This window comes from Paenibacillus harenae DSM 16969 (assembly GCF_000422465.1).
Classification (GTDB): Bacteria; Bacillota; Bacilli; order Paenibacillales; family Paenibacillaceae; genus Pristimantibacillus; species Pristimantibacillus harenae.
Window position 1 is genome coordinate 408,458 of record NZ_KE383846.1, and the last position, 50,097, is coordinate 458,554.

The following is a 50,097-nucleotide window of genomic DNA, read 5'->3' on the forward strand; positions in this document are numbered from 1 at the left end:
TGGCGGGAGGAGGCACAAGCTTTAACGTGGCTTCGGTTATGATGGCAAGCGTGCCTTCTGAGCCGACCAAGAGCTTGGTCAAATCGTAGCCCGCGACGTCCTTCATCAGCTTTCCGCCTGTACGAATGATGTCCCCGTTCGCCAGAACGGCTTCCAGACCCAGCACATAATCCTTCGTCGTTCCGTACTTCAAGCCCCGCAAGCCGCCCGAACATTCCGCGATGTTGCCGCCGATCGTGGAAATCCGCATGCTGCTCGGATCGGGAGGATAGAACAAGCCAAGCGATTCAATATGGTTTATAAATTCGGAGGTAATGATTCCGGGCTGCACGGTTGCCGTTAAATTTTCCAAGTCGGTCTCCAGAATCCGATTCATCCGGTGCATGACCATGACCACTCCGCCTTGGACGGGAACCGTTCCCCCGCACAGATTGGATCCGGAGCCTCTGGTAACGACCGGCACACGCCGAGAAGCCAGCAATTTCATGACATCCGAAATCTGCTGCGTGCTTTCAGGATAGATCACGCCGTCCGGCAAAGCTTGCAGCATCGGCGTCCCGTCGTAGGAATGGGCGACAAGGGACTCCTTGTCGTCACGGAAATACGCTTCCCCTACAATAGCGCGCAGCTGCTTGACGAGAACCCTATCCAACATTTGCATGCTCCCTTCCCTTATTAGCCAGACGATCCGATGCCCGAAGCCGGCTCGAGGCTTGTAATGGCTCCGTTCAACCTTCTATGATCTCTATGCCGGATCCGGCGCAATCGTCCAATAGTGCGGACTCCGGCCGTATATCGGTAATTAGGCACACCGGGCCACTGTTCGTAATACTAAAAAGACTGAACAATAAAAGTAATAACAATAGTTCCAATCAGAAAGGATACAGTCGTCGTCATATAGCCCAGGCTTCTTTTGAAAAAAACAACAAACAAGACCAAAAGGAAGGGGATGCACCATAAGAACCAAACCAAGCCATTCGTTTGAAGGTTTAAGACAGGAAAATTAGACAGCGAATTAATATAAAGCGGAGTTCCAATGAATAACCATAGGCCTGAAAATACGAGCCCCAGCATGATATAAGAAAACATTCCATTTTTTTGCATCAAATTATTCAGCCGTCCCCTTGTTGGAATTTATTCAGTTCCATCTGTCCCTCTCTACCACCCCGCGGGCTTAAACCGAAAATAATGAGCTCCCTGATGTGCGTATTGAATCGAAGAACGAATGGTATCCTTCATATAGCGTTGCACCTTTTCGATCTCATTTGCTCGAAACGTAAACATCATAAAATGATCTATTAAAAAAAGTTCTGTGAGCCTAAATAAAGCTTCAAGCTCCGCTTCCGAAACGCTTGCGTCGTGGAGCAGCTCCATCGCATATAGCTCGACCACGCCAAACGGCGGAATCTGACCCCAATAATCATAGTTTTCATGCTCATAGTCGGCGATGACGCTTTCTTCCATCGAACGGATCAGCGACGACTGCGCTTGATGCAGATCCCTCACCATAAACTTCAGTGAAAGGCTGCCCGAACATACGATACAGATACTGGCGTGATTCCGGTCGGGTCCGGGACTAACCGTAATCACCGAGTTAGCAGCCAGCTTTTTAATCTCAGGCGCGGTATGCTCCCACTCGGCAAACTTGTAATCGTCCTTCCCCAAAAATAAGCTTACTCGCATAAGGCCTCCATATGCCATTTTATAATTGGTCTTCCGTATGCCGAGCTGCCTTTACGTTCAACAATCTGGTCTTCGTGACCATACCGGCGCTCTCCAAGGTCCTCTTCGAAGCCTCGTTATAATACCAGCATCCGCTGACGGGCGTAATCCCCTGCTGTCTGCACCATTTTCTTAATTGTAAAATGATCACTCTGCCGACCCCTTGCTTTCTATACGCCTCGTTCGTTAACATTCCGATGCTTGCCAATCCCTTGATCATCTTGGATCGTTCAACGACTCCGATTCCGAGCAGCACGTTTCCTCTTATGAAGGTGAACAGCTGTCCGCTAACAATACGCTGCTCATATTGATCCAGAAAATCGCCGCAAACTTGTTGGATTTGATGCAAATCACCTAAATCGGCCAGGCGGAAAGTCTCATCCCCCGAAAGATCGCCATCCGCTATCTCCGCTTGGCTGTCTTGAAAAAAATAAGCCTGTTTGTTGATCGTAAATTCCTTATCGATCGCTAGACTTAGAAACAATTCATCGCTTGTCGGGACGAAAAGGGATTTCACCGCATGGCCTTCAAGCGCTTGGCTAAACATTTTCTGCGCATGCCTCTGGTGAGAGCGCCGGATATAGAACTGGGTAAGCGTCTCGTTATTGTGAATCGCATAGTAGCCGACTACTGCAGCACCCTCTTGGATCATAAAAAAAGCGGATTCCAGAATATGGCCCTCCAAGAAAGAATCAAACGGTGACGATAGCGCGCTTATGTATACCTCAACGAGGTCTTGAACTTCATTGATCTGACATTCTTTTACGATCATCCTATCCCGCCTTAACCGTTTTTATTTCTCTTACAGCTGTCCTGATTGAAATCTCTGATCCGTCATCATTATTAAACTCCATGCGCCACTGGCCGTCTTGCTCGACTCCCCATTGCATCTCTCCTGCAGCTCCTATTACGTTAGATTTTTAGCCAGGAAAACAATTCTTTCGATTTCCGAAAATCCATTTTTCTTGTAAAACCTTTCTGCCGGGACATCCCGATCCGTTAGTAACGTTATCGTTGTTATGCCTCTTTCAAGCAGTTCCGCTTCAAGACTTTCAAACATTGCCGAACCGGTCCCCCGCCCCTGGAGCATTGAATTTACACACATTTCATTTATGAAAAACTCGTCATTCTCCCACCACTTCTTACGGTATCCGAAAATAAAACCTATGATTTCGCCATCCTTAATCGCAATCATTCCTATAAATCCCGGCGTGTTCACAATATCCAGCAAATATTCGCTTGCCGTATGATCCAACCATCGGTCATTCCATGGCTCTCCGTTAAAAACGTCACAGAACAGCTTGGTGCATTTGTCCAGATCTTCTAGTTGAAATAATCGAATCATTTGAAAAACATCCCATCACGTTTAATGTTTTGATGACTCACTTCGAGTTTTTTTTTGCCAGGAACAAGGCCACGGCTTGAGGTTTAATTATGGATCCCCCATCCTGATCGATTGCATCTCTGATTTCCCCGAACAATTGAAGCCGTGCATCGTCTGGAAGCAGTCTATGTCTGGAATTCGTATTTAATAATGAAATATATTCGTCATTCGTAAAGGCGGTATTCCATTCGTAATGTTTGACTTCCAGCTCCTTAAACAGCCCATCCTTTACCGTCAAATTCGACCTTTCCGCAATCATTTGCTCCATGGACGGATTTTTTGAATCATCGAGCTGAGGGGCATGCTTCTTGTAACTGTCCCGAATTCGGTTAGAAACATCATCAAAAGACGGCACATGGACGGTCCAAAAGAATGCAATCGAGCCTTCGTCGCCAAGCAAGTCAAAGACCTTGCGATAGCCGGCTTCTTGCGGATGGATAAAGTGAAACGCAGTCCCGGATATGGCTAATTTAAAGTCGCTCTTTTGGCTTTGCCAAGCTTCAAACGGGGAATTTATAATGTTAACATGCGGTTTATCCTTAAATTTCTCCCGAGTAAGCTCCGCTAACTGTTGGCCAAGCTCCACGCAGGTCACATGATCATACCCTGAATCAACAAAACCTTTTGTTGCCTGACCCGTGCCGCAGCCGATTTCAAGTATGGAATCTCCCTTTTGAATGGCCGTGTACGCCAAAATATCGGTAAACAGCTGCTCCGGATAGCTCGGTCTATACTTGTCGTATTCACTCGCAATTTCGTTAAACGTATTTTTACGCTCCAATTCTAATCCCTCCCTAATCTTCGCGTACATGGTCCTTGCGAATGCTTCGTCGTAAATCTCTCCTGACTTTTCTTGCTCTTACGATGATTTCTTTGATCTGTTTCTTCTGCACGGATCTTCTAAAATCTATAAGCAAATAAACAACCGCAAGCAGTAAAATGATAATGATGAAATCCAATGTCGCGCCAACTCCTTATCCACCCTGGCTTCTGGTATACTCCGTTCGTTGTTGTCACTTATTTCCTTTTGCTTTCTATGTATTATACAACCCCGAGTTATCACAATCCTGCCATAGTTGAAGAGCAGCTAGGGGAAAAAAAGCGGCAGCTCAAGACTAAAAAGTCCTAAACCGCCGCTCTTCACTTCATTCAAACGCTAAATCAGGTGCCGCAAAAGGTTTGGTAAGGATAGGCTGACGACTCGGGCAGCGCGGAATAATCGGACTGTTCCGTGGAGAGCGCATACGGGCATGATAGAACTTGAAGAAGCCGTTCCATCACGCTGTAGTCTCCTCGCTGCACCGCCGCGTCGAGCGCTTCCTCTACCCGATGGTTGCGGGGGATTATCGCGGGATTGCTGCTTCGCATCAGCTGCTGCGAGGATTGTTGCGATTCCTGCTGTCTGCCCAGTCTCGCCTGCCACTGCCCGTGCCACTGCTCGAATTCCTCATCGCCGGCCAGGCCCGTATCCTCCGGCTTGCCGGATGTCAATGCGCGGAACGTGTTCGTATAGTCCGCCCGATGCTTCTTCATCATACCGAGCAGGTCTTTAATCAGGGATTCATCCTGCTCCTCTTCGTTGAAAATTCCGAGCTTAGCCCTCATTCCCGCGAACCAATTGCCAAAATACAGCTCGCTATATTTGGAGAGTGCGTCCTCCGCCAGCTTGACCGACTGCTCCTCGTCGTCATGCAGCAGCGGCAATAGCGTTTCCGCGAATCTCGCGAGGTTCCAGGCGCCGATCTGCGGCTGATTGCCGTAAGCATAACGACCGTTTACGTCAATCGAACTGAATACCGTAGCAGGGTCAAAAGCATCCATGAAAGCGCAAGGACCATAATCAATCGTTTCTCCGCTAATGGCCATATTATCCGTGTTCATCACCCCGTGAATAAAGCCGACAAGCTGCCATTTGGCAATCAGCTCCGTCTGACGCTTGATCACTTCCTGCAGCAGAGAGAGATAAGTGTTCTCGCCAGGATCAGCCTCTTGAAAGTGTCTTTGCCACGTATAGTCGGCAAGGGCGCGAAGCTCCTGGACCGTACCCCAATTGGAGACGAATTGAAAGGTGCCGACGCGCAGATGACTGGCAGCCACGCGTGTTAGAACCGCACCGGGCAGCTCGGTTTCGCGGATAATCGACTCCCCGGTTGTCACTACCGCCAGGCTGCGGGTAGTCGGAATGCCCAGCCCGTGCATGGCTTCGCTGATGATATATTCGCGCAGCATCGGCCCAAGCGCGGCGCGGCCGTCGCCCCGACGGGAGAATGCCGTTCTTCCTGAGCCTTTCAACTGAATATCAAACCGCTCGCCTTCGGGCGTGATCTGTTCGCCAAGCAGGAGCGCGCGGCCGTCCCCGAGCATAGTGAAATGCCCGAATTGATGCCCGGCATAAGCTTGAGCAAGAGGCAGCGCTCCTTCGGGAACTTGATTGCCGGCAAACACTTCTATGCCATTCTTGCTTTGCAGCTCTTCAGCGTTCAATCCCAGGGATGAGGCTAGCGGCTGATTCAGGATGACCAACTTCGGGGAGCTTACAGGGTTCAGGTCCTGCAGGTTAAATAGGGATTCAGGCAATCGAGCATAACTGTTGTCGAAGTTCCATCCCGCCACTGTCCTTGCATTGTTCTCTGTCATCGCATCTCCTTATTTCCTTATCCATTTGTCATTTGTATCTAATATTATATTTTCCAACCTTGTTTAAACACGCAAAACAGCCCTTATAGTGTTTGCTTTTGCCATTTTATTATACTCTTTCCATACATGAATGACTGTTACTTCCCGCTTAATTTGACCGCTGCAACTAAAAAGAATATAGGACGACGGAAGGCGTCCAGCCAGTCGGGGTTCCCTGCCAGCATTTCTTTGGTCGGTTGAACCTCGGAGAGCTGTGTAATCCCGAAGCCGGATTCGATTAGAGCATTCATGTAGGAGGCGACGGTTCGATGGTACTTCATGACATCATTTTCCAGGAATCTTGTCAACCGCGGACCTTCTTCATGATAGTTGTCGACCGGCCAATGTAATTTCTCTCCTTGCGCATCGTAAAACCAGTCTTGCGGAGCAAGCGCAGTGAAGATCGGATGTTCGACCGAAAACACAAAAGAACCTCCAGGCGCAAGGCTGTGATGAACTTTCCGGCTGAGCGTGTCGAAGTCCTGGATATAATGGAGTGCAAGAGAGCTGATGACCACGTCGAATTCTTCTGCGGCAAAGTCGATGTCCTCGATCGCAAGACGGCGATACGTTATGGCCGAATCGCCCGTCATCGCCCTGGCGCGATCCAACATATTTTCGGAGAGGTCTACGCCAACCACCGAGCGGGCCTCCCGCTCTCGGGCATAACGGCAATGCCAGCCGAATCCGCATCCGAGATCAAGCACTTTTTTATGACGCAGCTCCGGAAGCATGGCACGGAAATAGCCCCATTCTCCGGCTGCTTCCAATCCTCCGATCGAACGCGGCATTCGGCTGTAATTCGCAAAAAATTCGGAATCATCATATTTATTCTGTTTCATTATTAACCGCAGTCTCCTAATTCACTTTTTTTCTTTTTCGATTTGCTTTCCAAATCGATTATAAACTTAATGCGCAATGGATTCTATTATTTTCCAATATAAGCTCAAGGCTCTATAGCCAAGAGTTGTGGATTTTTCCACCTTTTACGCTCATATGTAACCCAGTATTTATTCTCGATTTCAATTATTTTACTAAGATCTAAGGATGTTGACACGGTCGTTTTTCGTCCGCCTTCATTTTGTAATGTAATAGAATCCGTGTCTGCGTGAATTATCGTTGCGTATTCAAAAGTTGTCATCGTATGGGAGTACCACACGAATAACTGATATACGATAAGTGCGCTGATCAACGTAATGATCACTTTCCACGTTTTCTTTATTCTAGAGGTCTTATCCACTGTCCCACCCATCCTCAATTCACTTTATTTCTGCGCCAGGACAAGTAAACCATCATGCTAACCACCGCGATCGCAAATAAGGCAACCCACACGAAAGGTTGAATGCTTTGGCGTTCATTTTCAAGCTGAACCTGTTCCGTCGGCTCTTTTTTTTCAAGCTGAACCTGTTCTGTCGGCGCTTTGCCTTCACCTAATACGGTTAAATCCTCCTGGGCCCCGGCCAATTCCTTCGTTCGATCACAGATGATCGTTACAAGTTGCTCTTTACCGCCGTACATGTCGGATCGGTTAGCATACACCAAATAGTCCTTGCCTTCCTCAAAATGATAGCCGCAATCGCCGCCGCCGCTTCCGGTTTGAATAATGATCTGCGATTCAGGACCGCCCTTCCAGATCTGTTTCGTTTCGAATAGAACGGCTTTCGTTACGTATCCCTCCACGCTTTTTTGTTCTTTCACTTCCAAGACGCGACCGGCGAAAACGGCCTCCGAATGGTTAAGCTGCTCTTCAACCGTTATCGGCCCGGCGCAGGAGCACGCATACGCATTCTGAGGCATGAAGAACGTCATGATCCCTGCAGCGAAACAAATGGCCCATATCGTATTTATTTTTCTTTTCATCGTATCCCCCTTATCGCTCTCGCTAGCTCTATAACGGACTTACTAAATAAACGATATAACGTAACCATATGTTTCAGCCTACTCCCAAAAACGGGAAATAGGCAGCCGGTCATGCCGGCTGCCTTGGCGGATCTTTTGCCTAATCACTATTGAAGAGAATGGTTTTGTTGAATAAGCGCATTCGCTTGTGCCTGCTGCAGCTTTTGCTGCGCCTGCAGAACGTCTTCTTGTTCCTTCCTGACTTGCTCCTGGGATTGAAGGACATGCTGAACATTCGTTTGCAGCTCTTGCTCTGCTTCTAATAATTCCTGATTTTGTTCTTGCAACTGTTCATGCGCTTTTAGAACCTCTCGCTGCGCTTGCAGTAATTGCTGATCTTTCTCGGCATTGTCAGCGATCTGTTGTAAATTTCGATTGACCATGGGGCGCGCCTCCAAATGTTATTTTATTGTCCACAATTGACCAATAATTATCGTGCGCCCAAATGCAATTTTCTATACTATGATTATCATTCTCCATTTTGCGGCATAGGAAAATCTGCTTATTTTTAAATTTTCAGACATTTCAACAAAATATTTAATTTTAATCCATTAAACTAAAAACATTGCAGGCTTATAGCGTGAAAGGGGGAATGTTCGAGAGCAATCAAGCAGAAGCGCCGGCATCCTTGTCAGAGGACGTAAACCGTTTCGCGGAGAATTCTAAGCGTTTATAAGTGTAAACTTATCCATTCTTAGAATGTAAGAAAAGGTCGAAACATGTAGTCTGCTTTCTCTAAAAAATGAATATTGGAGGGACAAAATGTACCGAATCCTGTTTCGAACAAGATGGTTGACCCTTTCATTTCTATTCGTCCTTATCTTTTCTCTCATCACCCCTGCAGCCGGATCGGCAGCCGAAGCAAGACTCCTTCAACCTTCCCTGGATGCAGACCGCGTATCGGAAATGTTTTCGGAAAAAATCACTTCTCCGTTCGATCATTCCTTGAAATTGGAGGCCATGAAACAAAAGTCAATCAGCTCTAATCAGCCGATTTTATCCCAAACCATTAGACCGCAAAATTATGTCCCCGCTTCGGACAGCGCGGAGCCCATTGATGTTATTGTCGAATTGAAGACGGACCCCGTTGCCGTCTATCGCGCAAAGGCGAAGAAAGGCCTAAAGAAATCCGATGCCGCGTACCAGACTGAATTGTCCGCAGAACAAGCCGGTTTTACGGCGTCGTTGGCAAAGTTAAACGCTAAGCCGAAGCGGCAATATCAACATGTCTTTAACGGCTACTCCGTAACCATGCCAGCCAATCAAGTGGACAGCCTGTTAGGGCTGCCAGGCGTGAAAGCTATCTACCCCGATCTGGAATTCAAAGTATCGCCAGTGGATAGCATCACGCCGAATATGGATGAAAGCGCCCCTTTCATGGGATCCAACTTCCTATGGGATCTCGGGTTCGACGGGACCGGCATTAAGGTCGGCGTATTGGATACCGGCATCGATTATCGCCACCCAAGCTTGGCTTCCGCTTACAAGGGCGGATACGACTTTGTCGATAATGACGCGGATCCGATGGAGACCCCTCCGGATCCGAATGATCCGGAAGCGGCTACGGATCACGGGACCCATGTCTCGGGTACGATTGCAGGCAGGGGAGATCCCTTCAATCCCGGCAGCGGAACAGGCTGGGTTCGCGGCGTGGCTTATGGCTCCGATCTCTATGCATACCGTGTACTGGGGCCTGGCGGAACCGGCTCGACGGAGGATGTGATCGCCGCCATCGAGCGTTCCGTACAGGATGGAATGGACATCATTAACTTATCCTTGGGGAGCAGCGTAAACGATCAGTATGACGCAACCTCTATCGCGCTGAATAATGTTATGCTCAGCGGGGTCGTTGCCGTCACCGCGAACGGAAACGACGGACCCGACTCCTATACGGTCGGTTCTCCGGGATCGGCGGACATGGCTATTTCTGTCGGAGCCTCCTCTCCGCCGCTGGACATTCCCACCATTCAAGCAGACGGTATCGAAAAGGTTTATGCGAGTATAATGGCCTATTCCCCGGAGCTGGGAGATTTGCAGGGCCAAACCTTGGATCTGGTATTTGCCGGACTGGGCGCTCCTGAAGATTTTGAAGGAAAAGATTTAAACGGGAAAGCAGCTTTAATAGCCCGCGGTTCGATCTCTTTTGCCGAAAAATCATTAAATGCGCAGGCCGCAGGCGCTGCCGCGGTCATTATCTATAACAACGAACCCGGAAACTTCGGCGGCACCTTAGGAGAAGAAGGCAATTATATTCCGACGTTGAGTATTTCTCAAGAAGACGGACTGGCTCTCAAGGCTGGAACGGAAACGTCCGGGTCAATCCCCTTTACGTTCGGCATTGAGCTCGAGCAGGATTTCATGGGGGATTTCAGCTCGGTCGGACCGACATTGCCGGGGCTGACGATCAAGCCGGATATTTCGGCGCCGGGCGTGGCGATCCGCTCCTCCGTTCCTGCTTTTGACGGGAATTACGAGGATGCCTATGCCGATTTGCAAGGAACAAGCATGGCTAGTCCCCATATCGCCGGAGCCGCCGCGCTGTTATTACAGAAAGACGGCTCGATGGATCCGTTTGAAATAAAATCCTTATTGATGAATAACGCCTTCAAATTGGAAGACCGTGAAGGCCGGCGTTATTCGCATATGGCGCAAGGAGCGGGAAGAGCGGATCTCGGACATACAATCGAGGCGAAAGCGGTCGTTATGGTAGAGCAATCCACCAACGCGGTTCCAAGCGGAGAAAGTTTGCCGTATTTTACCGGAAGCGTCTCCTTCGGGCAGAAGGATGCCGGGGCGCTTGATACGAGAACCGTTACCGTGAAAGATATTGCCGGAGCGGCTTCCTCGTATTCGATCGCTTCGATATGGCATGGTTCTTCCGTCGGCACCCTCACAGCCAGCCAGGATAACGTGACAGTCAGCGCTGGAGGCACGGCTTCATTTGATCTATCTCTGCAAGTGGATCAGCAAGCGGCTGACGGCCGTTACGAGGGTGAAATAGTTTTAACCGGGGAAGACGGACATGTCCTCCAGGTTCCATTCTCTCTATACATTGGCGAAGCGGATATACCGGATGCGATCACAGGCATTGCCTTAGACCCTCTCTTCTTCTCTCCAAATGGCGACGGCGCGACGGATACGACGGATCTTACATTTAAAGTGAATTTGGCCTCGCCTTATTTCTCTTTAGACGTGTATGATGCCGTTACCTCGCAATGGAAAGGAACCATTGTAGAGGCTAATGACGGAATCGATCCCGGCAGCTATATCCTTGAAGCTTGGAATGGCTCAATAACGAATAGCTCGGGTTCGGCCCCGTTAGAAGAAGGCTTCTATGTCATAATTCCATGGATTGGAGCCGATACGGCAACCGCCGTGCCGCTGGAGGAACAGGCCTCTCCGTTTGTAGCGGATGTGAACGCGCCTGCCTCGGCATTGGATAATCCTGCTTTTACGATCCAGAATGGCATAGGTACAATTACAGGTCAAATCGAAAGCGACTTCATGATTGACCTGTTGGGAGATTATTCAGCTGTTGGAGTTGCGGCTTTATACGATGACAAGGGCTGGGTACAAGCGGATGGCGTTATAGCCGATGACGGCAGTTTTAGTATCCAGGTTCCGTTTAAACCGGGACTTAAACCGGTCGAGGTTTATATCTATGACATTGCCGGTAACGGCGTAATGGAACCGGCATATCTCGTGGATATGAAGAAAGGAAAACCTCAAAAGCAGAAGGGTAAACCCAAATGAAGCGAGCTGCCTCTCGGCAGCATGAGGTGAGGCGAACGGAAGCCGGCGTAGTTTCCAAAATTGAAACTAAACGGTTGAAGTCAGCTGCTGAGTCAGGAAATAATTTCAAATTTTGAACCTAAACGACGGAAGCAGAACGACTAATCACGGATTGAGCGGTTTAATTTCAGTTATTGAAACAAAACGGTTGCGGAATTCATTGTAACCGAGATTAATTTCAGTATTTGACACTAACATTACCTGATATGCTGCTTGAGCGCTTAACTTTATGAGCATTTCATCCACATTCGGCGAGTCTCATAAACTCCTAATAAAAGGTCAATAACCCGCGGCTAAGCCGCGGGTTATTGTTTCTCGACGCGTACCAAAAGACCCGTGCAGCTTGTTATCTTCGCTTGTATTTTCATATATGATTTGAGGCTCATGAGGCGAAATGGATATTGTTTACAAAGTAATCGCAGCATGTTATAATTTATTATATTACGTAATTACGTAATATAATAATATGGGGCGAGGTGACGTGATGGCGCTGTCTAGAGATTTTGGGGCGGAGCTTGACTTATTGAGGGCTCAAATGGATGAACTAAAGCAGCTTGTCTCACAGTTGAATGCAGCAGCGGGTTCTTCGGCGGACGTTCCTTTTCAATCTGAAACCGGAAGGAGGAAGGCCGATGAAACGCTGCAAGCAGATGACGAGCTAGGGGCTATTTTCTACAGTGGTCAATACCGCGGGATTAATCGATATAGATGGGAGCCCCGGCACAGAGCCGTAAGCGGGCTGCTCGGCATCGACAGCGACAAAGCAGCTAAAGTGCTGGCCGCTCTCGGCCATAAGCAGCGGCTCGATATTTTGACGGCAGTCTTGGAAGAACCTCTCACCGGCGCTGAGATCGTTGAGCGGCTTAACATGGGGACGACCGGACAGCTCTATCATCATACGAAAGCCTTGCTGGGCGCGGACCTGCTCGTCCAAGAGGAACGAGGCGGCCGTTACTCTCTACCTGCACACCGTTTCCTCCCCCTGCTGCTGCTTCTCGCCGCCGCTTCCGATCTGCTCGATACCAGCGATTACATGGAGCTAACGGAAACGAGAAATAGAACGGGCGCTTATTTGGGCACCAATCCGGGTGAGCATGATCCCCATCATTTATTGAGGGCGGTGGTCGAAAATTGCCTTCTGGAGCACCAGGCCGGATATTGCTCGGAAGTCAGCATCATCCTGCAGCATGACGGCAGCATCACCGTTGCGGATAACGGAAGGGGTATTCCCGTTCAAGCGCTGCCGGATTCCAATAAGACGCCGGTGCAGTCCGTCTTGACCGAACTCAGCCGGTACGGCGTTAGCGCATCGTTAGTGGCGCCAGGGGGCGAGAAGGGAATCCATATGCCCGTCGTCAATGCTCTATCAAGCAAGCTGTCCGTTGAGGTAAGGCGCGAGGGAAAGGTATTCCGACAGGATTACAGGCACGGCATTCCGCAATCCGATCTGCTTGTAATCGGCATAACGAAAGAGACCGGAACAAGCATAACCTTCCTGCCTGACCGTGAGCTGTTCCGAAGCGGATTTCAGGCTGACGCGCTGGAAGCTTTGAATGGTGAGCTGACTTCGGGCTATCCGGGGCTCAGCGTAAACGTTCATTTGATATCCTAATTTAGGGTTAACGAGAACACCTCATTGCATATGAAAAAGGACCTCATCTCTACCTGGCAGCGGGATATGAGGTCCATCACTTAACAATTGGGATGTCCCAATACATTAAATTCAGTTACCGCAAATGTGGGGGTTAGCAGCTTCCCCAAGACTGTTAAACCGGCTGCTCCTCAATGAAACTCCTGAAAGCTAAGATAATAAACCGGGTAATTCGGAAGCTGCTTGAAGCCGAGCTTCCTTGCGATTGCAATCGAGTCCTTCCGGAAATGCTCGGTCGTCCAATGAGGCGTGCCGCCGATCCAAAGGCATTTGCGGATGAAGGCCGCAGCCATTGCGGTCGCCAATCCTTTGCCGCGATGCATGACGCCGTACGTGTTAATTCCGATCTCATACTCAAGGCCGCCGACATAGACGGAAAGGCAAGTGCCGATCACTTCGCCGTCCTTCATGACGCAGAAACCGAATCCCTTCTCCAAAAACCCCTCGACCGACGCCCAAAATTTCAAAATTTCCGCTGCCATGATCCTCTCGGCATCACCGGCTATCACGCTTTGATCCATTTCCATGACCGTATATCCGCCCGGAATTTCCACTTCCACGCTGGAATGATTAGCTGCGAACGTCCGAGGATCGAAGATAAACGGAACTCGCTCTCCCCTAATTAGCCTGTTACTGAACCGGCGGGTCACGAAGGAATGCGCCTCCTCCGACGAGTACACCTCCAGGTTAAAGCAGTCCTCGCCGAGCCGCAGCGCTTCCGGCTTAATGGTGTTCACAATCAACGCCTCTACTTCTTCGTAGAAAGCTTCATCATAGCTCCCGACCAGGTAAAACATTTCATTCTGCGCCCATATAAGCGCCGCCTTTGGTGCTTCTGCACGATCAACAAAAATCTTGCCCAAATTAATTCCGCTCAAAACGCCGTTGATCACAACATTCGAACGCGCGTCTCCGAGCAGAGGCGGTATCTTTTGCCAATCATCTATAGCTAGCAATTGTCTAATCATGATCGTTCACGTCCTATTTCGATTTTTATCGTTCCCGCTCTGTTGCATAGAAGAACATAAGAATCGAAATGCTGCTCGCCTATTCGTTACAAGTCACCTCCAGTACTCTCTACAGCCTCTTAAACTCTTTAAATCTTGTTCCCTGGAAGGTCAGCTCGCCTTGATCGCCAACCACAATTAGTCCATACCGATCCGATTGCACAGGCAGCTCCTTACGTGAGCGGTCCTCAAACTCAAAGGTGATATAATAATTCGTATTGGCGCTTGAATCACCCGACCCGCCCCATACTTCCGTCCGTTTATCGACGACCTTGCAACTGCGGGTAACAAGCTCCGCCGCATTATTCGAAGCCCAGCTGCTTAAACCTTTAATGATAACAAACAAGAACGTACCGACGACAAGGGTTACGATCGCTCCCCCGAATAGAATAAAAAACAGTGGAACTTCGCTTAAATAAACTTCCGGCATCTATAACACCGCCGCCGGTTCCGGCCTGACGGCCCCTTCCGCGTACAACTGTTTCATGACCGCTTCGATCGGAAGCGATTCAATGGCCATATCTATAATGCCGTAAGCTTCATTAAACTCCCGAATAAACTGCTTCAAGGGAAGCAGCGAGGTATCGATCTCCAGTTCAAGCTCAAGCGGGCCGATTCGTTCGAGAACATGCAGCCCTTTCCGCGCGATATCCGGCACTGCCGCTTCGGTCGTCAGGCGAACCGACTTCTTATCGCCCAATCGGCTCCGCAAGCCGCTCAGCGAATCATCCACCACAATCTCGCCGTGATTGATGACCATTACCCGCTCCGCGAGCAATTCCACATCGCCTAAGTCATGCGTCGTCAAAATAAACGTCACGCCTTGACGGTTCATGCTTCGGATGAAGCCGCGAATGTTTTCCTTCGCGATCATATCCAGGCCGATCGTCGGCTCGTCGAGAAAGACAAGCTCGGGCCGGTGCAGCATCGCCATAATAAATTCGCATTTCATCCGCTCGCCGAGCGACAGCTGCCTCGTAGGCTTGCGCATCACATCGCCCACCTCCAGCAGCTCGACAAGTTCCTCCAGCGTCGCCCGGTATTCGCGATCCGGGACGCCGTAGATCGCTTTATTCATGTAGAAAGCGTCAGCCGGAGGGATGTCCCAGAGCAGCTGCGATTTTTGACCGAATACGGCGCCGATTCTGCCTACATAGTCCCGCCGCTGCTTCCAAGGAATAAGGCCGAGCGCGCGCACTTCGCCGGATGTAGGGTGAAGGACGCCGGTCAGCATTTTGAGCGTCGTCGATTTCCCTGCGCCGTTAGGCCCCAGGAAGGCCACCATCTCCCCTTGCTCAACGGTAAAAGACAACGCGTTGACCGCCCGGACTTCCTTCATCGGCCGGCGAATGAGATTTTTCGCGACCTCCCGAAGCGTATGGCCGCGCTCGTGAGTCATATACGTTTTCGTCAGATTTCGAACCTCGATCATGGCTGGTGCCTCGCTCCTTCTGATTTAACGTTCATGCGATTATCCGCCTGCGCTGGTGTAGCTTCGCAGCATCCGGTTCCAATACACGGCCCCTAATATAAGAAAAGCAGCAGCGGGGACAAGCGCCCACAGCGTTCCCCAGCCGTTTCTTCCAAGCAGCGAGGAAGCCGGCACGAATGCGATTAAGCCGATCGGCAGCACATAGGTAAGGATGTTCTGCAGCGATTTCGAAAAAATCGTGCCCGGATACAACCCGAAGCTGGTCACGGCATCGAAAATATCAAATACGCGGCTGCTACCGACCCAGCGGAAGAGCATGCCGGAGAGAAACAGCGATACGGCGCATAATATCGTAATCGATGCAAGAAACAGCAGCCCGAATTGCAGCCACGACTGCCAGGACGGACCGCCGAGGCCGCTGAGCGCATAGCCGAACAGAACGGAGCCGCTAAGCAGTCTGCCGAAATCGTCGGGATCAAAGCCCGTCAGCATCGCCATCATCATGACCGGGCGCGGACGGAGCAGGAGTAAATCGAAGGTGCCTTCCCTTACTTGGGAAAGCGTCGTTCCGACCATGCCGAAGAAGAAGGGGAACGCGATTCCTTTTGCCAGCGCAAATACAGCTTGGATAAGAAGCGCCTCATGCAGCGTCCATCCCGGGAATGACGCTCCCGAGCGGTACACAAGCAGCGTGACAAATGGAACGACGAGATCCCCTACGATAAGCAGCAGCACGCTAAGCGCAAAGTGACTCCGGTAAGCCATCTGCTCGGCCAGCTTCGTCCGTATCACGGCAGCCCAGCAGTATACGATTCCTCTCATACGCCAACCCCCGTAAACCTTCTAAGCGCGGCGTTGTATAGGGTTATCGTTGCCGCCCCTGCAACTGCGACGGCGCAGGCTTGCAGGCCCACTGCCTGTCCAGGCGTCAGATGAATGCCTGCCAGCTCGTAATCCCCGAGATAGACCCGCGTAGGCAGGTATGTAATAAATTGAAACGGCAGGAAGAACAAGAGCTTCTGCAGCGCTTCCGGAAAGAAGGACAGCGGGATGAATACCCCTGCGCTGACATCCTTGAGCAGAAGAAACACCCGGCGTACGCCCTCGGCGCGCACCAGCCAGAATGCCGTCAGCCCTACGCAATAATTCACAAAAAAATTCATCAGAAAGCTTAGAAGAATAGCAAGAACCGCCCATCCCGGGGCGGCCGGCTTCAGGTTCACCCCGAACACAAAGATGAACAGCGCCATGACGGGCAGCACCTCGATGCCCAGCGCGAGCGAGCGGTGACCGAGCTTCTGCGCTAACGCGAACAGCCAATGAGGCAAAGGCCGCAGCGCGAAGGTGACGAACTTCCCACTGCGTACCAGCATTTGCAAATTCCAATCGGCAAAGTCGAAAGAGATGTAATGAATCAGCGTCACCACGCCGAAATAGGCGAGCATCTGCGAATTAGTCAATCCGTTCAGCGTTTCCTTCCCCTCGTACATGGCCTGCCAGATGAATACTTGTACGAGGAAGAGAACCGGACCGACCAGCAGCGAAGCCGCCATATGAGACCGGAATGCCGCCCATTCCTTATAGGTTGCAAACCCGATTGCCCGTATGACGGCTGCCAGCCTTCTCACAGCCAGCCGGAGCCGATGATGTTCTGCGTACCGATCATAGACTCCGGTATCCAATCCAGATTGGAAGGGACAAAGAACACAATAACCGATTGATGCTTCGGATCAATCAGCAGCTTGCAGCGGCCCGCGCCTTCGTGACCGAACGTTCCCTCCGGTATCCATTCTCCAGGGGCGGTTATGGTGGCTCCAATTCCATAGGAGATCGATTTTACATCGCCGCCCCAGGCAAAAGCGCGAATACCCTCATCAAGCGCGTTATCCGTCATTTTCTCGATCGATTTGCGCGACAGGATCCTGACGCCGTCCAACGTTCCTCCGTTTAACAGCATTTGGCCAAAACGATGCAGGTCGCCAAGCGTCGAGTAAAGACCGCCGCCCGCACGCGGAGGCGCATATTTCCAATCGCCGGGTTTAAGGCGCGAGGCTTCATGCTCGTTAATAACGCAGACCTCGCCGTGCAGTTCGTCCGGCACCTCGAAGAAGGTGCGGTTCATGCCGAGCGGCTTGACGATGTGCTCCATCACATACTGTTCAAACGGCATTCCGCTGGCTCTGGCGATGATCTCGCCCAGCAACGAAAATCCTGCGGAGGAATAGCACCACTGCTCGCCGGGAGCCGTGAGCGGCTTGCCGGACAGGACCGCGCGGATCCAAGCGGATTTGCGCTGCTTCTCGATCTCCTCCTCGTCCGTAACCGCGAACGGCCCTTCCGTCTCCGGCTCGTAGGCAAACAAAATATTCCACCAGCTCATCGGATACGGCTCCAAATAATAGCCCGGATCGGCCTGCAAGCCCGAAGTATGCGTCAACAAATGCAGGATGGTAATGCGTTCGTACATCGGATTCTTGAACTGTTCGATCCATTCCGCCGCAGGCTGGCGCAGGAAGAGTTTTCCCCTCTCTACGAGCTGGAAGACCGCTGCCGCCGTAAACAGCTTCGTTACGGATGCGATTCGCCGAATCGAATCCGTGCGCAGCTGCGCGTCTGGCTCGTCGTAGCGCAGCCGTCCGATTGCTCCATCCGCGAATACCTTGCCGTCCTTAGCCATCAAATAGGACGCGCATTGAATTCTGTCTTGCCCGGTCAACTGCTCGAAATGCCTCTCTAACCGTTCAATCACCGTATGATCGTAGCCGGCCTCCTGCCATCCGATCCTGTTCGCTTCTCCCGTAATCGACATACTATCCCTCCATATCGCATGATATTAAATTGCGGCTAAGCAAGCTCTCCCTTAGAGCAGCCCCGACCATACGATTGCGCGAGGCGTAAGGACCGACTCGTTGGTGAAACCCTTATCGCCGGGAACAAAGAAAACGAACACCAGCTCCTCCGCCGGATCGACATATAAGCCGCTGTGGCCGTGACCCTCATGCGAGAAGGTTCCCTTGCTGCACAAGTCGTAATGCTCAAGAGACCAGCCCAGCCCGAATTTGTAATCGCGCTGCGTACTGCCCCAGCCATTATGCGCAACTCCGTTCAAGACGTTCGACGTTTGCAGCTCTACTGCACGCTTGGACAAGATGCGGCTGCCGCCCCACTCCCCGCCGCCCAGCATCATCTGCCCAAATTTCCATAAGTCATCCAGTGTCGAATACATCCCGTTGCCTGCTTGAGGAGGCGCATCCGCCTGCGCTTCGCGGGGATTGTACAACTGCTCTGCCTCCCACGGCCCCGTACAGCACACGTTATCCCGAAAAGACTCCGGTACGTGGAAGAACGAATGGGTCATGCCGAGCGGTGACAAAATTTCATCCTGAATATATTGCTCATACGGCTTGCCCGATACCTTCGAAATGATTTCTCCAAGCAGCGCATAGGCGCTGGTCGAATAAATCCATTCCTTCCCCGGCATATTTTGTAGCGGACCGGACAAAAGCGCCTTCACCCAGCCGATATCACTGCCTTGCTTCTTCAGCTCGCGTACCGCCCACTCGAACCAGGGATACCCGTTCGGCTCATTATAGAAGCCCGGATCGCCGCGCAGGCCGGACGTGTGGGTTAGCAGATGAAACACCGTTATGCCGCGGTGCTTGTCTGTGTCGAACTCAGGCAACAGGGTGCTCACCTGCTGCATGAGGTAAAGCCGGCCGCGATCGATGAGCTGGTGAATCGCAACCGCAGTAATGACTTTCGTAATGGAATATACTTTGCGAATCGAATCGGGCAGCAAATCCGGACTTCCGTCCGTCTCACGCAACTTGCCCATCGAACGGTGGGCGAACACCTTCCCTTTGCGAGACAACAGATAGCTTGCGCCTTGAATCGTTCCTTTACCGATCAGTTCCGCATAGTGGTCGTCCAGCCTGCGGATCGTCTGCGAATCGTAGCCTGATCCCTCCGGTCTCGCATCCGTCCACCCTTCATGCATCGTTGCCGTGTGCAGCATGAATCAGATCACCCTCCCGCATTTGGAAATATTTTTTGTAAGCGCAATCATTCTATCCCGTCCTACGGCGGCACAAGCTCGTTCATGGTGATTTACAAGCAGCTCAGCTAGAAACTTACTACGCTCATGGATCAGACGCATTTTCCATTTTAAGGGGTTCCACACGAATATGTCCATCTAATTTTTAATTTAAAAAATTTTTTAGGATTGCGAGAATGCGAGAAAAATCGAGAATTCCAAAGCATTCATTTTCTGAAAACGCCCGCCGTCCCTATCACACCGGAAAAATCAGAAATGCGAACATTTGTTTTCACCGCTTGACCGTATTTAAATTCAATTGCTACGATTAATCCACTGCCGACCAAAATAAAGGCCGCCCCGGCATCACCCGAAACGGCCCATCCTTTTCACATATAGAGAGAAGCCAGCAATATGCCCAAGCTCTGCTGATAGATTTCTTCAAGCTGCGACAGAGGCAGCGGGTTGGTGCCGAGCCCCGCCTCGATCGTAAAGCCCGGCCTGCGCCAATCCTGAATGAACCAGTCCTTATAGCCCGCCGAGCTGTCGGCGTACCCGATTGGCCGATAGCCGCTCACTCTGGCGAACTCTGTGACGATCGTTTCCGATTCCGGCGGCTCAAGTCCTTCAAAGCCCCAGAAGATAACCTGGCCTTGCGTGTGGAAAGCCAAGATGCGGCTGAAATTGCTGTTCCGCGTGAGATTGGCGATCGCTTGCGATTCCGGCTCCGTCAGCGGGCCCGTTCCCGCATAGTCCCGGGGCGAAGGCGTGCGTGGTCCCCTCGCCGCTTCCCGCTCCCATAAAGCCGGAAATTGATTGTTCAAATCGACGCCGCGTATATTCGCCTTCCAGCCGCTGAAGTCGTAGCTGCCGCCGTTAATGGCGAGCGCGTCGCTCCGGAACGGCTCCTGGCTCGGCAGACCGTTAACGACAAGATCGACGCCGTCCGGATTCACCATCGGAACAAGCGACAAGGTCGTCGTCTGATAGAACGGGTTCATTACGAGCCCGCGGATGCTGCCGTTATTCGTCAGCGCCAGAAGATATTCATTCAGGAACCGGATAAGCACCGGTGTCGTAATCCACTCGTTTCCATGGAAGGAGGCGTCTGCATGCACCTGCTTCTGCCCTCTGCCGATCCGAATTTCCGGTATCGGCTTGCCCATTACCGTGGAGCCGATCGATTGACGGCGGATGAACGGATAAATGTCCGCCAGCCGATTCAAATCCTGCTGCATATCCGCATAATCGTACGGCCTTGCCGTCTGAACGACGAGGCTTGTTACGCGGCTAGGCACCCGAATAAGTTGACCGATGCCCAGCATATTGGGCTGTACCGAAGGATTAAGCAGCAGGAGCGTATCCACCGGCAATCCGGCCGATGAAGCGATGCTCCACAGCGACTCGCCGGAGGCAATTCGGTGATTACGCGCGACAAAGCCCGGAATATCGACAGATTGGCCAAGCATTAACGCATTTGGATTTAAATTCGGATTGGAATCCGCGATGAGCTGAACCGGGACCTGGAACAACCGGCTGTAAGACCATAACGTATCGCCGCGGCGTACGGTGACTTTCATTTTTGTCGTACCCCCCTGTGACAAAAGCCCATTTCCTTCATAGTATGGCGAGGGTACAACGATGGTTCTTCTTTATGCGCTTACACAGATACTTCGCTGAACACACCTTCGAGGTAAGCCGCTAAATCCACTTTAATCGGCATAAAGTAAATAGGGCTGTTCAGCCGCTTTGCGAGCGCCAGCGCCTTTCTCGAGAATTCAATATTCCATGCCAGCGTCGGCTGAAAATCCGGCGGAAACACAACCTGATTTCTCGTTTCCCAATAAGCCTTGGACTTGTCCGATACGACGGGCGATACGCCCCAGAAAACTTCCAGCCCCTCCAGCATCTCAGCGTATTGCTCCATGAACCGCAGATCAAAGAACGGCTGGGTAAAAAAACCGTCCGCGCCCGCGTCCATTTTCCGCTGAACATAGTCGTATTCCTTGCTCGCACTGTTCCGGTAAGGATCGATCGCCGCGTATACTTTAAGGTGGGGATGCTCCTTTTTTATTTTTGCAATCATATCCGTGCAGGTGGTAGGGTAGGTCGGTAATCCGCTATTTTTCGGGGCGTCTCCCGTGACGACCAGCACCTCCGTTATGCCGTGCTCATCCAAATAGGGGACAAAGGGAAGTGGATTTTCCATTTGAAAATCCATTGCCCGGATGTGGGGGATGCTTGCTTTATCGCCCTCTTGTGACAAAGCCGCAGCTTCCCAGCTTCTTAGCTCGAATCTCGTCAAATCCGGAATGTTAATGGTATTAATAATAGGAAACCGGTTTTTTATAAATTGCAGCTCTGCTCTCAACTCGTCTGCCTCTCTTGGAACAAGCTCTAATGATATTCTCACGTTCAATCTCCTTACCGCTATCGATTATCGAAACTGCATAATCATTCATGATATAGAATGTATATTCAGTTTACCAATCAATATATTAGAGATGTTCGATTAGTTTTGCTTATAATGCCGGCTGCAGCTCAGACATTTTGAATAATGAAATATAAGCTAATCCCGCCTCCTCGAGATTGGTTCTGCCTTTCTCATCTCTTTCGATGACAGACAAGACGGATTCCACTTCTGCGCCGGCCTTCCTTAAGTCCTCCGTACTTAATAAAATCTGGCCCCCGGTCGTTACGATATCTTCAATGACGCACACTCTTCTGCCGGTAAGATCTACCCCCTCAGCCAGCTTACAGGTTCCATATTCCTTCGCTTTCTTTCTCACAAACACGACCGGTATGCCGGTTGTGAGTGACAGAGCTGTCGCAATCGGAATACCGCCCATCTCCAGACCCGCCAGCACTTCGGTTCCGTCAGGCACGAAGGGCCTTAAATGCTCCGCAATCGCGGCAAGGAGAACCGGGTCGGACTCAAACAGGTATTTATCAAAATAATGATTGGAGGTCTGACCCGATCTCAGCTTAAAATCCCCCTTTAAAAGGGCTGTCTCATAAATCGCCGTTGCCAAAGCTTCTCTTTCCATCAATGAACGCCTCCCCATTAATTTGGGCAAAAAAAACACTAAAGCATTGGATGCTTTAGTGTTCCTTAGAGCAATCGTATGAGAATACGGAAATAACAAGCCGTTTAGCCCGCCTTTCCCGTTCTCTCCTCATAAGGTCGCCCCTTCCCATTAGATCGTTCCGTTTATTCTAACCTTCAGACCGCTTTTGCGCAACTGCTTCTGCAGGCGGCTTGCTCATGGAAGCTTATTTATATGGCACTCCCGGATAAGGCATGTTTTGGCTAGGATACAGGTTGGCTGCTTCTTCTTTTTCCATATATGTCTTATGACAATACATATGGGAAATTCGAGGAATATGGACAGTGGAACCAGGTTGAATTTCTCCCGGGTGTCCGATATGAGGATTGGCCTCCTCCAGAATCGGGCAAGGGATATTATACATGTGCGCGACTTTATCTAACGTATCGCCTGGCTGTGTCTGGTGATGGGCAAAGTACATGTCGTTGTCGTTTCGGTCTCCGCCGTCTTCTTCACGGAAAAACGGAAAGAAAAACGGTGAAAAGAAGAAGAAAGGGAACAGAAAACGCCGCGGAAAAAAGGGATGAGGGAACGGCCGGAATGGACGGCGGAAACCGAATCCGCCTGGGATAAACGCACGATTCATTGAATAACCTCCATCGTTTAATGGTCATTTGACTATATAAAATATGACCATGAGCGGAAATCGTTCCATTCAGCCCAAAAATTAGGCTTGTTTAATAAGAAGCCTCCCGAAAGCTTTCAATGAACTGCTGCGCGCGCTTAGGCAAATAATGCCCCTTCAGCCACAGGATGCCCACGTCCGATTGGAAATCGGCATCCTCGATATCGAGCATCTTCACCACCGTCGTCGGGAAAGACGACATGACCGATTTCGGGAATACCGTCGCGCCTATCCCGCTTGCGATCAACGACATAATAATCGCAACGCTGGAGCATTCGCATATCATATAAGGCTCGAAGCCGTGGCGTTTGCATTCGTTGACGACCTGCTCGTGCATCCGGGTCGTCTTGTCCGTCTTCAAGGTCAGGAACGGAAATTGCGCCAGCTCCTTCATACAAATGGACTGCTTCCCGGAGTAGTCGCCCCAGGAGCTTGGAATGACCGCGACGAACGGATCGGAAGGCAGCGGCAGTATCGAATATTGCTGCGGATGCGTCTGGGCTTCGAACGGCAGCCGCGCCACGATCAAATCGATCGCCCGTTTCTCGAGCTGCTCGCCCAAGTAGAAATGGTCGCCTTCCGATATTTTGAACGTAACCTGCGGATACTTTTCCCTGAAATGCTTAATCCGCTCCGGCAGCAGCGAGATGCAGGAAACGACCGAACCGATCGATAAGACGCCGCGGACGCCCTCCTCCATCCCTTTCACTTCCCGGATCGAATCATCGAACTGCTGGAGCAGCGCTTCCGCCTTCCGCTTAAGCAGTTCCCCGGAAGGGGTCAGCTTCAGCCCCTTGCCATTCCGGTTGAACAGCTTCACGCCAAGCTCCTCCTCCATCAGCTTCAGCTGCCTGCTGAGAGGGGGCTGCTCCATATTCAGCCGCTTGGCCGCTCTTGTAACCTGTCCTTCTTGCGCCGCCGTCAAAAAATATTTAAGCTGTCTCATGTCCATATCGTTCACCCCGTCACGCCATACCTTAAAGGTATAACAACACTATAAAATAGATATTTTAAATATATCCTATGAAGTGTTAGCATTCAATTAACAAGAATAAAAGGGAGATGGGCCATTTGCTTCAATCATTGAACATTGAGCTTGCCAAATCGAAGAAACAGCAGCCGGCGGCAGACCAGCTTGGCTTCGGCAATTATTATACCGACCATATGTTTATTATGGATTACCAGACCGGCAAGGGCTGGCATTCGCCGCGCATCATTCCTTATCAGCCGATCGTGCTTGATCCTGCGGCTAAAGTATTTCATTACGGTCAAACGATTTTTGAAGGCTTGAAGGCGTACAAAACCGGCGACGGACGCGTGCTTCTGTTCAGGCCAAGCAAAAATTTTCAGCGCATGAACCGTTCTAATGAACGGCTGAGCGTACCCGAGGTTCCCGTAGACGACTGTATCGAGGCTTTGAAACAGCTTATCGCCATCGATCAGGACTGGATTCCGACAGCGCCGGAAACGTCGCTGTACATCCGCCCGTTCATCATTGCGACGCAGCCGCAGCTTGGCGTGGCGCCATCGACGCATTATCAATTTATGATCATCATGTCGCCTGTAGGCGCTTACTATACCGAAGGCGTTAATCCGGTCAAAATTTTCGTCGAATCGGAATATGTCCGTTCCGTCAAAGGCGGTGTCGGCGAAGCGAAGACCGCAGGAAACTACGCTGCGGGCCTGAAAGCGCAGGAGCTCGCCAAAGATAAGGGCTATTCCCAGGTGCTGTGGCTGGACGGGGTTCACCGCAAATATATTGAAGAAGTCGGCAGCATGAACGTGTTTTTCAAAATCAACGGAACAGTCCATACCCCTGCGCTGAACGGCAGCATCCTGGACGGCGTTACCCGCAATTCGATCATTCAGCTGCTGAAGCACTGGAATATTCCTGTAGTGGAGCGTCCGATCGCTATCGAAGAACTGTATGAGGCCAGCCGCAAGGGCGAGCTGGAGGAAGCGTTCGGTACGGGCACGGCCGCCGTTATTTCTCCGGTCGGCGAGTTGAACTGGCAGGATGACGTACTCGTCATTAATGGGGGACTGACCGGAGAGCTCTCGAAGAAATTGTACGATACGCTGACCGGCATTCAAATGGGCAAACTTGAAGATCCGTTCGGCTGGATGGTTGAAGCCACAACGGTTACCGTATAAGCGGAAGGGACAACCCGCGATATACTCGTATGACCGAAAAAAATATAACGTAACAAGCAGAAACGCCTGTCGGTCCTTATCAGAGACGTAAGCCGTTTCGCGGAGAATGCTAAGAATTTAAGAAAAGAGGCGCCCTCCGTCATCTGCGATGACTTTCGGGTAAGCCTCTTTTTGAATGAGAAAAAATTTATGCCCCGCCAGGCACTCCGTCCGTCCCGCCAAACGCGAGATGGTAGCCGTCCGGGTCCTCCACCACGAATTCCTTCCAAGGACCGCCTTCCGCATAAACGACCGGCTCCACGGAAATAACGGCTCCTTTGCTTCGGAACTCCACATACAAGGCGTCCAATTGCGCCCATGTTTCCGTGTATACCTGAACATCAACGGCATACCCGCCGCCGGCCGGCCGCGCATTCGGCCTCACATCCGCTGACTCGGCCGCCTGGAACAGCTTGAGTGCAACACCCTGCAAGCCGCCGCGTTCCGCCCACCAATCCGTCACCTGAAAGCCCATTACGTCGCGATAGAAGCTTTGGGATCTTGCCAAATCGGAAACCATGAGTACCGTAAGAGAGCTGAACTTCTCCGACATCGATTAACTTCCCCTTTCCCCCGCACACCGTTTAATATGGTGGATCTCCCCATATATTCTCGATTGAAGCCGCCTTTCCTTTATTTGTAACGAATCGGTGCTTGAGCGGCTTTTCCAGAAGGTATCCTACCGATTATTCCGCTCACAAGAATTTTTGAAGCGTTCCTGTAACACTGACATAATGTTGTCAGCAGTGCCTCTTTATACTTAAGGTATCAAATGAGATCAATTGGAGGTTCCAAAACATGCAAAAAGGAAAACAAAAAACCGGTGTAGTTATCGCAGGACTGCTGCTAGCCATTCTGATGGCATCCATGGACAACACCATTATGGCAACCGCGATGGGCACGATTATCGGCGACCTCGGCGGCCTCGACAAATTTATTTGGGTCACCTCGGCTTATATGGTCGCGGAAATGGCCGGCATGCCGATCTTCGGCAAGCTGTCCGATATGTACGGCCGCAAGCGCTTCTTCGTCTTCGGCATTCTCGTCTTCATGGCCGGCTCCGCCCTGTGCGGGACGGCAAACTCGATCATTGAACTGAGTCTCTTCCGCGCAGTACAGGGCATAGGAGCAGGCGCGCTGATCCCGATTACATTCACCATTATGATGGATGCCGTTGCGCCGGAGAACAGAGGCAAGCTGGGCGGATTGTTCGGGGCCGTGTTCGGCATGTCGAGTATTTTCGGACCGCTGCTTGGCGCTTATATTACCGATCATATTCATTGGGCATGGATTTTCTATATCAATCTGCCGCTCGGCCTGATTTCTCTCGGCATGATTGCCCTCTTCTACAAGGAATCGCTTGAGCACGCGAAGCAAAAAATCGACTGGTGGGGCGCGGTCTCGCTTGTCGGCGCCGTCGTCTGTTTCATGTTTGCAATGGAACTTGGAGGCAGGGAGTTTGCGTGGGATTCGTTCCCGATTATCGGAATGTTCGCCGGATTCGCCTTATTTACAGTACTGTTCATCGTTGCGGAGAAAAGAGCCAAGGAGCCGATTATTACATTCGGCCTGTTCAAAAGCCGCTTGTTCTCGACAAGCAACGCGCTCGCTTTCTTCAGCGGCGCAGCGTTCATCACGGCTTCCGTATACATCCCGATCTACATCCAAGGCGTACTCGGAGGAAGCGCAACGAACGCCGGACTTGTCCTGCTGCCGATGATGCTCGGTTCGGTTGTCACTGCAACCGCCGGCGGCGCACTGATGACGAAGCTGTCCTACCGCACCATTATGATCTCGACGCTGATTCTGCTTGTTGGAGGAATCGCGCTGCTCACGACATTGACACCTGACTCCTCTCGTTTAGCGATTACGCTCTATATGATTCTGGTTGGGCTTGGCATCGGCGGCTCCTTCTCGGTTCTCAGCAACGCGGCGATTCATGCCATGCCTATGCGCCAGCGCGGAACGGCGACCTCTACGCTTAATTTCCTGCGGTCGCTCGGCATGACGCTTGGCATTACGATTTTCGGAATTGTGCAAAGCCATGCTCTCACACGTAAGCTGTCGGAAGCGTTTGGGGGAAGCGGTCTGCCGGCCGGCGGGGAGGGCATTGATTTCAGCGACCCGCATGCGCTGATGAACCCGGAAGCGCGTACCCAAATCCCGGAGCAAGCGCTGGGCAAAATAACGGACGGTCTCTCGTCCTCGATCGTCTTCACCTTTGCGGTCGGCATCATTCCCGCGGTGTTAGCCTTGGCCATCGCCTTTATGATGAGCAAGGAAAAGCTCGACCCTGCAGCCGAAACAGAGCAATACGCAGCGGCGCACTAATCGGATTGAAGCGTACAAATGGCCAACCAGTAAACTCTGGTTGGCCATACCTTTTAGAAATGATGATCAATTTTGCTTTGCGTTTTCCATCCTCTTCTTCTTGGTTCCGAAGGGACGCCAGTTGAAATATCCTCCCGGCATTTCGTATACGGCATTTGCGGCTGTACAGGCTACGAAGTGACGGCTAGCATGCAATGGATTGTTCGCTGTTGATCCGCTTGGTAACGGCTCCCCGGCATAGCCCTTTCTCGTAAGCGCTTCGTCGAACTCTTTCTGTGCCGCCTGTTTTGCCTTGAACAGCATCATTTGTACCCTGCTGTATACATTGATCGCCCCGTCACCCGTCGTTTCGATCGGGAGAAAGATAGCATCGGGGTATCTCTCCGTAATCAAGGATTGAACCCCATCTGAGACGCCGGAAGACGGCATACATCCGAAAGGCTTGACGGAGATGGTCATGTTGACTTTCCGTTTGACCACGTTCAGAATCAACTTGCCCACTTCCATATGCCCTTCCCCGCCGCGCAGCTGATTGTTGTAGTGGTCATTAGCAACCCGGGCGATTTCCTCCATATCGGGCAAATGATAGCCGCGCAAACCGATCATTCGGGCATACGTTTGGAATATCAACCGAATGCCCCGGTCGGCAAGCGCCAGCATAAGTAACGTTGCAACGGGATTCTTACCTTTCAAACCTTTACCTCCGGCATCTGCTTTCCGCAAGCTCATCCGCTTTCGGGTATCGTAGAGCCCCGACCAAATAAGGAACAGGATCCAAGCGGTAACCGATTGAACTTCAACCTCGGCCCCTTCGGTTTCGAGAAACTTTTGCAAATGATAATTGCCGTCCCCTTCCGTCGTCATGGCCCAGAATTCCCCGATGATGCTGACTTTCGGCTTCACGCGCGTCCGATCCACTTTAACGGCTTTCAGCTCCTTGCGGCACCGGATAAACGTCGGGATGAGCGATTTACGCCGGCTTAAAGCGTCATGCATAAGCTCCTTGCAGCGAGCAAGAGCGGCGTCGGTTGAACCTTCCTTTACTTCGTAGGGACGAATGCGGTAACCGATCGCATTCAAGATGTCCCCGAGCAGGACGGCCTTAAGGAAGCTGATAAAAAACGAAGTGTCCAATTTCAGCGCCGATTCTCCTCCGGTCGCCTGCTTCAAACCGTCTGTCTGTTGGAACAAAAGCACTCGAAAGCCGTCAAAGCCCGCATCGCGCAGCGCTTTCCGGTATTCCGTCACGTAAGTACCGAAACGGCATGGGCCGCAGGAGCCGCTCGTCACGAATAGGTAATTGCTGATTATCTCTTCCTTAGACTTCCCTTCCACGTCACGGAGATGGTGCAGGTATTTGATCAAATTGCCGACCGTGAAATACGTCGGATTGCACTGTCCCCGGTTGCCGAATTCCTTGCCATAACGCAGCGACTCGCTGTCCGGACAGTCCATGTGCCGCACCCGGTAGCCGAGCCCGGACAAAGCGCCTTCTACCAGATAATCATGAGCCATCGTCAGCCCGCCGAACAAAATCGTTGTGGACGCTTTGTCTTTGGCCAGAAACCGGCGGGGGACGGGATCAAACCACTGGTGCTTGCCTGCCTGATCCAAACCGAGTTCCTTTTCCTGTTCCTCCTGAAACTTGCGGAGCTCGTCCTCAAGCATATTTTTCTCCATTGCCATAACTGTTTCCACTCCTTTTTAATGTCTTAAATGGTTTTTTTCAAAAGTTCGGAACGTTTTTGCTCTAGACGAAGCTGCAGCTCCGTTTTTCTCGCGGCCAAATCCTGCAGCCGTTCTTCATGCAGCCCCAGGCTGTGGGCATATGTCTTCACGCGGATTTTAATTGAACCGCTTGGTTTGTTCGCATCGATGTCATGTAATGCCGAGAATGGAGTTCCCGACGCGGAGATGATCGAGTCGATCAAACCGTAGGTAGGAGCGTCATGCCCGCATTTGAAGCTGGATAGGTCCAGTACTGCCACATGAGGATGGCGCGCGGCAAATTTGGAAGCCCACACTTTCTGCACGCTGTTGGAACTGAAGTTCTCGGGCCACACGTCGCTCACTTCGAGCGCATATTCCACCCGTCCGCTTTGCAGGTCGTCGCTGAAAAACCGGTGAAGCCATGCTTCATCTTTGGGGATGGAGCGCATGGACAAAATGGGATAGCCCAGAACCTGAAACTCATCCAATACGTTGTGATTCATGCCCGGATCGGAGTGATAAGGGCGGCCGGTCAACAGAATGGCTATACGATTCTCTTCTTCCATCTGCTCCAGAATCAAACGTCCCTTCTCCTGCATTTCGGCATCGAACAATTCCATCGCCTTCCAGCCTTGATCGGCGGCAAAATCACTCTCATCCTCCGTCGCCAACAGATAGTCCCCGAATGCCTCAAACAGCTGTCTCTTCAAAAGATTCGGTTCTGTGAAGGTCACCGCCGGATCCAGATAGACTACCCCTCTGGTCTCAAAGAAATTTACTTCTTTGGTAAAGGCGGCCTTGATTACATTCGGGGCGCCGGCCACAATCGGACAGCTTGTCGAATCCATCACATTTTGGAGATGGGTCGGAATGTGGGTGATACACGGAAAGAAAATATAGTCGAGCGGTTTTTTCTCATGATGTTTAAACAATAAATTGTGAACATGCGCCTGCGCGACTTTCGACGGATAGCAAGGATCGATCGATCCGTATTTGCCGCCTTCCTGCCACATTTCCTCACTCGTATTGTCGCTGAACACGATGTTCCGCTGATCGACGCCAAGCGTCTCTAAGTAGGTCCGCCAAAAAGGCGCAGTCGACCATATGTTAAGGACCTTCGGAATGCCGATGCGCAGACGGTTCCGGCGCTCCGCCGCCGCGGCGGAGGAACGTTCAAAATCCCGCCGGTACGAGGTTTTGCGCAATCCAAACCAGCTGCGCTGCGGCAAGAGGTCATTGTCATTTACTTGTTCACCTGTTTCAGGCAGCGGTTCCGGATCGTAAAAATGCTGGAACATGCGGCGCGCTTCGTATTCCACGAGATTCGGATAATGTTTTTTCAGCTCCTGCCGCTGCTTGGTCAATTTCGTGACGGCTTCCTGGTCTTCAACAGTTCCCTTCTCGCAGCTGAAACCCGAGATGTAACGGGCGGTTTGTCCGTCCGGCGTCTCAGAGTCGATAAAAGTCCGGCTGCAGTTGTTGGGACAGAAGGTACAGCGGGTGGATTCGTCGTTGCGCGATACATAGCTTAGCATTATCGCCGCTTCCAAACCCAAAAACGTGGAATATCCGCGCCGTTTCACCACACGCAGCGTTTCCCTCGCCGCCCCGATCGCCCCCGCTTCGCCCGGGTGAGGATGAACGTATACTTCAGCATCGGGAACCCGCTGTTTGATGTAATCCACCTGCGCTTTTACGGCTGCCAAGTTGTATTGCGTCCCTCCCTGCAGGACGAATTTGCGGCCTAGTTCCGCCATGCGCGGGATCTGCACGACATACTGCCATATGTTCTTCGGGAGGACGAGCGCGAGACCAGCCAGCAATTCCTCCTTGGAATACCCCTCCTTCTGAAAATTGACCCGATCCGCATCGAGAAATACGGCACATCCGTATGAAAATTTTGGTGAAAGGTCCGCCGCGAACGCTGTATCCGCGTAATCCTGCACCGGTATGCCAAACTGATCCGCCATCGCCTGCAGCAGCATCCCGTTCCCGGCGGAACATTGATTGGACAGCCTGAAATCCCGAAAATCCCCATTTTTAAGAAATAACACTTTAATGTCCTGACCGCCGATATCGCATATGACATCAATCTCGCCGAATTCGTTCACGGCGCTCATCATATGCGCGACGGTCTCGACGATGTTGACGTCTGCCTTTAACGTTTTCTCCAATACATCCGCCGCATATCCGGTGGCGCCGAATCCGATGATTTCCAATTCAGCCCCCTGCCCCGTTACCTTATCGCGGATCCGTTTCAGCATTTCTCTCGTATCCTCAAGCGGATTGCCTTTGGAAAGCTGATATTCCTTCAGAAGAATCTCTCCGCTTTCATCAACGAGAACGGCTTTGGACGAAGTGGAACCGCCATCCAGACCGACCGCCGCCCTTATCTTCTGCCCGGGTCCGAAAGTTGCCGGCGTAAAGAGGGGAATCTTGTACGTTTTGCGGAATTGTTCCAGCTCCGTTACGCCGTTTGACAGCGGCGGGCCCGCGTTTTCGCCCAACTTCGCTTTCCGGCCGTGCGCGATAAACTGTTTCAGCCCTTCCAATCCCGTGTAATTGCCCACGCCGGCCGGTTCATGCATGCCGTACATGACGGCTCCATAGGCAGCGTAGTACTGGGAATTGTCGGGTACAAAAATCAATTCCTCAATCGGGATGTCTTTTGGATAATCGTAACCCCGGTCCTTCCAAGTTTGCGGTATGCGCATCCGCCAGCATTCCTGCAGAAACGGCAGGTATGTATTGGGGCCTCCCAGCAGCAAAACACGGTGCCGCAGCGTATTGCCCCTGGTCAGAACGGAAAGGTTCTGCATAACAATAGCATCAGCCAAAGAACACATGATTTCGGCTGAAGGAATACCGCTCTTCACCAGATTGACAATATCCGTTTCGGCAAATACCCCGCACTTGGCGGCCACATGGTGCAGTTTCGAATCGTCAAAGTGCAGGTTCCCCACTTCTTCCATAGGCATTCCCACTTTAATCATGCACTTGTCGATCGTGGCGCCGGTTCCGGATGCGCACTTGTCGTTCATGGATGTCAGCGCTTGTTTACTGCCTGTTTCCTCGTTCACCTTAAATATGATGATTTTGGCATCCTGTCCTCCAAGCTCAATGACACTCCCCACATCGGGATGAAGATGTTCGACGGCCATGGAAACAGCGTTCACTTCCTGAACAAACTTAGCTCCGATATGCTCGGCAATCGGCCCAGCGCCGGAGCCCGTTATAAACGCACGAATGTTCTCCTGCCTGACGTCTTGAAATTCATTTCCGATCGTAACCAGTAATTCCATTACCTTTTCCGCCTGTTTCGTATGGTGGCGCTGATAATCCGACCATACGATTTCTTTGTTTGCCGGGTTGACAACGGTTGCTTTAACAGTAGTTGAACCGACGTCAATTCCGATGATTATACTGTCTAAACGTTCTGGATTATTTTTCATCCCAATGCTCCTTTTCCAAAATCAAAATGATTACCCTGCGTATAAATTAGCCATTCCTTACAAAAAACATGTAACGGTAATTCCTTTCAAGGCTATTCAAAACTTAAGCATATGATTAAGATGTCGTTTTTAAGGAGGCGAGATTGCAATTGTTTTGGATCATTATGGCTCTCTTGTTATTTATCATCCAAATCGCTTCCGTCATCGTCCTCGAATATCGTCGTTCGAACAAAGCGATTGCTTGGCTGTTCATCTTGTTTCTCTTTCCAATAATTGGCTTTCTTCCGTATTATTTTGTTGCGAAAGAATATTCTTGCCATCGTACCCTTCGGCGGAAAAAAAACAGGCATTGGGAATCCTTCAAGTCAGACCTCATTCATCGATGCAAACAGCGAATACCGAAAGATATGATTGAGGAAACCGTCAACCAAGAGAACAACTTGTATCTATTACTTAAAAACATGCCGACCGTCCCTATTACCGCTTGCAATGAAACGACGATATATGCCGAAGGTGAACCAGCCTTTGAAGCGATGCTGGAATCGATAGCGGAGGCCAAGCACCATATCCATATTGAGTTCTACATTATCCGCGACGATAATCTCGGTTCCCGATTTGAAAGGTTGTTGATCCGGAAAGCACAGGAAGGGGTTCAAGTGCGGTTTTTATATGACGGAATCGGCAGCCGTCGGTTAGGGAAGGCCTATTTGAAGCGGCTGCAGGATGCCGGCGTGGAAACGGGGTGTTTCTTCCCCCCGGTATCGACATTTTTCGATAAACGGCTCAATTACCGCAATCACCGCAAAATAGTAGTTGTGGACGGCAAAATCGGTTTTTTCGGCGGTTTGAATATTGGAGATGAATACTTGGGGGAAAATCCGGAAATCGGTTATTGGCGGGACACTCATTTCAGCCTGAAAGGCGATGCCGTACTGTGGATCCAATATACTTTTTTGACGGATTGGTATTTGGTCAAAGAACAAATCATAACCGATTCTGTCTATTATCCCGTTCAGGAAAGTCAAGGGAGAGAATTTGTGCAAATCGTGAAAAGCGGACCGGATGAGACGATTCTGGAGCTTATTTTCTCCCTCATCGTTTCAGCGAAGAAGAGAATCTATATTGAAACGCCTTATTTCGTTCCCGATCCCGGCATCTTATTGGCTCTAAAAACGGCCGTCATCAGCGGGATCGATGTTCGCATTATTATACCGGCCGTTCCCGACAAAAAACTTGTGTACAATGCATCTTTGTCCTATGTCCAGGAATTGCTGCAGGCGGGAGCCCGGTTTTATTGCTATCAGAAAGGGTTCATTCATTCCAAAGTGATTATTTCCGATAATTTGGCTTGCTCTGGCAGCGCAAATATGGATATACGCAGCTTTTGCGGCCAATTCGAGCTCAATGCAGTCTTTTTTGACGGAAAGGTAATTGACCGTTTGGTGCAAGATTTTTTCATGGATCTTAGCCTTAGCAAGGAGATTTTGCTGTCAGAATTCAAAAAGAGGCCTGGAATACAAAAGATGAAAGAAGTTTTCGCCCGGTTGCTCTCGCCTTTGTTCTAGAATAAATATGCCTCCGCAAGGAAAACTAACTCAGATTGACTTTGGCATCAAATGGAGGGAATACAAGATGAGTGTGACACAAGAAAAGCTGCAAGAAGCTGCGGGCAATCTCCGCGTGAAGGATAAAATAGCGGTTATTACCGGAGCAGGTTCCGGCATCGGACGCGCTGCAGCGCTGCTGTTAGCCCGTCATGGCGCAAAGGTATGCCTTCTCGATTTGAACGATAACCGTACCGAAACGGTTGAGAAGCAAATCGAAGGCTTTGGAGGAGAATCGATATTTGTCGATACCGATATTTCCGACCCGGCGCGCGTTGAACAAGCGATCCATACGGCAGCCAGCCGTTTTGGAAAAATCGATATCGTATTTGCGAACGCCGGCATTAACGGAACCGTTTCTCCGATCGAGGACCTATCGCCGGATGAATGGGACAAGACGCTGACAACGAATTTAAAAGGCACCTTCCTGACCGTGAAATACGCCATTCCCCATATGAAAAAAGAAGGCGGAAGCATCGTAATCACGAGCTCGATTAACGGCAGCCGCAGCTTTGCCGGATTCGGCATGTCGGCCTACAGCTCCTCCAAAGCCGGCCAAGTCGCATTCGCCAAGATGGCCGCGCTGGAGTTGGCGCGCTATAAGATCCGCGTGAACGTCATCTGTCCCGGCGCAATCCAAACGAATATCGGCGAGAGTACGAAACGGACGCCGCAGGTTGACAAAATTACGATTCCAGTCAAATATCCCGAAGGCAGCCAGCCTCTCGAGCATGCTCCCGGTCAGCCCGAACAGGTTGCGGATCTCGTGCTGTTCCTCGCTTCGAACGAATCCAGTCATATCTCCGGCACCGAAATCTACATCGACGGCGCGGAAACACTCCTTTAGAAAAAGAGCAGCAATGCTCTTTTTTTCGTTTGGAAGTTGCAAACGGAGCCTGACCTCGAGCACGGCGTTACAGATATACCTTCTATATGAGGTTTACTATCAATATTTGAAACTATCCAGCTTAACTCCACAGCTAGTACCTTCGAAAAGCCCATGAAAAGCGAAAAGTTAATTTTTGCGGGGAAACCCGTAAATGAACAGGATGCAACCGACGAATGAAAACGCGGGAACAAACAGGTTATCGAAGAAACCTATCGTAATTGGCGCACGTGTCACTAGTCCGCTGCTAACCTCTATGGCATTCGCTAACCGCCAGCCAATACGTTCGATTGTATATATGACAGCAGCGGCAACCAGAAACACGGCACCAAGCTTCCGATAAAAATCATTTCCCATTCTTATCCTCCTTTTCTAATATTAATTTCATCCACTCTCGTGCTCTTCATCCTACCACAAATCAAGTGTTGGCGTACCCCCTTAGCGTGTCATTGCCAATTCATCCCGTCTATGCTACAGTTAAGATACAAATGTCTTGATTTAAGTTACCTGATTCAAAAAAACAATTCGAATAACCATGGAGGATCCGCCTTGGACGATAAGAAATTAAAGATCGGCGTTCCGAAGACGGAAGGCCAGCTGTCGATGATGTTTACAAGAGGCGGGCCTCGCGAGGGTGCCGGCAGAAAAGCGATTGGCGAAACCAAAAAAGTTTCTCTCACCCTTACGAAAGAAACATGGGACGAGCTCGAAAACAGATGCAGCACGCTTCATTGCTCCAAATCGGAGCTTTTGCGCGGAATGATTGAATCCTGTCTTGCCAAGTAACGCAGAGAGCGGTGAGGACTGTTGTTGATCGAAATTTCTCAGAGGCTGTTATGCAAAGCGCTGCACCTGCTTTCCGGCGCGGTGTCCGCCAAAAATGTCATTCCTATTCTCACCGGTATGAAATTACACGCCGATCACACCGGACTCACGCTTACAGCCGGTCATACCGGTATGCTGCTGCAGTACAAATTTCCCGCTGACGACGATCAGGTCACCGTGCGCCAGCCTGGAAGCATCGTCATTCCCGCACGTTATTTAACCGATATCATTCGCCATTTGCCTGCAGGAACAGTCTCCATTACGAGCTCAGAAGACTACAATGTTATAATAAGCGCAGGCAACGCGGTTTATCGCCTGTGCGGGATGAGCGTGGATGAATATCCAAGCATCGCAGGGAGCGAGCATTCCGATATCCTTCATTGTCCGAACCTCGCCCTGAAAAAAATGATCAAACAGGTTTCTTTTGCCGTCTCAACGTCCGAAGCCAGGCCGGTACTGACCGGGGTTTCGTGCCGGATTGAAGAAGAGCAAGTCAGACTGGTCGCATCCGACGGCGTTCGGCTGGCTTCGAGAATCATGCCTCTGCAGAAAAAATCCGGGAGCACGTTCCCGGCAGTTATTATTCCAGGGAAACACCTCACGGATTTCTCTAAAATGCTGCATGACGAACAAGCCTCAACCGCTATATCGCTCGGAAGGAACACCATTCTTTTTCAAACAAACAGCATATCCATGCAATCGTCCCTGTTGGAGGGCAGCTATCCTTCGACGGACAAGCTTGCGCCGGAAGCTTTCACCACGGAAATGACGGTCAATACCTTTGACCTTCTGCACGCCTTAGAGCGTGTCTCGCTCTTGGCCGGCGATAACAAAGCGGTAAAGCTGAGCATCGAGTCGGATCAAACGATGGAGCTGACTTCGAGAACGGCAGCAATCGGGGAGGTAACGGAAAGTATAGCGATCGAGGCGCTGGTCGGGGAGAAGCTCGCAATTTCTTTTAACGGCAAATACATGTTGGATATTGTAGGCGTTATGGATTGCGGCAAGGTTCACATTAGGCTGACGGGAAGACGGAATCCGATTATCGTGCAGCCGGCCGATAGCTCCGGATCCCTCTATATCGTTACTCCGATGCTGACGCGGGAATAAGAGCAGCACGGGAGCTGCCCTTATCCTCTATCCGCAATCCATAGGATGCCGATTAACTCCTTTGTCAGGACGACTGCCCCCGTATCGAAATAGACGGTACCATGTCTCTCCTTCATGATCGAGCGCCACATTAAACCGTTGTTGTAAGTCCCGTTGGTGAATATCGTGCGCTCCGGCGAGTCAAATAAACGCATAAAGTCGCGAATAATCGACCGGGCTTCCGGCACGCTCATCGCTTCCAGGTCATGCGCCATTTGTTTGGATAACGCATATTCCAAGAGCTTGCTTAAATCCGGCTCAGTGATTTCATCCAGCTTTACTCCCGGTTTAAAAGCTCCGAACCGGCTTAAGAATGCCTGGATCATCGTCTCTATGTCCTTTTCCTTGTCCCCGTCTATGGATTCGATCGCGATATAAACTTCCGCATATTTGCGTTTTCTTCTAATCTCGGCTTCTAATGCGAAAATCAGTTCTTTCGCTTCCCGCAAACGAAGATTGTCATCCATTGCTGTCGCATCGGCTTGCTCCTCCGCGAACTGCGGCGTCAGCTTAACCATAGGGTGAGTATGCTGTCCGTTTAACGCTTTTCTTTTATTTTCCTTATAACGAATAATGGCGATAGGCAAATTGATGATTCCTAAAAGAAAGGTGCTAAAAAGCGGAATCAACTCCTGAATGGAGGGCAGTTGAACCCCATTTCCGACGGGTCCGGTTTTGGGCTGGCTTGCATCCCAGTAGATATACACCAAGGCGCAAATCGGAAATAGGATGCAAATCACAGACGTAACGATATGAACGACGTATCTCATGACATATGTCCCCGTTTCTTGCTATAGTGTTCTCCTACTTTCATTTCTGCAAATATTTCGAATCTCGCGCAAAGAGGGCCGCAGCAAAAGAAACTCCCTTCTGCCGCAGCCCTCTATTCATACTCATCTATGTTTATTTGTTGTAGAACGCCTCAAGCTCGCGGACGACGGCTTCAAGCGAGCCGTCTACGCGCGTCTGGCGCTGCGGCTTCTCGAACAGTGCAGAGATTTGCGCCGGGAACTGCTGCTCGATACCGCAAAGCTCGATCGCTTCATTGAACTTCGCCGGATGCGCGGTTGCGAGAGACACCGTAATGCCGTGCGCGCCGTTATATTTGTCAGCTGCCGCCACGCCGCAGGCCGAATGCGGATCAAGCAAGTATTCCGTTGATTCCTTATACGCTTTGATCGTTGCCAGGCATTCCTCGCCTTGGACGCCGTGAGCGCCGAATTCAGCCTGCACCTTGCTCAAAGCCTCGCCGGAAATGACGATCTGCTCTTCCGTCTTGAACTGCTCCATCAGCGTGCGGATCTGTGCGGCATCCTCGCCGAGCACGTAATACAAGTAGCGCTCGAAGTTGCTTGCTACTTGAATATCCATCGACGGGCTGTACGTCGTGCGGAAATCGCCCGGCTTATAGACGCCTTCAAGAATAAAGCGCTCCAAAATATTATTTTCGTTCGTTGCGAGAATAAGCTTGCCGACCGGGAGACCCATGCGCTTCGCCAGGTAACCGGCGAATATATCGCCGAAATTGCCTGTCGGCACGCTGAAGTTCACTTCCTTCGCGCCTGTCTTCTTCGCCACTTGGAAGTAGGCGTAGAAATAATAAACGGTTTGCGCCATGATCCGCACGAAGTTGATCGAGTTGATCGCCGCCAGATGATTGCTTGCTTTAAAATCAAGATCCGCGAACAAATCCTTGATCATGCGCTGGCAATCGTCGAAGTTGCCGTCGACCGACAGGTTCAGCACGTTATCTTCCTGCACCGTCGTCATTTGCAGCTCCTGCACTTTGCTCACTTTGCCGTGCGGATGCAGGATACAAATCTTGATGCCGTCTTTGCCTTTGACGCCTTCAATCGCCGAAGCCCCCGTATCGCCGGAGGTTGCGCCGAGAATATGAATCTTCTTGTTCTGCCTGGCCGCAACATACGTATACAGCTGACCCATAAACTGCAAGGCGATATCCTTAAACGCGAAGGTCGGTCCGTGGAACAGCTCTAGCAGATACAAATCATCCTTAAGCTTCCGGACAGGCGTTACTTCCGGATCGCGGAAGGTCGCATAGCTCGCATATACCATTTCCTTCAAATCCTGCGCGGGAATTTCTCCGTTCGTATAATACGAGAAAATCGCAAGCACCAGCTCCTGGTAGCTGAGCTCCTGCCATTCCTTCAGCGTTTCCTCCGAAATTGCCGGGATTTCGCTTGGCACGAGCAGGCCTCCGTCATTCCCGAGTCCCATCATGAACGCATCGATAAATCCGATTTTGCCGACATTGCCTCTTGTACTGATGTACTCCATTTGAAAATAGCCTCCTACATGCGCGCAATTAATCGTCGAATATGGTTGTTGCATCTTGTCATCGTTTGCCGTAATAATCGTTCCTGACAGTATATCATTTTTTTGCGTTAAAAAAAATGTTTGATTTCCGTTATCGCGTCAATCCTCCTGATCGACGACAAGCCCGAAAATCGTCGCGAACGTAATCGCTTGAGCGGGACTTTCCCCCATTATAAACGATTATGATGCCGCCATCGACGCCGATGATGACTTATTGGCAAGTCCCCTCTATAATGGCTTTAAAAGAGAATGGCGGATACAAGTGAAATGAACGACGGAGGTGTGATGATGAACGATGAGCTGACGATCGAGCAGCGCGACCGGATTCTGGGGCAGATGACCGAGGAGCAGCGTCATTTTATCCATCATGAGCTCGTGAGAGGACGTCGAACGCTGTTCGCGCGTCAGCTTGCCCGGAAGAAATGCCAGTTCATCCCGGAGGATGCCCGGTTCGAGGATATCGAGTCTTTTATCGAGGAATGGGACTACATCGGATTTACCGACAGCGGCGAGGTATCGCCTCATACCAAATGCGAATGCGGCCGTTCGCTGCGCTACCAGCATCAGGTCATGCATCTGCCGACGAATACGATGCGCTACTTCGGCATCGAGCATTTGCAGCTGCATACCGGCATCGATGCGAAGACGATATCGGCCATCATGAAGGGCTTTGACGTGCTCGATGCGGAAATGAACGAGATTCTGTGCAAATACCGTGACGGCTGGCAGCTCGGACAGCATGTCTTTCTCCCTTTGCCGGACGCGTTAGAAATACCCCCCGATATCCAAGCCCATCTGGATGTGGAGCTTCCGCTTCTGGGCAAACAGCTGGCCAGGCTGCGAAGCCGGCTGCGCGAGCTTGATCAGGCGGACAGGCAGAAGAGAATCGCGGCTGCGCTTACGCACTTTGAGCCGGCCGTTCAGATCGCGAAGGAGGAGCCGGACCATGGCGGCCTTGATATAACCGCAAGCGGCATGGATGCGGCCGAGGCGCCGATGGAAGGACAGGCTGCCTTCGACTTTGACTTCGTCGACGCGAATGACAACCAAGTCGCGTTCCTGTTCGACGAAGCGGAGACAGGCCAAGCCGCATTCCTCTTTGAAGAGCCGAAGCTAACGCCGAGCGCTCCTCTATCTTCCAAGGATACCGGCGTAAAGCAAGGCTTCGCTGTGAATGCCGGGCAACTTGGCGGATATATGCCGACCGCCTCGAACCCGTTCCACCTGCCCGCAAACGCCCGGCGCGTCATTGACGAAGCTCTGCCGTACGGCCGGATCAGTACGCGTGCCGTGTCCGAATTTATGATTGAACAAAAGCTGGTCCAGGACAGCCGAATGACGACAGGCAAGCCGGCTATCTATATTGCCGTGGCGGCCTACTTGGACAAGCTTGCGTGGGCCGGGAAATGCGAGCTCGCGGCGGCGGACGCAGAGGACCGGATATATACGCCGCTATAGCCCGGCCATTCGAACAATTGAATTGGCGGCTCGTGACCGTCAGAGATAACTTTATCTGGCGTTCTCGGGCGATGACGCATTCGGACAGCTAAATTGGATGGGGTATCGGTGTCACTAAATGATTTCAATGATTTTAAGGGGGCTCACCCCTCTGCTGTCTTCAAAAAGAAAAAGGAGTTGTTACGTTAGATGAGGCAGATTACTCTTCGACAATCCCAAAATTCCGATGTTGAGACAATTGCTAATTTACGGGCAATTGTACTGCGCAACGATTTAATTAGGTTAGGAAGGTTTGATGAAGAGAAAGTCCGTCAACGATTCCGTAATGCATTTGACTCCGTTCATACCTGGATCATCGAGGCAGATTCTTCTTTTGTTGGCTGCATAGCTTTTAAACCGACGTTAGACGGTTATTTAATGGAACATTTTTATATTCACCCCAATTACCAAGGTAAAGGGATCGGCAGTCAAGTATTAAAAAATCTGCTTGAACAAAATGATGTAAAAGGAAAACGTGTCATTTTAAATGTCCTGCAAGGAAGCTCTGCCAGACGTCTTTATGAACGGTTTGGTTTTAAAGTTGAAAGCGAGGATCTTATAGACGTTTACATGTCTTTGATTGTAGAGGAAGATTCCGGAACCGTCGAAGATAGATAAAGGATATAAAAGAGGCTTGCTCCCATTGGATACGGAGCAAGCCTCTCTTTTTTACAACAAAGGAATGATGGCGTTCGCGTAAGCGGCAGCGCCTCTCGGGTTCGGATGCCCGACGGAAGCTACGCGGCACAGCTCATATTGCAGCCCTTCCTGATTGGTCGCAACGCAGTCCACAAGGCGGGAAGGGGCGACATTGCCGTCTTCCGGCGTCATATTCAGGTTGATTCCGTACAAGTAAGGATCGTTCGTAAGCGCGGCGTGCGTCGGGCCATAGTTCGGATCGGCGAATAGAATCCGGTTGCCCCCTTCAGGCGTGGCATTCACCTTATCGATCGCATCCTGGATATGCATCCTGGATTCGTTCATCACCTGCCTGCTCCGCGCAATTATCTGCTGCAGCTGGGTCGCTCCCAGCACGCCGCCGACCGCTCCGCCTGCGGCGCCTCCCAGATGAACGCCAAGCGCGATCAGGAATAATTCGACGGCGGCCAGATTGCTGTTCTCCGAGACCGGCTGGTAGTAGCCGGTCACGATGATCTTCGCCTTTCTAAACCGGCCGGCCACCTTCTTGAGCAGCGTTATCATATCGTCATGAAAAAACTTTTTCGTCAACGGCGCAAGATCCGGCCCGATCGGATTAAGAACGGTCGTAATGCCGATATCGTTCATCCCGCCATCCATCAGCACAAGATCGACGTAATCGTCGATGCCGGCGAACTCGTCCACCTGCTGCATAACGGTAGGATAGGAGGTGGGCACTTCGCCGGGCAAGCGGGGGCTCACCGTCGTATCCTCCGCGCCGATGGTTGCCCCGGAATGAGCAAGCACCGTTTTGTAAAAACCGATACCTCCTTGCTTGGCCTGAACCGCCGTACCGACCAGACTGTGAAACTTCTCCGGCTCCAGCAGCCCCTGGCCCCATTGGATCGAATCTCCTAACACGAGCATATGAACGGTATCCAGTACCAGACCTATATCGTTAGACGGCGTGCCATCGGACAGCATTACTTTCACGCTGACCGGCTCGCCCGCTTCACTCTCCTCCACATCCGTTGGACGGATAAGCGTGAATTCCAGCTCTGTCGGGCTGATGAACCGGACGTCCGGCATATTCAGATCGTTTACTTTGACCATCATCCCTTCGGCAAAGCCGCTTCCGGACAGCTTCACCTTGTCTCCCGGGCGGACGCGAGACTGACCGGCCGCTATTAATTTCGGCAGCACATAGATAGTGCCGCGGTTCGACAAGGTCCCGTCGCTCTGCTTGACTTGCACCGCATGACTGCCGCCTTGAAGCGCCGGAACGGTGAGCTGGAGCTGCGAATCGCTGTATACCTGCGTCTGGGCTGCCGCGCCGCCGACCGTCGCGACATCGCTTCTCGTGAACCGGCTGCCGTATAGGGTCACTTTATCGCCCGCGAAGGCCGAGTCCGGCGACGTCGAGTAAACGGCCGGCTCAAGCAGCTTCCGTCTATACTCATCCGCATCGATCGCTTTGAACGAAACCGGCTCGCCCTGCCAGTTCCCGTCTGTGCCTCGCAGTCCGGCAACGCCTGCCGCTCCTTGCGGACCCATTTGTCCGTTCGTGCGCGTGCCCGGGCCGCAGCCTTCGACCGACCAGACCGAATCGCCGACGGCGCCGCCCTCGCCTCCCGGTCCCGGAATGCCCGCCGATCCTCCCGCGCCGCCTCTGCCGCCTTCGACCGCTACGTTGAACCCGCCCGAATAATGATCGAGGACGGTTTGCGGCGCAAATAGCGAGAGCTTCCCGCCTCGTCCGCCGTCGCCGCCGTCGCCGCCGTGGCCTGCTACGCCTCCCCGGCCGCCATTGCCTCCCGAGCCGGCGCCGCTCTTGCAGAAGCCCCAACCGTCGGCTACCGCTTTCTTGCCTTTAGAGCCTTTGCCGCCGGCTTGCCCGTCCTGACCGTCGCCGCCGTCCGTCCCGTCCTGACCGCGCAGGTCAAAGATCGGACGGCCGATCATCTCCAGCACCCACACTTCCAATTCCGGCGCATGCGTGCCGTCAAACCCCGGCTCCCCCTTCACACCGGCGATCCCGTCTATGCCGGCCACGCCGCTTAGCGAATTTGAAATGCTTCTCTCAGGCGGCGGGGATAGCTGCGCTCTCTTCTGAGGCTTGCGGATATCCGGGCGCTCCCATGTGAATGTCACATTGGTTCCGACGGTTATTTTCTCCGCAAGCAGAATGAGGTATTTTTGCGGGTTCTTCAACACAACGGTCGTATTGCTCTCAAGATGAATTTCCTCGGCCACCCAATAAGCGGTATCCAGCTCAATGGTTCCCGCTGCCGTGACTGCCCCTCCCGCTGCAATGCTGCGTGGCGTCACCGCCTGGTAGGATCTAGGGATTTGGTACTTAGGAAGGTTCGGAATGTACGGGATTTTAGGGATAGTTGGAATCGTGGACTTATTGGGGATCGCAGCTGTCCGTTTCGGAAGTGGAACCGCTTTCAAAAACACGGCTTTGCCGCCGGTTGGGACCAGCTTAACCGAATCCTGAATTTGCGAATGTGCCGTAAACGCGGATTGGAATAAAGTTTCAGCGCCATAAACACTTGCGCTTGGTTTCGTGATCCCCGGCTGGGGGACGATCTTGCCCTGCAGACTCAGCTTGCCGAGACCGGACAGGCTCGTAATGCCGATCGACTCTAACACCGCTTTATGCTGATTGAGCTTGCTTTGCACCACATCGGGCGAGGCCAGAAACTGGGCTTTATTAATGACTGTCGGTTTAATCAGAAACTCGTTAGGAATTGAAACGTTGGGCATAAACAACTCTCCTTCAATTTCCATATTTTTATTCATTTAGTCATTCGATTGAAGTTGTTCGTGATTACGGAAATCAAATCCTTCCGCGAAAAATGTCACCCGCAGAAACAGGTAATTTCTACTATTAAATCAAAGAAAAAACCCGAATCCGTCACTTCCGTGACTAGTTCGGGCTTCCTAACAGAGAATCACTCAAATAAGTCGATTTGCTGCGGCGGAAGATCCTTCTTCTCATGCCCTAATAGATCCATGAGTTGAAAAGCATTTGATGCAGCGTCACCGCCGGAATTATTATTAAAAATGACGCAAATTTCCTTGGTATCTTTTTGGAGGCACTCAAGGTTATTCTTCCATTCAAGCAATTCTTCATTGCTGTAACGATACAGATACCTTACTTCTCTCCAGTTAGTTGTTCCGCTTGAGGTCCACCCTTGTGTGTTCCTACCGTGAAACCGTACTATTGTTAGATCATCATTGGATGGCTTCAAAACAGTCGGAATTGAACCTGGGAATACCTGAGGTTCATCACAAATGCTATGAATCCAACCTTCTTGCCGCATAAAGGATAACGTTTTCTCTCGCATTTCCGGGCTGAACCAGCTTTGATGGCGAAATTCAAGCGCTAATGGAATATTGCTCATTCGCTCTTTGGTCAAACGCAATACGTTTACATTTTTACGATCACAATCAAACCATGGAGGATATTGAAACAGGACCGCTTTTAATTTTCCGGCATGAATAACAGGATTGATTGACTCCCTAAAAGACTGAAACATCAAATCCATTTCTACATCCGAATATTTCTGCCGCGTATGTCCTGTCAGCCCTTGATAGGCTTTAATTAGAAAGGAAAAATCCGACGTTGTATCAGATATCCATCGCTCGTAAAGTTCCGATTTGTGGATTGCGTAATATGAACTATCAACCTCAACTATGGAATAATATTGGTTATATTCCTTTAGCTTTTGTTGAGGCTTAATTCCCTTACTATATATCAGATCGTGGTCGCCCCAACCAGCAAGACCAATGGAAATCATATATTCACCCTTTTTTTAAGAATAAACCGGTATAGCCCCCGACCCTTGATTTTCCCCATGCTTCATCCCGACGGCTACACTAAAGAATAACATCACGTCCAATGCATGCTCAAATATTTCATCTTGACCATCTTCATCATCATTCCCCGCCTTCTTATCATTATCATTGTCATCCGAAAGTGTTTACAACATCAAAACGTAAGAAACGGATTTTTTTTTTTACGTCACGGTTTGTTATACTGGGATTATCCTTGAACAGAAAAGGTGACGCAATGAGAAATAGTAAATCAACACGATTGTCTTCCCCGAGAATTATTATAATGGGGTTTGGCTTAGTCATACTAATTGGAACCATATTATTGGCTCTACCGCTGGCATCAGAAGCAGGCGAAAGCATAGGCATTCTAGATGCCTTCTTTACATCTGCTTCGGCTGTATGCGTGACAGGGCTCATTGTAGTAGATACTCCTTCTGCTTTTACTACATTTGGTGAGATCGTGATCATGTTTCTTATTCAGGTAGGTGGTCTTGGTTTCATGACTTTTGGAGTTATTATTGCGATCCTCTTGGGAAAAAGAATAGGGCTAAAAGAACGATTACTGATACAGCAGTCCACCAATACTTCCTCAGCTCAGGGTGTAGTGCGTTTATCATTAAACATTTTTCTTATTTCAGTTGTCATCGAAGCCATATCAGCCTTAATCCTAACATTCCGTTGGATGGGGGAGTACGGGTTTATGCGTGCGCTTTATTATGGAGTCTTTCACTCGATCTCGGCGTTTAACAATGCCGGCTTTGCGCTGTGGTCTGACAGCTTGATGCAATATGTTGGTGATCCTGTAGTAAATCTGTTGATTGCATTCCTTTTTATTACAGGCGGTATTGGATTTACGGTAATTCTAGATGTTTCGCGCAAAAGAAGTTGGAAGGATCTGTCCTTACATACCAAGCTTGTCTTATCAGTAACAGCCGTGCTGATTGTAGTTGGGACCATCATGATATTTGCTCTCGAATATAATAATCCTGCGACACTCGGAGACTTGTCGACAACGGATAAACTCTGGGCAAGTTTTTTTCAGGGGGTTGTTCCTAGAACGGCTGGCTTTAATACCTTGGATATAACGTCCATGATGGCACCTTCTCTTTTCTTTATTATTTTCTTAATGTTCATCGGTGCTTCTTCAGGGTCAACCGGCGGCGGAATTAAAACGAATACATTTGCCGTTCTTGTACTTTCCGTTTTCTCCACGATTAGAGGTCAGAGTGATACTCAGATCTATCAAAGAAGAATTGAACTTCAGTTTGTTATGCGGTCATTATCTGTCATTATTATATCCTTGGGCGTGGTGCTGGTCTCCGCGTTTTTATTGACCATCACGGAAAGAAACTCCATGGAAAACTTAGATTTCTTAACGATTTTATTCGAAGCAACTTCAGCATTCGGCACCGTTGGATTGTCTATGGGACTAACCTACGAACTTTCACCCTTAGGAAAAATTATTATTATATTTACAATGTTCATTGGAAGACTTGGACCGCTCACTCTGGCATTTGCGTTGGCTCAAGCATCCTATAAACAGTCATATCGATATGCAGAAGAGAAAATATTGATTGGTTAAACCAAGAAGCTTATATCTGCCAAAAGTCCAATCTAATCAAAACCAAGGGAAGCACGAGCGGCCCTTTGAGACTGCGGAAACGGATTGAACGTCCGCCTTTTAGAGCCGCTAGTTTATTGGCCAAAAAGAAGTTTAGTTGAACGCTAGGATTGTGAGGACGCTGAAGCTTTATTTCTCCGCTTACGGAAAATCAGAAAAAGCCCGATTCCATTGATTAAAATTAAACCAAAAATCGTATTGCCGAGTGGCGCCCATCCGTCCTCTCCTGTCAATAACAGCGACAGGACGACCTTTCCGATAAGTGTAATATTGATAATAATTATACCCAATTTCAGGGAGTGCCTCCAAAATGCCGCTCCGATTAAAACCACAAAGATCATCATGAAAATAAGTGTCGCAATTGCAGACACAGGATCGCTGAGCAGCATTTTCTCGAACTCCAAAACGGTCTGCATTTGCGGATTAATCGTTTCCGGTGCGGGGAACCAGACCATGCTGCTCATCATGAGTACGAAAGTTGCAATTAATCCTTTCCAGCTGCGTTTGTAGGCGAAATAAGCTAAAATAATCAGAAAAATCGGGCGGATATACCAGCTTAACGGGTTAAGATGCCGTTGAAAGGCCCAATCCAACATTTCATTAATATCCAAAACGTTCACCCCTCTTATTTTTCAGGCGTTGCCGTTAATACATCGGCAGCAGCGCTGAACATCATATTTTCAACCTCCGAATAAATTTCCTTGTCAAAATCCTGTCTGTGAACGGCTATCAGCATAGCCGCACGCATAAAGCCGACAATGACCGACGGTTCTTTATTAATCATCTGTCCCAGTTGCTGTTGCTCTGTAATATAATTCATTAAGGGGACCACGTTCCGCTGCATTTTTCTTCCGACAAATTCAGGCGTTACTCTTCGCGTCACCAGTTCCATCTCTTCCGGATGAGTGATCAGCCTCTTCGTCAGCGGATTTGTATCCAATTCATGTACCATTTTCCGTAAATAGGCGATGACTCCGACGTGCGCATTCGTTGTCTCCGCAACAGCCTTCCATACCCGTTGTTCCATATCGGCCGCTTCCAGTTCCAAAAGCGCTAAATACATTGCTTCTTTCGAGTCAAAAAACACGTAAAATGTACTTTTTGCAATTCCAACCGCTTGAGTGAGCTGTTCAAGTGAAGTTTTCTTCAATCCTTGCGCAATAAATAACTTTTTCCCTGCTACGATCAGTTCTTGAAGAAGTTTTTCTTTTTCTGCGGGAAGGAATTGTGGCATTGGATCACGCTCCTTTTTACAAACAAAAAAACGTTTTGTATTTTTGTTTTTATAAGTACATATTACACCTGGAAAATTACGATGTCAAGATGTGTTTGATCTTAGACGGCAGCACGCAAAAGTTCCTTCATTATCGGAACAACCGCTATTGACAAACCAACTACTATGTGTTACTTTATAGAGGTAGTAAGTAATACTGAATATCAGTCATACAGAATAGTAGGGGTGATTGTGCTGGAAAACATAACGGAAATGCTCAAAGGCCTGCTTGAGGGCTGCGTCCTTGAAATTATAAGCCGCGAAGAAACCTATGGCTACGAAATCACGCGGCGGCTGAATGCCCTCGGCTTCACAGATGTTGTGGACGGGACGGTGTACACCATCCTGATCCGGCTTGAAAAAAGCAAGCTGGTGGAGATCACCAAAAAGCCCTCCGACATGGGGCCGCCGCGAAAGTTTTTCGCGCTCAACGACGCGGGGCGCGAGGAGCTGCGGAGGTTCTGGGGGAAATGGGAGTTCGTATCATCAAAAATTAACGAGTTAAAGGAGAAAAAATAATGAATTTTTGGGAAAAAATCACCGGCAGCGACATGACTAAAGAATTTAAAACGTTTGAATCGCGAGCCAAAAAGCTGCCGGCTGATTATCAAGCGGCATGGAAAAAAATTAATGCCAATCTTTGGCCGCACTCAGATTTTACCAGTCGCAACCTCATGCCAATTCTTGACGGTGTCCTTGGCCTGCTCGAAGAAACGGCGGCGGACGGTCAGCGTGTCCATGAGGTTTTGGGTGACGATATCAAAGGCTTTTGTTCAGCGCTGGCCGGCGAAGAAGGGGCAAAGTCTTATCGCGACAAGTGGCGCGAGCAGCTCAACAATAATATCGCTAAAAAATTAGGTAAATAGGAGGATAAAAATGAGCATACAAGATATCATCGAAGGCAAAAAAGAGTGGCGAGCGCATGTGGCGCGTGTCAAATCGCTCCCGCAAGATTATCGGATTGTTTATAAAGAGCTTCAAAAATATCTCTTTAAGGTCGGCCCTGTTGAGCTAACCGACGGGACGGGTTTGCTCTCGGGGATTGTCGATCTTTTTGAAGAGGGCGCGGCCTTGGGGAAAGGCGTGCTCGAAGTGACGGGCAGTGACGTAGCGGCTTTCTGCGACGAACTAATCAAAGATTCAAAAACTTACGCTGACATCTATCAGGAATCTGCCCACCAAGAAGCTAACAAGGCCATAAAAAAGGTTACGGATAAACCAAAGTAAAAGGGGGGATATCGGGATGGAAAAAGCAATCGAAGTAAAAGGACTGCAAAAATCCTACAAGCAGCATCACGTCTTAAAGGGCGTGGATTTCGAGGTGGAAAAGGGCAGTATTTTCGCCCTGCTCGGCTCCAACGGGGCGGGCAAGACAACGGTTGTCAAAATCCTCACCACGCTGCTCAAAC

Annotated in this window: 47 protein-coding genes (1 of these 47 running past the window's edge); 15 read left to right on the forward strand and 32 right to left on the reverse strand. The window is 50.5% G+C overall.

Going from position 1 to position 50,097, the window contains the following annotated elements; translation table 11 throughout:
* From H581_RS0132335 to H581_RS0132395, 10 genes are all read right to left on the reverse strand, one after another.
* Window positions 1-655, reverse strand: partial view of an FAD-binding oxidoreductase gene (locus H581_RS0132335; RefSeq protein ID WP_029192864.1) — the 5' end (the start) only. 761 nt of this gene lie to the left of the window's left edge; only the first 655 of its 1,416 coding nucleotides appear in the window; it begins with the start codon at window positions 653-655; the stop codon falls past the left edge of the window.
* Between the two features lie 503 nt (window positions 656-1,158).
* A complete protein-coding gene (locus H581_RS0132345; protein WP_029192866.1) occupies window positions 1,159-1,683 on the reverse strand; it encodes a hypothetical protein in 525 nt (174 codons plus the stop codon).
* A 19-nt stretch (window positions 1,684-1,702) separates the two neighbouring features.
* Entirely contained in the window at window positions 1,703-2,494 is a 792-nt protein-coding gene (locus H581_RS0132350) for a GNAT family N-acetyltransferase (RefSeq protein WP_029192867.1), read from the reverse strand.
* A 135-nt stretch (window positions 2,495-2,629) separates the two neighbouring features.
* Complete coding sequence (locus tag H581_RS0132360) at window positions 2,630-3,067, reverse strand: GNAT family N-acetyltransferase (RefSeq protein ID WP_029192868.1); 438 nt, start codon at window positions 3,065-3,067, stop codon at window positions 2,630-2,632.
* 37 nt (window positions 3,068-3,104) lie between these two features.
* Entirely contained in the window at window positions 3,105-3,887 is a 783-nt protein-coding gene (locus tag H581_RS0132365) for a class I SAM-dependent methyltransferase (RefSeq protein WP_029192869.1), read from the reverse strand.
* Window positions 3,888-3,900: 13 nt separating this feature from the next.
* Window positions 3,901-4,065 carry a hypothetical protein gene (locus H581_RS38250; protein WP_156889749.1) on the reverse strand — a complete coding sequence of 55 codons (165 nt, stop codon included), beginning with the start codon at window positions 4,063-4,065 and terminating at the stop codon, window positions 3,901-3,903.
* 202 nt (window positions 4,066-4,267) lie between these two features.
* Window positions 4,268-5,743 carry a protein adenylyltransferase SelO gene (locus H581_RS0132375; protein ID WP_029192870.1) on the reverse strand — a complete coding sequence of 492 codons (1,476 nt, stop codon included), beginning with the start codon at window positions 5,741-5,743 and terminating at the stop codon, window positions 4,268-4,270.
* Between the two features lie 137 nt (window positions 5,744-5,880).
* Window positions 5,881-6,624, reverse strand: a complete 744-nt coding sequence (locus H581_RS0132380) for a class I SAM-dependent methyltransferase (protein WP_029192871.1) — start codon at window positions 6,622-6,624, stop codon at window positions 5,881-5,883.
* Window positions 6,625-7,036: 412 nt separating this feature from the next.
* Window positions 7,037-7,642, reverse strand: coding sequence for a hypothetical protein (locus tag H581_RS0132390; protein ID WP_029192873.1), 606 nt, complete (start codon window positions 7,640-7,642; stop codon window positions 7,037-7,039).
* Between the two features lie 146 nt (window positions 7,643-7,788).
* The gene (locus H581_RS0132395) at window positions 7,789-8,064 is read right to left on the reverse strand and encodes a hypothetical protein (protein ID WP_029192874.1); all 276 of its coding nucleotides are present in this window, start codon (window positions 8,062-8,064) and stop codon (window positions 7,789-7,791) included.
* Window positions 8,065-8,443: 379 nt separating this feature from the next.
* Between H581_RS0132395 and H581_RS36145 the strand changes: the two genes are divergently transcribed.
* Together H581_RS36145 and H581_RS0132410 are read left to right on the forward strand one after the other, a co-directional pair.
* On the forward strand, window positions 8,444-11,434 hold the full coding sequence (locus H581_RS36145; RefSeq protein ID WP_051251528.1) for a S8 family serine peptidase: 2,991 nt from the start codon (window positions 8,444-8,446) through the stop codon (window positions 11,432-11,434).
* A 529-nt stretch (window positions 11,435-11,963) separates the two neighbouring features.
* The gene (locus H581_RS0132410) at window positions 11,964-13,085 is read left to right on the forward strand and encodes an ATP-binding protein (RefSeq protein WP_029192875.1); all 1,122 of its coding nucleotides are present in this window, start codon (window positions 11,964-11,966) and stop codon (window positions 13,083-13,085) included.
* Between the two features lie 170 nt (window positions 13,086-13,255).
* On the opposite strand, the gene H581_RS0132415 is transcribed toward H581_RS0132410, so the two are convergent.
* The 12 genes from H581_RS0132415 to H581_RS0132470 form a co-directional block, all read right to left on the reverse strand.
* Complete coding sequence (locus H581_RS0132415; RefSeq protein WP_029192876.1) at window positions 13,256-14,092, reverse strand: GNAT family N-acetyltransferase; 837 nt, start codon at window positions 14,090-14,092, stop codon at window positions 13,256-13,258.
* 109 nt (window positions 14,093-14,201) lie between these two features.
* Window positions 14,202-14,561, reverse strand: coding sequence for a DUF2500 domain-containing protein (locus tag H581_RS0132420; protein ID WP_029192877.1), 360 nt, complete (start codon window positions 14,559-14,561; stop codon window positions 14,202-14,204).
* The gene (locus H581_RS0132425; RefSeq protein WP_029192878.1) at window positions 14,562-15,563 is read right to left on the reverse strand and encodes an ABC transporter ATP-binding protein; all 1,002 of its coding nucleotides are present in this window, start codon (window positions 15,561-15,563) and stop codon (window positions 14,562-14,564) included. It lies immediately after the preceding gene.
* A gap of 39 nt (window positions 15,564-15,602) precedes the next feature.
* Window positions 15,603-16,385, reverse strand: a complete 783-nt coding sequence (locus tag H581_RS0132430) for an ABC transporter permease (protein WP_029192879.1) — start codon at window positions 16,383-16,385, stop codon at window positions 15,603-15,605.
* Window positions 16,382-17,191, reverse strand: a complete 810-nt coding sequence (locus H581_RS0132435; protein ID WP_029192880.1) for an ABC transporter permease — start codon at window positions 17,189-17,191, stop codon at window positions 16,382-16,384. The genes H581_RS0132430 and H581_RS0132435 overlap by 4 nt, the downstream gene beginning before the upstream one ends.
* Window positions 17,188-18,372 carry a serine hydrolase domain-containing protein gene (locus tag H581_RS0132440; protein WP_051251530.1) on the reverse strand — a complete coding sequence of 395 codons (1,185 nt, stop codon included), beginning with the start codon at window positions 18,370-18,372 and terminating at the stop codon, window positions 17,188-17,190. Before H581_RS0132440 ends, H581_RS0132435 begins: the two co-directional genes overlap by 4 nt.
* A gap of 51 nt (window positions 18,373-18,423) precedes the next feature.
* Complete coding sequence (locus H581_RS0132445; RefSeq protein ID WP_029192882.1) at window positions 18,424-19,578, reverse strand: serine hydrolase domain-containing protein; 1,155 nt, start codon at window positions 19,576-19,578, stop codon at window positions 18,424-18,426.
* A 407-nt stretch (window positions 19,579-19,985) separates the two neighbouring features.
* The gene (locus tag H581_RS0132450; RefSeq protein ID WP_029192883.1) at window positions 19,986-21,176 is read right to left on the reverse strand and encodes a M14 family metallopeptidase; all 1,191 of its coding nucleotides are present in this window, start codon (window positions 21,174-21,176) and stop codon (window positions 19,986-19,988) included.
* Between the two features lie 80 nt (window positions 21,177-21,256).
* Complete coding sequence (locus H581_RS0132455) at window positions 21,257-22,009, reverse strand: methylenetetrahydrofolate reductase (RefSeq protein ID WP_036720755.1); 753 nt, start codon at window positions 22,007-22,009, stop codon at window positions 21,257-21,259.
* 109 nt (window positions 22,010-22,118) lie between these two features.
* On the reverse strand, window positions 22,119-22,643 hold the full coding sequence (pyrE, locus tag H581_RS0132460; protein ID WP_029192885.1) for an orotate phosphoribosyltransferase: 525 nt from the start codon (window positions 22,641-22,643) through the stop codon (window positions 22,119-22,121).
* Window positions 22,644-22,869: 226 nt separating this feature from the next.
* Window positions 22,870-23,289, reverse strand: coding sequence for a LysM peptidoglycan-binding domain-containing protein (locus H581_RS0132465; RefSeq protein WP_029192886.1), 420 nt, complete (start codon window positions 23,287-23,289; stop codon window positions 22,870-22,872).
* Window positions 23,290-23,380: 91 nt separating this feature from the next.
* Complete coding sequence (locus tag H581_RS0132470) at window positions 23,381-24,280, reverse strand: LysR family transcriptional regulator (RefSeq protein ID WP_029192887.1); 900 nt, start codon at window positions 24,278-24,280, stop codon at window positions 23,381-23,383.
* 119 nt (window positions 24,281-24,399) lie between these two features.
* On the opposite strand from H581_RS0132470, the gene H581_RS0132475 reads away from it, so the two are divergent.
* Window positions 24,400-25,482, forward strand: coding sequence for a branched-chain amino acid aminotransferase (locus H581_RS0132475; RefSeq protein ID WP_029192888.1), 1,083 nt, complete (start codon window positions 24,400-24,402; stop codon window positions 25,480-25,482).
* A gap of 187 nt (window positions 25,483-25,669) precedes the next feature.
* On the opposite strand, the gene H581_RS0132480 is transcribed toward H581_RS0132475, so the two are convergent.
* Window positions 25,670-26,074: a VOC family protein gene (locus tag H581_RS0132480; protein WP_029192889.1), complete on the reverse strand. Its 405-nt coding sequence runs from the start codon at window positions 26,072-26,074 to the stop codon at window positions 25,670-25,672.
* Window positions 26,075-26,319: 245 nt separating this feature from the next.
* Here H581_RS0132480 and H581_RS0132485 point away from each other — a divergent pair, with 245 nt between their 5' ends.
* Complete coding sequence (locus H581_RS0132485) at window positions 26,320-27,852, forward strand: MFS transporter (RefSeq protein WP_029192890.1); 1,533 nt, start codon at window positions 26,320-26,322, stop codon at window positions 27,850-27,852.
* Between the two features lie 66 nt (window positions 27,853-27,918).
* Here H581_RS0132485 and H581_RS0132490 read toward each other — a convergent pair whose 3' ends face one another.
* On the reverse strand, window positions 27,919-29,538 hold the full coding sequence (locus H581_RS0132490) for a 2-hydroxyglutaryl-CoA dehydratase (RefSeq protein WP_029192891.1): 1,620 nt from the start codon (window positions 29,536-29,538) through the stop codon (window positions 27,919-27,921).
* Window positions 29,539-29,564: 26 nt separating this feature from the next.
* Window positions 29,565-33,014, reverse strand: coding sequence for a BadF/BadG/BcrA/BcrD ATPase family protein (locus tag H581_RS0132495; protein ID WP_029192892.1), 3,450 nt, complete (start codon window positions 33,012-33,014; stop codon window positions 29,565-29,567).
* 143 nt (window positions 33,015-33,157) lie between these two features.
* On the opposite strand from H581_RS0132495, the gene cls reads away from it, so the two are divergent.
* On the forward strand, window positions 33,158-34,579 hold the full coding sequence (cls, locus tag H581_RS0132500) for a cardiolipin synthase (protein WP_425414676.1): 1,422 nt from the start codon (window positions 33,158-33,160) through the stop codon (window positions 34,577-34,579).
* A 67-nt stretch (window positions 34,580-34,646) separates the two neighbouring features.
* Entirely contained in the window at window positions 34,647-35,465 is an 819-nt protein-coding gene (locus H581_RS0132505) for an SDR family oxidoreductase (protein ID WP_051251531.1), read from the forward strand.
* A gap of 168 nt (window positions 35,466-35,633) precedes the next feature.
* Here the strand turns inward: H581_RS0132505 and H581_RS0132510 are convergent, their stop codons facing one another.
* Complete coding sequence (locus H581_RS0132510) at window positions 35,634-35,861, reverse strand: hypothetical protein (protein ID WP_029192895.1); 228 nt, start codon at window positions 35,859-35,861, stop codon at window positions 35,634-35,636.
* Between the two features lie 192 nt (window positions 35,862-36,053).
* Between H581_RS0132510 and H581_RS0132515 the strand changes: the two genes are divergently transcribed.
* The gene (locus H581_RS0132515) at window positions 36,054-36,290 is read left to right on the forward strand and encodes a hypothetical protein (RefSeq protein ID WP_029192896.1); all 237 of its coding nucleotides are present in this window, start codon (window positions 36,054-36,056) and stop codon (window positions 36,288-36,290) included.
* Window positions 36,291-36,314: 24 nt separating this feature from the next.
* Window positions 36,315-37,439, forward strand: a complete 1,125-nt coding sequence (gene dnaN, locus H581_RS0132520; RefSeq protein ID WP_029192897.1) for a DNA polymerase III subunit beta — start codon at window positions 36,315-36,317, stop codon at window positions 37,437-37,439.
* A gap of 20 nt (window positions 37,440-37,459) precedes the next feature.
* On the opposite strand, the gene H581_RS38700 is transcribed toward dnaN, so the two are convergent.
* Together H581_RS38700 and thrC are read right to left on the reverse strand one after the other, a co-directional pair.
* Window positions 37,460-38,248: a hypothetical protein gene (locus H581_RS38700; protein WP_211231521.1), complete on the reverse strand. Its 789-nt coding sequence runs from the start codon at window positions 38,246-38,248 to the stop codon at window positions 37,460-37,462.
* 133 nt (window positions 38,249-38,381) lie between these two features.
* Window positions 38,382-39,776 (reverse strand): threonine synthase, encoded by a 1,395-nt coding sequence (gene thrC, locus H581_RS0132530; protein ID WP_029192898.1) that lies wholly within the window; start codon window positions 39,774-39,776, stop codon window positions 38,382-38,384.
* Window positions 39,777-40,082: 306 nt separating this feature from the next.
* Between thrC and H581_RS0132535 the strand changes: the two genes are divergently transcribed.
* Window positions 40,083-41,273, forward strand: coding sequence for a DUF3895 domain-containing protein (locus tag H581_RS0132535; protein ID WP_169507567.1), 1,191 nt, complete (start codon window positions 40,083-40,085; stop codon window positions 41,271-41,273).
* Window positions 41,274-41,462: 189 nt separating this feature from the next.
* Entirely contained in the window at window positions 41,463-41,930 is a 468-nt protein-coding gene (locus H581_RS0132540) for a GNAT family N-acetyltransferase (RefSeq protein WP_029192900.1), read from the forward strand.
* Between the two features lie 51 nt (window positions 41,931-41,981).
* Here the strand turns inward: H581_RS0132540 and H581_RS39445 are convergent, their stop codons facing one another.
* Entirely contained in the window at window positions 41,982-44,720 is a 2,739-nt protein-coding gene (locus H581_RS39445) for an IPT/TIG domain-containing protein (RefSeq protein WP_029192901.1), read from the reverse strand.
* A gap of 188 nt (window positions 44,721-44,908) precedes the next feature.
* Complete coding sequence (locus tag H581_RS0132550; protein WP_029192902.1) at window positions 44,909-45,757, reverse strand: DUF72 domain-containing protein; 849 nt, start codon at window positions 45,755-45,757, stop codon at window positions 44,909-44,911.
* Between the two features lie 272 nt (window positions 45,758-46,029).
* Between H581_RS0132550 and H581_RS0132555 the strand changes: the two genes are divergently transcribed.
* Window positions 46,030-47,376 (forward strand): TrkH family potassium uptake protein, encoded by a 1,347-nt coding sequence (locus H581_RS0132555; protein ID WP_029192903.1) that lies wholly within the window; start codon window positions 46,030-46,032, stop codon window positions 47,374-47,376.
* Window positions 47,377-47,519: 143 nt separating this feature from the next.
* Here H581_RS0132555 and H581_RS0132560 read toward each other — a convergent pair whose 3' ends face one another.
* Both H581_RS0132560 and H581_RS0132565 read right to left on the reverse strand, forming a co-directional pair.
* Window positions 47,520-48,026: a hypothetical protein gene (locus H581_RS0132560; protein WP_029192904.1), complete on the reverse strand. Its 507-nt coding sequence runs from the start codon at window positions 48,024-48,026 to the stop codon at window positions 47,520-47,522.
* Between the two features lie 14 nt (window positions 48,027-48,040).
* Complete coding sequence (locus tag H581_RS0132565; RefSeq protein WP_029192905.1) at window positions 48,041-48,649, reverse strand: TetR/AcrR family transcriptional regulator; 609 nt, start codon at window positions 48,647-48,649, stop codon at window positions 48,041-48,043.
* A 252-nt stretch (window positions 48,650-48,901) separates the two neighbouring features.
* Here H581_RS0132565 and H581_RS0132570 point away from each other — a divergent pair, with 252 nt between their 5' ends.
* The 4 genes from H581_RS0132570 to H581_RS36160 form a co-directional block, all read left to right on the forward strand.
* Window positions 48,902-49,207 carry a PadR family transcriptional regulator gene (locus H581_RS0132570; protein WP_281169599.1) on the forward strand — a complete coding sequence of 102 codons (306 nt, stop codon included), beginning with the start codon at window positions 48,902-48,904 and terminating at the stop codon, window positions 49,205-49,207.
* Window positions 49,207-49,554 carry a DUF1048 domain-containing protein gene (locus H581_RS0132575; protein ID WP_029192907.1) on the forward strand — a complete coding sequence of 116 codons (348 nt, stop codon included), beginning with the start codon at window positions 49,207-49,209 and terminating at the stop codon, window positions 49,552-49,554. The genes H581_RS0132570 and H581_RS0132575 overlap by 1 nt, the downstream gene beginning before the upstream one ends.
* Window positions 49,555-49,564: 10 nt before the next feature.
* The gene (locus H581_RS0132580) at window positions 49,565-49,915 is read left to right on the forward strand and encodes a DUF1048 domain-containing protein (RefSeq protein ID WP_028609872.1); all 351 of its coding nucleotides are present in this window, start codon (window positions 49,565-49,567) and stop codon (window positions 49,913-49,915) included.
* A gap of 16 nt (window positions 49,916-49,931) precedes the next feature.
* The coding region (locus H581_RS36160) for an ATP-binding cassette domain-containing protein (protein ID WP_036718379.1) at window positions 49,932-50,097 on the forward strand (166 nt) is incomplete at its 3' end.

Excerpts from the sequence above, each read along its gene's own strand:
- H581_RS38700 (WP_211231521.1), bottom strand. The coding sequence starts at position 38,248 with ATGAGATACGTCGTTCATATCGTTACGTCTGTGATTTGCATCCTATTT.
- H581_RS0132540 (WP_029192900.1), top strand. The coding sequence starts at position 41,463 with ATGAGGCAGATTACTCTTCGACAATCCCAAAATTCCGATGTTGAGACA.
- pyrE (WP_029192885.1), bottom strand. The coding sequence starts at position 22,643 with ATGGAAAGAGAAGCTTTGGCAACGGCGATTTATGAGACAGCCCTTTTA.
- H581_RS0132465 (WP_029192886.1), bottom strand. The coding sequence starts at position 23,289 with ATGAATCGTGCGTTTATCCCAGGCGGATTCGGTTTCCGCCGTCCATTC.
- H581_RS0132575 (WP_029192907.1), top strand. The coding sequence starts at position 49,207 with ATGAATTTTTGGGAAAAAATCACCGGCAGCGACATGACTAAAGAATTT.
- H581_RS0132550 (WP_029192902.1), bottom strand. The coding sequence starts at position 45,757 with ATGATTTCCATTGGTCTTGCTGGTTGGGGCGACCACGATCTGATATAT.
- H581_RS0132350 (WP_029192867.1), bottom strand. The coding sequence starts at position 2,494 with ATGATCGTAAAAGAATGTCAGATCAATGAAGTTCAAGACCTCGTTGAG.
- H581_RS0132580 (WP_028609872.1), top strand. The coding sequence starts at position 49,565 with ATGAGCATACAAGATATCATCGAAGGCAAAAAAGAGTGGCGAGCGCAT.
- thrC (WP_029192898.1), bottom strand. The coding sequence starts at position 39,776 with ATGGAGTACATCAGTACAAGAGGCAATGTCGGCAAAATCGGATTTATC.
- H581_RS0132420 (WP_029192877.1), bottom strand. The coding sequence starts at position 14,561 with ATGCCGGAAGTTTATTTAAGCGAAGTTCCACTGTTTTTTATTCTATTC.
- H581_RS0132485 (WP_029192890.1), top strand. The coding sequence starts at position 26,320 with ATGCAAAAAGGAAAACAAAAAACCGGTGTAGTTATCGCAGGACTGCTG.
- H581_RS39445 (WP_029192901.1), bottom strand. The coding sequence starts at position 44,720 with ATGCCCAACGTTTCAATTCCTAACGAGTTTCTGATTAAACCGACAGTC.
- H581_RS0132480 (WP_029192889.1), bottom strand. The coding sequence starts at position 26,074 with ATGTCGGAGAAGTTCAGCTCTCTTACGGTACTCATGGTTTCCGATTTG.
- H581_RS0132490 (WP_029192891.1), bottom strand. The coding sequence starts at position 29,538 with ATGGCAATGGAGAAAAATATGCTTGAGGACGAGCTCCGCAAGTTTCAG.
- H581_RS0132380 (WP_029192871.1), bottom strand. The coding sequence starts at position 6,624 with ATGAAACAGAATAAATATGATGATTCCGAATTTTTTGCGAATTACAGC.
- H581_RS0132360 (WP_029192868.1), bottom strand. The coding sequence starts at position 3,067 with ATGATTCGATTATTTCAACTAGAAGATCTGGACAAATGCACCAAGCTG.
- H581_RS0132450 (WP_029192883.1), bottom strand. The coding sequence starts at position 21,176 with ATGAAAGTCACCGTACGCCGCGGCGATACGTTATGGTCTTACAGCCGG.
- H581_RS0132445 (WP_029192882.1), bottom strand. The coding sequence starts at position 19,578 with ATGCTGCACACGGCAACGATGCATGAAGGGTGGACGGATGCGAGACCG.
- H581_RS36145 (WP_051251528.1), top strand. The coding sequence starts at position 8,444 with ATGTACCGAATCCTGTTTCGAACAAGATGGTTGACCCTTTCATTTCTA.
- H581_RS0132510 (WP_029192895.1), bottom strand. The coding sequence starts at position 35,861 with ATGGGAAATGATTTTTATCGGAAGCTTGGTGCCGTGTTTCTGGTTGCC.
- H581_RS0132395 (WP_029192874.1), bottom strand. The coding sequence starts at position 8,064 with ATGGTCAATCGAAATTTACAACAGATCGCTGACAATGCCGAGAAAGAT.
- H581_RS0132570 (WP_281169599.1), top strand. The coding sequence starts at position 48,902 with ATGCTCAAAGGCCTGCTTGAGGGCTGCGTCCTTGAAATTATAAGCCGC.
- H581_RS0132470 (WP_029192887.1), bottom strand. The coding sequence starts at position 24,280 with ATGGACATGAGACAGCTTAAATATTTTTTGACGGCGGCGCAAGAAGGA.
- H581_RS0132535 (WP_169507567.1), top strand. The coding sequence starts at position 40,083 with ATGAACGACGGAGGTGTGATGATGAACGATGAGCTGACGATCGAGCAG.
- H581_RS0132390 (WP_029192873.1), bottom strand. The coding sequence starts at position 7,642 with ATGAAAAGAAAAATAAATACGATATGGGCCATTTGTTTCGCTGCAGGG.
- H581_RS0132425 (WP_029192878.1), bottom strand. The coding sequence starts at position 15,563 with ATGATCGAGGTTCGAAATCTGACGAAAACGTATATGACTCACGAGCGC.
- H581_RS0132430 (WP_029192879.1), bottom strand. The coding sequence starts at position 16,385 with ATGAGAGGAATCGTATACTGCTGGGCTGCCGTGATACGGACGAAGCTG.
- H581_RS0132505 (WP_051251531.1), top strand. The coding sequence starts at position 34,647 with ATGAGTGTGACACAAGAAAAGCTGCAAGAAGCTGCGGGCAATCTCCGC.
- H581_RS0132375 (WP_029192870.1), bottom strand. The coding sequence starts at position 5,743 with ATGACAGAGAACAATGCAAGGACAGTGGCGGGATGGAACTTCGACAAC.
- H581_RS0132345 (WP_029192866.1), bottom strand. The coding sequence starts at position 1,683 with ATGCGAGTAAGCTTATTTTTGGGGAAGGACGATTACAAGTTTGCCGAG.
- H581_RS0132495 (WP_029192892.1), bottom strand. The coding sequence starts at position 33,014 with ATGAAAAATAATCCAGAACGTTTAGACAGTATAATCATCGGAATTGAC.
- H581_RS0132440 (WP_051251530.1), bottom strand. The coding sequence starts at position 18,372 with ATGTCGATTACGGGAGAAGCGAACAGGATCGGATGGCAGGAGGCCGGC.
- H581_RS0132415 (WP_029192876.1), bottom strand. The coding sequence starts at position 14,092 with ATGATTAGACAATTGCTAGCTATAGATGATTGGCAAAAGATACCGCCT.
- H581_RS0132565 (WP_029192905.1), bottom strand. The coding sequence starts at position 48,649 with ATGCCACAATTCCTTCCCGCAGAAAAAGAAAAACTTCTTCAAGAACTG.
- H581_RS0132555 (WP_029192903.1), top strand. The coding sequence starts at position 46,030 with ATGAGAAATAGTAAATCAACACGATTGTCTTCCCCGAGAATTATTATA.